Annotated in this window: 51 protein-coding genes and 1 tRNA gene (2 of these 52 running past the window's edge); 25 read left to right on the top strand and 27 right to left on the bottom strand. The window is 35.6% G+C overall.

The genetic code is table 11. The features are described from left to right. Positions 1 to 65 carry the start of a DUF3781 domain-containing protein gene (locus BUC23_RS08300; protein WP_084538321.1) on the bottom strand. The gene continues 223 nt to the left of window position 1, outside the view, so only the first 65 of its 288 coding nucleotides appear in the window; it begins with the start codon at positions 63 to 65; its stop codon lies beyond the left edge, outside the window. Positions 66 to 437: 372 nt separating this feature from the next. Here BUC23_RS08300 and katG point away from each other — a divergent pair, with 372 nt between their 5' ends. Then, entirely contained in the window at positions 438 to 2,663 is a 2,226-nt protein-coding gene (gene katG / locus BUC23_RS08295) for a catalase/peroxidase HPI (RefSeq protein ID WP_073208302.1), read from the top strand. A gap of 374 nt (positions 2,664 to 3,037) precedes the next feature. Here katG and BUC23_RS08290 read toward each other — a convergent pair whose 3' ends face one another. The 13 genes from BUC23_RS08290 to BUC23_RS08230 all read right to left on the bottom strand — a co-directional run bounded on the left by BUC23_RS08290 (position 3,038) and on the right by BUC23_RS08230 (position 13,944). After that, a complete protein-coding gene (locus BUC23_RS08290) occupies positions 3,038 to 3,484 on the bottom strand; it encodes a hypothetical protein (RefSeq protein WP_073208460.1) in 447 nt (148 codons plus the stop codon). Positions 3,485 to 3,633: 149 nt separating this feature from the next. Further along, positions 3,634 to 4,200: an REP-associated tyrosine transposase gene (locus tag BUC23_RS08285; protein WP_073208299.1), complete on the bottom strand. Its 567-nt coding sequence runs from the start codon at positions 4,198 to 4,200 to the stop codon at positions 3,634 to 3,636. Between the two features lie 92 nt (positions 4,201 to 4,292). Next, complete coding sequence (locus BUC23_RS08280) at positions 4,293 to 4,952, bottom strand: hypothetical protein (protein WP_073208297.1); 660 nt, start codon at positions 4,950 to 4,952, stop codon at positions 4,293 to 4,295. Between the two features lie 172 nt (positions 4,953 to 5,124). After that, complete coding sequence (locus tag BUC23_RS17210) at positions 5,125 to 6,249, bottom strand: HNH endonuclease (protein WP_244153787.1); 1,125 nt, start codon at positions 6,247 to 6,249, stop codon at positions 5,125 to 5,127. 344 nt (positions 6,250 to 6,593) lie between these two features. After that, positions 6,594 to 7,601, bottom strand: a complete 1,008-nt coding sequence (gene moaA, locus BUC23_RS08270) for a GTP 3',8-cyclase MoaA (RefSeq protein ID WP_073208294.1) — start codon at positions 7,599 to 7,601, stop codon at positions 6,594 to 6,596. Then, the gene (gene moaCB, locus BUC23_RS08265) at positions 7,588 to 8,502 is read right to left on the bottom strand and encodes a bifunctional molybdenum cofactor biosynthesis protein MoaC/MoaB (RefSeq protein ID WP_073208291.1); all 915 of its coding nucleotides are present in this window, start codon (positions 8,500 to 8,502) and stop codon (positions 7,588 to 7,590) included. Before moaCB ends, moaA begins: the two co-directional genes overlap by 14 nt. Before the next feature lie 160 nt (positions 8,503 to 8,662). Beyond that, a complete protein-coding gene (locus BUC23_RS08260; protein WP_073208287.1) occupies positions 8,663 to 9,097 on the bottom strand; it encodes a molybdenum cofactor biosynthesis protein MoaE in 435 nt (144 codons plus the stop codon). A gap of 17 nt (positions 9,098 to 9,114) precedes the next feature. After that, positions 9,115 to 10,194 carry a HesA/MoeB/ThiF family protein gene (moeB, locus tag BUC23_RS08255; protein WP_073208283.1) on the bottom strand — a complete coding sequence of 360 codons (1,080 nt, stop codon included), beginning with the start codon at positions 10,192 to 10,194 and terminating at the stop codon, positions 9,115 to 9,117. An 84-nt stretch (positions 10,195 to 10,278) separates the two neighbouring features. Continuing rightward, positions 10,279 to 10,515: a MoaD/ThiS family protein gene (locus tag BUC23_RS08250; RefSeq protein WP_073208280.1), complete on the bottom strand. Its 237-nt coding sequence runs from the start codon at positions 10,513 to 10,515 to the stop codon at positions 10,279 to 10,281. After that, positions 10,512 to 11,309, bottom strand: coding sequence for a uroporphyrinogen-III C-methyltransferase (cobA, locus tag BUC23_RS08245; RefSeq protein ID WP_073208276.1), 798 nt, complete (start codon positions 11,307 to 11,309; stop codon positions 10,512 to 10,514). The genes BUC23_RS08250 and cobA overlap by 4 nt, the downstream gene beginning before the upstream one ends. Further along, complete coding sequence (locus BUC23_RS08240; protein ID WP_073208273.1) at positions 11,306 to 11,878, bottom strand: molybdenum cofactor guanylyltransferase; 573 nt, start codon at positions 11,876 to 11,878, stop codon at positions 11,306 to 11,308. Before BUC23_RS08240 ends, cobA begins: the two co-directional genes overlap by 4 nt. A gap of 141 nt (positions 11,879 to 12,019) precedes the next feature. Next, entirely contained in the window at positions 12,020 to 12,763 is a 744-nt protein-coding gene (locus tag BUC23_RS08235) for a sulfite exporter TauE/SafE family protein (protein WP_073208270.1), read from the bottom strand. Between the two features lie 8 nt (positions 12,764 to 12,771). Beyond that, a complete protein-coding gene (locus BUC23_RS08230; RefSeq protein WP_073208267.1) occupies positions 12,772 to 13,944 on the bottom strand; it encodes a molybdopterin molybdotransferase MoeA in 1,173 nt (390 codons plus the stop codon). A 628-nt stretch (positions 13,945 to 14,572) separates the two neighbouring features. Here BUC23_RS08230 and BUC23_RS08225 point away from each other — a divergent pair. Beyond that, positions 14,573 to 15,349 carry a ferritin-like domain-containing protein gene (locus BUC23_RS08225; protein WP_073208264.1) on the top strand — a complete coding sequence of 259 codons (777 nt, stop codon included), beginning with the start codon at positions 14,573 to 14,575 and terminating at the stop codon, positions 15,347 to 15,349. A 27-nt stretch (positions 15,350 to 15,376) separates the two neighbouring features. Next, the gene (locus BUC23_RS08220; RefSeq protein ID WP_073208261.1) at positions 15,377 to 16,177 is read left to right on the top strand and encodes a ferritin-like domain-containing protein; all 801 of its coding nucleotides are present in this window, start codon (positions 15,377 to 15,379) and stop codon (positions 16,175 to 16,177) included. Between the two features lie 159 nt (positions 16,178 to 16,336). Here the strand turns inward: BUC23_RS08220 and BUC23_RS08215 are convergent, their stop codons facing one another. Together BUC23_RS08215 and rocD are read right to left on the bottom strand one after the other, a co-directional pair. Further along, entirely contained in the window at positions 16,337 to 17,299 is a 963-nt protein-coding gene (locus tag BUC23_RS08215; RefSeq protein ID WP_073208457.1) for an arginase, read from the bottom strand. Positions 17,300 to 17,310: 11 nt separating this feature from the next. After that, a complete protein-coding gene (gene rocD, locus BUC23_RS08210) occupies positions 17,311 to 18,594 on the bottom strand; it encodes an ornithine--oxo-acid transaminase (RefSeq protein WP_073208258.1) in 1,284 nt (427 codons plus the stop codon). 228 nt (positions 18,595 to 18,822) lie between these two features. Between rocD and BUC23_RS08205 the strand changes: the two genes are divergently transcribed. The 4 genes from BUC23_RS08205 (at position 18,823) to BUC23_RS08190 (ending at position 22,554) form a co-directional block, all read left to right on the top strand. Next, entirely contained in the window at positions 18,823 to 19,278 is a 456-nt protein-coding gene (locus BUC23_RS08205) for an Lrp/AsnC family transcriptional regulator (protein ID WP_073208256.1), read from the top strand. A 332-nt stretch (positions 19,279 to 19,610) separates the two neighbouring features. Continuing rightward, positions 19,611 to 20,381 carry a dienelactone hydrolase family protein gene (locus BUC23_RS08200; RefSeq protein ID WP_073208254.1) on the top strand — a complete coding sequence of 257 codons (771 nt, stop codon included), beginning with the start codon at positions 19,611 to 19,613 and terminating at the stop codon, positions 20,379 to 20,381. A 98-nt stretch (positions 20,382 to 20,479) separates the two neighbouring features. Further along, entirely contained in the window at positions 20,480 to 21,535 is a 1,056-nt protein-coding gene (locus BUC23_RS08195; RefSeq protein ID WP_073208251.1) for a DUF3667 domain-containing protein, read from the top strand. A 5-nt stretch (positions 21,536 to 21,540) separates the two neighbouring features. Further along, positions 21,541 to 22,554, top strand: a complete 1,014-nt coding sequence (locus tag BUC23_RS08190; protein ID WP_073208249.1) for a M28 family peptidase — start codon at positions 21,541 to 21,543, stop codon at positions 22,552 to 22,554. A gap of 251 nt (positions 22,555 to 22,805) precedes the next feature. On the opposite strand, the gene BUC23_RS08185 is transcribed toward BUC23_RS08190, so the two are convergent. The 5 genes from BUC23_RS08185 to BUC23_RS08165 form a co-directional block, all read right to left on the bottom strand. After that, a complete protein-coding gene (locus BUC23_RS08185) occupies positions 22,806 to 24,002 on the bottom strand; it encodes a PAS domain-containing sensor histidine kinase (protein ID WP_073208246.1) in 1,197 nt (398 codons plus the stop codon). A gap of 420 nt (positions 24,003 to 24,422) precedes the next feature. Next, positions 24,423 to 24,498: transfer RNA gene (locus tag BUC23_RS08180), tRNA-His, on the bottom strand. A 74-nt stretch (positions 24,499 to 24,572) separates the two neighbouring features. After that, positions 24,573 to 25,289, bottom strand: a complete 717-nt coding sequence (bshB1, locus tag BUC23_RS08175; RefSeq protein ID WP_073208242.1) for a bacillithiol biosynthesis deacetylase BshB1 — start codon at positions 25,287 to 25,289, stop codon at positions 24,573 to 24,575. 94 nt (positions 25,290 to 25,383) lie between these two features. Further along, positions 25,384 to 26,475, bottom strand: a complete 1,092-nt coding sequence (locus BUC23_RS08170; RefSeq protein ID WP_073208239.1) for a chorismate-binding protein — start codon at positions 26,473 to 26,475, stop codon at positions 25,384 to 25,386. Between the two features lie 46 nt (positions 26,476 to 26,521). After that, positions 26,522 to 26,950, bottom strand: coding sequence for a PaaI family thioesterase (locus BUC23_RS08165; protein ID WP_073208236.1), 429 nt, complete (start codon positions 26,948 to 26,950; stop codon positions 26,522 to 26,524). Between the two features lie 138 nt (positions 26,951 to 27,088). Here BUC23_RS08165 and BUC23_RS08160 point away from each other — a divergent pair, with 138 nt between their 5' ends. The 5 genes from BUC23_RS08160 to BUC23_RS08140 all read left to right on the top strand — a co-directional run bounded on the left by BUC23_RS08160 (position 27,089) and on the right by BUC23_RS08140 (position 38,017). Further along, on the top strand, positions 27,089 to 28,615 hold the full coding sequence (locus BUC23_RS08160) for a hypothetical protein (protein ID WP_073208233.1): 1,527 nt from the start codon (positions 27,089 to 27,091) through the stop codon (positions 28,613 to 28,615). Between the two features lie 271 nt (positions 28,616 to 28,886). Then, positions 28,887 to 31,718, top strand: a complete 2,832-nt coding sequence (locus BUC23_RS08155; protein WP_073208230.1) for an endonuclease — start codon at positions 28,887 to 28,889, stop codon at positions 31,716 to 31,718. 111 nt (positions 31,719 to 31,829) lie between these two features. Then, positions 31,830 to 35,504, top strand: a complete 3,675-nt coding sequence (gene purL / locus BUC23_RS08150) for a phosphoribosylformylglycinamidine synthase (protein WP_073208227.1) — start codon at positions 31,830 to 31,832, stop codon at positions 35,502 to 35,504. 769 nt (positions 35,505 to 36,273) lie between these two features. Then, complete coding sequence (locus tag BUC23_RS08145; RefSeq protein WP_073208225.1) at positions 36,274 to 36,672, top strand: hypothetical protein; 399 nt, start codon at positions 36,274 to 36,276, stop codon at positions 36,670 to 36,672. 154 nt (positions 36,673 to 36,826) lie between these two features. Beyond that, positions 36,827 to 38,017, top strand: coding sequence for a BaiN/RdsA family NAD(P)/FAD-dependent oxidoreductase (locus tag BUC23_RS08140; RefSeq protein ID WP_073208223.1), 1,191 nt, complete (start codon positions 36,827 to 36,829; stop codon positions 38,015 to 38,017). A gap of 263 nt (positions 38,018 to 38,280) precedes the next feature. On the opposite strand, the gene BUC23_RS08135 is transcribed toward BUC23_RS08140, so the two are convergent. Together BUC23_RS08135 and BUC23_RS08130 are read right to left on the bottom strand one after the other, a co-directional pair. Next, positions 38,281 to 40,023, bottom strand: coding sequence for an adenylate/guanylate cyclase domain-containing protein (locus BUC23_RS08135; RefSeq protein ID WP_244153786.1), 1,743 nt, complete (start codon positions 40,021 to 40,023; stop codon positions 38,281 to 38,283). Positions 40,024 to 40,109: 86 nt separating this feature from the next. After that, entirely contained in the window at positions 40,110 to 40,508 is a 399-nt protein-coding gene (locus BUC23_RS08130) for a hypothetical protein (RefSeq protein WP_073208218.1), read from the bottom strand. A gap of 176 nt (positions 40,509 to 40,684) precedes the next feature. Between BUC23_RS08130 and BUC23_RS08125 the strand changes: the two genes are divergently transcribed. The 4 genes from BUC23_RS08125 to BUC23_RS08110 all read left to right on the top strand — a co-directional run bounded on the left by BUC23_RS08125 (position 40,685) and on the right by BUC23_RS08110 (position 43,331). Next, positions 40,685 to 41,575: a YitT family protein gene (locus tag BUC23_RS08125; protein WP_073208214.1), complete on the top strand. Its 891-nt coding sequence runs from the start codon at positions 40,685 to 40,687 to the stop codon at positions 41,573 to 41,575. 77 nt (positions 41,576 to 41,652) lie between these two features. After that, positions 41,653 to 42,252 (top strand): HD domain-containing protein, encoded by a 600-nt coding sequence (locus tag BUC23_RS08120; RefSeq protein WP_073208211.1) that lies wholly within the window; start codon positions 41,653 to 41,655, stop codon positions 42,250 to 42,252. A 55-nt stretch (positions 42,253 to 42,307) separates the two neighbouring features. Next, positions 42,308 to 42,787 (top strand): GNAT family N-acetyltransferase, encoded by a 480-nt coding sequence (locus BUC23_RS08115; RefSeq protein WP_073208208.1) that lies wholly within the window; start codon positions 42,308 to 42,310, stop codon positions 42,785 to 42,787. Between the two features lie 103 nt (positions 42,788 to 42,890). Further along, on the top strand, positions 42,891 to 43,331 hold the full coding sequence (locus BUC23_RS08110) for a hypothetical protein (protein WP_073208205.1): 441 nt from the start codon (positions 42,891 to 42,893) through the stop codon (positions 43,329 to 43,331). A gap of 110 nt (positions 43,332 to 43,441) precedes the next feature. On the opposite strand, the gene BUC23_RS08105 is transcribed toward BUC23_RS08110, so the two are convergent. Then, the gene (locus tag BUC23_RS08105) at positions 43,442 to 44,377 is read right to left on the bottom strand and encodes a nuclear transport factor 2-like protein (protein WP_073208202.1); all 936 of its coding nucleotides are present in this window, start codon (positions 44,375 to 44,377) and stop codon (positions 43,442 to 43,444) included. Between the two features lie 345 nt (positions 44,378 to 44,722). On the opposite strand from BUC23_RS08105, the gene BUC23_RS08100 reads away from it, so the two are divergent. The 6 genes from BUC23_RS08100 (at position 44,723) to BUC23_RS08075 (ending at position 53,925) form a co-directional block, all read left to right on the top strand. Further along, positions 44,723 to 46,498, top strand: coding sequence for an AMP-dependent synthetase/ligase (locus BUC23_RS08100; RefSeq protein ID WP_073208198.1), 1,776 nt, complete (start codon positions 44,723 to 44,725; stop codon positions 46,496 to 46,498). 22 nt (positions 46,499 to 46,520) lie between these two features. Further along, entirely contained in the window at positions 46,521 to 47,573 is a 1,053-nt protein-coding gene (locus BUC23_RS08095) for a proline iminopeptidase-family hydrolase (RefSeq protein WP_073208196.1), read from the top strand. A 453-nt stretch (positions 47,574 to 48,026) separates the two neighbouring features. Further along, a complete protein-coding gene (locus BUC23_RS08090; RefSeq protein ID WP_073208193.1) occupies positions 48,027 to 48,494 on the top strand; it encodes a MarR family winged helix-turn-helix transcriptional regulator in 468 nt (155 codons plus the stop codon). After that, positions 48,478 to 50,868 carry a 3-hydroxyacyl-CoA dehydrogenase/enoyl-CoA hydratase family protein gene (locus BUC23_RS08085; RefSeq protein ID WP_073208190.1) on the top strand — a complete coding sequence of 797 codons (2,391 nt, stop codon included), beginning with the start codon at positions 48,478 to 48,480 and terminating at the stop codon, positions 50,866 to 50,868. The genes BUC23_RS08090 and BUC23_RS08085 overlap by 17 nt, the downstream gene beginning before the upstream one ends. A 4-nt stretch (positions 50,869 to 50,872) precedes the next feature. After that, a complete protein-coding gene (locus tag BUC23_RS08080; RefSeq protein WP_073208187.1) occupies positions 50,873 to 52,054 on the top strand; it encodes an acetyl-CoA C-acyltransferase in 1,182 nt (393 codons plus the stop codon). A 65-nt stretch (positions 52,055 to 52,119) separates the two neighbouring features. Next, positions 52,120 to 53,925 (top strand): acyl-CoA dehydrogenase family protein, encoded by a 1,806-nt coding sequence (locus BUC23_RS08075; RefSeq protein ID WP_073208183.1) that lies wholly within the window; start codon positions 52,120 to 52,122, stop codon positions 53,923 to 53,925. Positions 53,926 to 54,015: 90 nt separating this feature from the next. On the opposite strand, the gene BUC23_RS08070 is transcribed toward BUC23_RS08075, so the two are convergent. From BUC23_RS08070 to BUC23_RS08060, 3 genes are all read right to left on the bottom strand, one after another. Then, positions 54,016 to 54,537 carry a DUF4251 domain-containing protein gene (locus BUC23_RS08070; RefSeq protein ID WP_073208180.1) on the bottom strand — a complete coding sequence of 174 codons (522 nt, stop codon included), beginning with the start codon at positions 54,535 to 54,537 and terminating at the stop codon, positions 54,016 to 54,018. Positions 54,538 to 54,620: 83 nt separating this feature from the next. Next, entirely contained in the window at positions 54,621 to 55,052 is a 432-nt protein-coding gene (locus BUC23_RS08065; protein ID WP_073208177.1) for an META domain-containing protein, read from the bottom strand. A gap of 131 nt (positions 55,053 to 55,183) precedes the next feature. Next, the gene (locus tag BUC23_RS08060; RefSeq protein ID WP_073208454.1) at positions 55,184 to 56,098 is read right to left on the bottom strand and encodes a YihY/virulence factor BrkB family protein; all 915 of its coding nucleotides are present in this window, start codon (positions 56,096 to 56,098) and stop codon (positions 55,184 to 55,186) included. A 296-nt stretch (positions 56,099 to 56,394) separates the two neighbouring features. On the opposite strand from BUC23_RS08060, the gene BUC23_RS08055 reads away from it, so the two are divergent. The 3 genes from BUC23_RS08055 to BUC23_RS08045 all read left to right on the top strand — a co-directional run. Continuing rightward, positions 56,395 to 56,922, top strand: coding sequence for a superoxide dismutase family protein (locus BUC23_RS08055; RefSeq protein WP_073208174.1), 528 nt, complete (start codon positions 56,395 to 56,397; stop codon positions 56,920 to 56,922). Between the two features lie 16 nt (positions 56,923 to 56,938). Continuing rightward, complete coding sequence (locus BUC23_RS08050; RefSeq protein WP_073208170.1) at positions 56,939 to 57,508, top strand: YdeI/OmpD-associated family protein; 570 nt, start codon at positions 56,939 to 56,941, stop codon at positions 57,506 to 57,508. A gap of 85 nt (positions 57,509 to 57,593) precedes the next feature. After that, positions 57,594 to 57,671: the beginning of an LETM1-related biofilm-associated protein gene (locus tag BUC23_RS08045; RefSeq protein WP_073208167.1), read on the top strand. The gene runs 1,125 nt beyond the window's last position; only the first 78 of its 1,203 coding nucleotides appear in the window; its start codon is at positions 57,594 to 57,596; the stop codon falls past the right edge of the window.

Below are 57,671 nucleotides of genomic sequence, written 5' to 3'. Positions count from 1 at the left end.
ATTCGTTCATAAACAAGTTCTGTATAGCAAATCTTATTCAGAATTTCGGTTTTGTAAATGTTCATTTTTCTTGTCGTTTCATTTTAGTCGTGAATTCCGGTACACTTGCCACCAACTCGAACAGACACGCAACACTATAGCGTACATCCACCCTAATTACGTCCCTGTACATTATATAACAGCTTTTTACCTCGCTAATTTATACTTTTATTTCTTACAGTAAGCTTGTTACCCCATTGTTTCCATCAAAACTACAACAGTCCAACTTTGACATGCAAATAATCTGATTCTTTTTTAAAAAAAATAAATTCCCATCAGTTGACTGCATAACGGATAGTAGCTACCATTATAGTTTTTATCTATCAGTAAAATGTTTTTGATAAATAAAAATATCTAAATTAGCATTAAGATTTACAAACCAAAAATTAAATCACACTATGGAAAATATCAATAATGAGAACGCAGCCGCTGATGCAGGTAAGTGTCCATTTTCAGGAGCTACTCAAAAGCAAAGTGCTGGTTTTGGAACTAGAAACACTGATTGGTGGCCTAATCAGTTGAATTTAAACATACTCAGGCAACACTCCACTCTCTCAAATCCTATGGGTGAAGAATTCAACTATGCAGAGGAGTTCAAAAGTCTCGATCTAAATGCTGTGAAGCAAGACCTATTTGATTTAATGACCACCTCTCAAGAATGGTGGCCTGCTGATTATGGTCACTATGGGCCATTTTTCATTCGTATGGCGTGGCACAGTGCAGGAACGTATCGTATCGCGGACGGTCGTGGTGGTGCGGGTTTTGGCACACAACGATTTGCACCGCTGAACAGTTGGCCTGACAATGCAAACCTCGATAAGGCTCGTTTACTATTGTGGCCAATCAAACAGAAATATGGCAAGAAAATTTCATGGGCTGACCTAATGATTCTTACCGGAAACTGTGCTTTGGAGTCAATGGGCTTCAAAACCTTTGGTTTTGCCGGCGGTCGCGCCGATGTTTGGGAACCTGCGGAAGACATCTATTGGGGTTCAGAAGGAAAGTGGTTGGATGACAAGCGCTATACAGGTGACCGCGAATTAGAAAATCCTCTCGCTGCCGTTCAAATGGGACTTATCTATGTGAATCCTGAAGGACCTAACGGAAATCCTGATCCTCTTGGCTCTGCACGTGACATTAGGGAGACTTTTAAGCGTATGGCAATGAATGACGAGGAAACTGTTGCCCTTATTGCCGGTGGGCATACGTTCGGAAAAACCCATGGTGCTGCCGATCCAAACAAATACGTGGGAGCTGAGCCTGCAGGTGGAGGCATTGCGGATCAAGGTCTTGGTTGGAAAAATACATTTGGCACCGGAAATGGAGAAGACACCATTACCAGTGGTCTTGAGGGTGCTTGGACTACCACGCCTACAAGATGGAGTAACAATTACTTTGAAAACCTATTCAAATTCGAATGGGAACTATCGAAAAGTCCAGCTGGCGCACATCAATGGAAACCAAGAGCCGGTGCTGGTGCTGGTACCGTTCCGGATGCACACAATCCGTCAAAGAGTCATGCGCCAACGATGCTTACCGCTGACCTTGCCTTGAGAGTAGATCCTATTTATGAGCCCATCTCAAGATATTTCCACGAAAATCCTGATAAGTTTGCTGATGCTTTCAGTCGTGCCTGGTTCAAGTTGACACACCGCGACATGGGTCCAATAGCACGCTATCTTGGCCCAGAAGTGCCTACAGAAGAATTAATCTGGCAAGATCCTGTTCCTGCCGTTACGCATCAACTGATTGATGATAATGCTATTGCTACACTAAAATCAAAAATTCTTGATTCGGGATTATCTGTACCTCAACTGGTAACTACCGCTTGGGCTTCAGCATCAACATTCCGTGGCTCTGATAAACGAGGTGGAGCAAACGGTGCGCGCATTAGATTGGAACCTCAAAAAGATTGGAAAGTGAACAATCCCGGGCAACTGGCTAAAGTTTTGGAGACACTTAGCGAAATCCAAACAGCATTCAACAGTTCTCAGTCTGATAATACCCTAGTTTCGATGGCTGACTTAATTGTACTCGCAGGATGTGCAGGAATTGAGAAAGCTGCAGTAGCTGCAGGTCAGTATGTAAAAGTGCCTTTTACTCCGGGAAGAGCCGATACGTCACAAGAACAAACAGATGTGGAATCATTTGCAGTCCTTGAGCCTGAAGCTGATGGTTTCCGCAATTACGCTAAGACTAAATATACGGTATCTGCCGAGGAAATGCTTGTTGACAAAGCACAATTACTGACCTTGACCACACCAGAAATGACAGTTCTTGTTGGTGGTTTGCGTGTTCTGAATGCCAACTTTGACCAGTCTCAAAACGGTGTTTTCACCACCCGTCCAGAAGTGCTGACCAATGATTTCTTTGTAAACCTACTCGATTTAGGTACGACTTGGAAAGCGGCTTCAGAAGCGGATGATTTATTTGTAGGCAGCGATCGCAAAACAGGCGGATTGAAGTGGATAGGAACTCGTGTTGATCTTATTTTTGGTTCGAACTCTGAGTTAAGAGCAATCGCTGAAGTTTATGGTTGTGCCGATTCTCAAGACAAATTCATAAAAGACTTTGTCGCAGCTTGGAACAAGGTCATGAACCTCGATCGTTTCGACTTGGTTTAATTTCATTCTTGTTTTTATAGTATTAAGGTGGTCTGGTAACGGGCCACCTTTTTTGTTTCCAAATTAATTTATACAAATCAAAAAAAGTGAGTCGGCGGCAAATAAATTGCATTGCACCAGAGAACACGTACAATTAAGCGAAAGTTGATTTTCTTTAGGAGCAGAATGATTGCAGTTTAAAAGAACGAAATCTCCTGCTGTCCGCTGTATCTCTCCACTGCGTTACGAGGATGCCGCTACCATCAGGGCTAGGAATAACGAACTTTTTTCATAATGACATTTCTACATAGAAACCACACGAAAGGATTGACTTCGTCGAATTTCATTTTGTGCGGTAGCGGTGTAATTTCGTTTACCGGCTGTTAACAGAAGTCTTATTGAAATTGAATAAAGTTTTTTTCAAATTCATTTAAGTCTGAGTTCGACTTAACTTCTTTTTCGAATCCTAAATTTAAAACCAACGCAATACCATTTACTCGGCCAAACCCAATAATTCTATAAGTCCCTTTTTTCATTTGGTAAATATTCCCTTCGAACATTTCCTTCTGTGAAAAAAATTTAATTTCTTTTTTGTTTTTATAATCAAATTGCTGCTCAATTTGTTTAGAAATTTGCTCGTTAACTTTTTGTTTTACCATTTCGTCACTCAGAAATAGCCATTGAGTAGAAAATCCACTGCAATCAATTATTTCATATTCTGATTTTGCAGTACAATTTTCAGGAACAGCAATTAATGTTTTCGCATAATGTAATTTATCAATCTTCCTTTGAGCGAATGTTAATGTTGTAATGAATAAAAAAATTATCGATATTTTCCTCATAAAATGGTTTTTAAAGATTTCTGCTAAAGTTCCTAGCGCTACCGCACGAATCCTTTCATGTGGTTCATTGTCATTAAATAGTAAACATTCTAAAAACAACTACATAATCCTCCGCTACCGCACGAATCCTTTCGTGTGGTTCGTTGTCGTTAAATACCAAACATTCTAAAAACAACTACATCATCAATTAATCCTTTTTGACCTGAATAATCCATGGCACTACTGTATACATAATCTTCTGCTTTATAAACTACGCCCCCTTCTACAGGATTATTGTGTACATAGTCTATCTTTTGTTGAATAACTTTATTGCTCCACAACTCAATAGGTTGATTATCATGACGCCAAAATTGATAGTGTTTTACATTTGAACTTTTTTCAGCTTGTTTTTTAAAAAAATCTAACAAGAATTCTTTTCTGCTTTCTCTTGGATTTTCTTGTATACTTTTTACAATTGATTGACTGGTAAACCTTTTTAAATCACCAATCAATAATTCAGGATTTTGACCACTTATACTCCTAAAAACTAAATGCACATGATTGCTCATAATACACCAAGCATGAATTTCTAATCCTTTGTTTTTTTGACAAAATGCTACACTTTCAAGAAATAAATCTTTGTACTCATTACGAGTAAATACATCTAACCAACCTACTACGGAGAAACTTATAAAATACAAACCCTCTGGATTATAAAATTTATAATTTCTACTCATAGTTACTGTCTTTAATATTAATATAGAAAGTTTAGTTTTAATCTACATGAACCACACGAAAGGATTCGTGCGGTAGCGGGGGTAGCAGAACTTTATTCTTTAAAACCATGTTCTACTAATATTTCACAATATTGATTAACTTTATATTCAAATTTCGGTTGCACATCACTTTTACTTCCAACACGTTCTAAAAATCTCTTTTGTCTTTCTACATCAGATATGTTTTGATTTAATAAACCTACTTGATGTAAACTAGATTTGATATCATCATTAACATACCTCAAGTAAATATTGTTTTTTAGTAATTTCAAATCGTGAATGTAAGCGTTATCAATTATGTGCGTTAATCTACTGAAATCTTCAAATTCAATTTTGCCTAATATTGTTTTTTTAAATAATCTTCCAATTATTTCTGCTTTATCAATATCATTGAGACGATTTATTGTAATGAGTAGTTTTTCACCAGCTTTATTAGTTTCTTGATTAATTTCAAGTTTCTTTATAAATTTTTCTCTTTCTAACAAAGGGATTTCTCTCAATTCAAAAAGAAATTTAAGTAGTTTTTTTATAAAAAATGTTTCAGTTACCCTTTGGTATAAATTATAACTTTTAAACGCAATACCGAAAATAGGAATGTCTTTTAAAACTTCAGAATCAGTTAAATAATCAAGACCTGTTTCAAGAATTTCGGGGGATAATTCGTTGATAGCATCCGATTTTATAGATTCAAAAATATCGATTTTATCATTCATTTTTCGTTCTTTTTTAAGCTTACTGCTAAACGTTCCCTTGCTACAAGAGGTTTTGGGTTAAATTAAGCTTTATTTTCGTTTCATCACTAAATTTCAAAACGCACGACCACTTTAAATTAAGCCTAAAAACCACGATAGCGCAAAACTTGCATTAGCTGTAGTACTTATTTTTTTATGTTTTAGTTTTTAAGACTTTTGTTAATTCTTCCATTGTCAACCAAGGCCTTTTTTTGTGGACCATTCGATGACAATTACCACAAAGCATTGCAATTTCTTCTGGTTTTGTTTTGTAATCCGCAGGCATTTCGCTCACAGCAATTGTATGATGTCCTTCAATAAAATCTTTTCCAACAATTCCGTAATTATCTTCAAAGTCAAAATCGCAAACTTGACAAAATAGTTTTCCGTGTTTATTTTTGAAATTATTTTTTGCTAATTCTACTACTTTTGAATTTCTTTCTCTTGCTTTATGTGTTCTTTCAACAATTTTTCCTTCTGGAAATTCTCCTGATAAATCAGTATTACTATTGAAATCATTTTTGATGCTGATTTTCCAATACTTTCTTGTAACTGCATAAGCTCCACCTTTTAATTGTGGTTTTATTCCAATTTTTTCACAATATTCTAAATATTTTTTTTCAAGATTATTGTCAATTATTGGTTTTGAATTTAAAATAGAATTTATTGCTTTGTTTGTTTCTCTTCCATCAATATCTGTTGATGCAAACTTGAATATTTTATTATTTTGATAACCTAAAAATCTGCTTGGTGCAAATCTCAATTCATTTTCAATTTGATAAGCAACAAAACAAGTTCCTCGCTTAATCAATTTTGCGCTTTCAATTCTTTCTTCTTCTGTTCCATCAGTTAAGCTTAATTCAACAGTTTCTATATTTTGATAAAGTTGGTCAATGTTTGTTATTAAAGTTGGTTCAACTATTCTGTCTGCAAATTTTTTGTGAATTGAACGCATTTTGCGCATTGTTGTATTATTTTGTGCTTCATAATATTCAATATGTTCTCTTAAAGCTATCAAACAATTTAAAATATTTTTTTCTCCATAATCTTCAAAAATATGAGTGAAAAAATATTCCATAGTGTCAGCATTTAAAGTTCTTGTGAATTTTTTCCCTTCCAATAAATACTTAAAATTATAAAAATAATCACGAGCAGAATTTTCGTTAATACTTTTGTCCTTGATAAGTTTTGCTGTCGCGTCTTTTAATGAAATGTTGCCTTCGTAAAATTCTTTTGAGACTTCGTATGCAAGTGGAATAATGCTATTCGGAATTTTCATTTTGATTATTTTTGATTATTTTTGGTTCTTTTTCTACGATTTTAGAGAGTATTACAGCTAACTAGTAATACTGCTGAATTTATAAGACTTATCACCCCCTAAATTGATTAGACAGCTGTGATAAACATCAGACTTTACTAATTTCAAACATACAAATTAATTACCGAAAAATCTGATAAATTAGCTTTGATAATTAACTTATTTTCAAAAATAATATCTTCGTGATTGTAAACTTTACGGGAAACCTCATTCACGGTCTTTTTTACACAAAAGCCCAAGCCCAGATAGCAGTCGAAACAGGGTTGCAACGAATAACGGGAAAAGCTCCTAAAAAAATTGTAGTATTAACCGCCAATAGCAATCATGCTACGGTTGTCTTGATTCAAAGCGGGATTGTTTACATCCTCGATAGTAGTCATTCCTGCGCGTACTTTCTTTTTGCTTTTAATGGCAAAAGCAATCAAGTCTTCTATCGCTTCACTATTTCTGAAATGTGTCAGTAAATCTGTTTCGGAGTTGGAGAACAGACAGTTTTTTATTTTCCCGTTGGCTGTAAGGCGAATTCTGTTGCAACCGTCACAAAAAGGATTAGTTATCGAACTGATAATCCCAAAACTTCCCAAATAGTTTTTTATTTTGAATTCTCTGGCAGTGAAGTTTTTATCGTCTTCTAATTTCTCCACATCCGATTCCGGGAAATGATGTTGCACCTGATCCAAAATCTCCTTTTGAGAAACCATTTTGCTACGGTCCCACTCGTTTCCTGCAAAAGGCATGAATTCTATAAACCGAATCGAAATGGGTGAAAACTCGGTGAGCTTAATAAAATCAATAATTTCATCGTCATTGAATCCTTTAATCAAAACCACATTTACTTTGATTTTGAAATCATTGTTCAACAATAAATGCAAATTATCAATTACACTCTGAAACTGGTTTCTAAGCGTAATCGAATGGAATTTGGATGCCACCAAAGTATCTAAACTCAGGTTGATTTTCTTGACGTTAAACTGCTTTAAAACGTCAATATGTTTGTTAATCAGAATTCCGTTTGTAGTGATGGAAATCTCGGTTTGAAGCGAAGCCAGTTTGGCTATGATTTCAGGAAAATCTTTTCGTAGCAACGGTTCCCCGCCGGTCAATCTTATTTTGTCAACACCATTATTGACGAATGTTTGGGCGATGGCGTGAATTTCGTCAGCCGTCATCAAGCTCGCTTTTGGACTTAATACAATTCCATCGGCTGGCATGCAATAGGTACAACGCAAATTGCATTTCTCAATTAAGGAAATACGCAAATAGTTGTGTTTACGTCCAAAATCATCCGTTAAAACAGCGTTAATTGGTGTCATGATTTTTGCCTTTTAAAATATGAAAAACATGCAGCACATGAGGAAATATGGCATCCATGGATTCCTTTGCGCCGTTGGTTGAACCTGGTAAAGCCAGTACCAAAGTATTCCCTAAAGTTCCTGCAACGGTTCTGGAAAGCATCGAATACGGCATGCGTTCTTGCCCATAACTGCGTATGGCTTCCTCAATTCCCGGAATTCTGGTTTCTAACAACGGTTCCAGTGCTTGCGGTGTAACATCTCTTGGCGAAAGCCCGGTTCCTCCCGTAAAAATGATCAATTGATTTTCTTTGGCGAAAGCTTTAGTGCGCTCTTGAATCACATCGATTTCATCTGGGATGATTTCGTAATGCGTCGTTTCGACTCCGCTAATTTCCAGTTTTTCAACAATTATTTTACCGGAACGATCTTGTTTATCTCCTGCGAAAATTGAATCGGAACAAACGAAAACCGCCGCTGTAATAGCGGATGGAAATCTATTTTTGAAAGACGATTTTCCGCCTTCCTTACTAATTAATTTAATCGTCGAAATCTCGATATTTTTGTCAATAGGTTTAAGCATATCATACATCGTAAGCGCCACAATCGAAGCACCGTGCATCGCCTCGACCTCAACTCCGGTTTTGTAAACCGTTTTAACCTTGAAAATAATGTCAATGCTTAATTCATTGATTTCATATTCCACCGATGTAAATTCAATTGGAATAGGATGGCAATCAGGAATCGATAAATGCGTGTTTTTTACGGCAAATAACCCGGCAGTTTTAGCCATTTCCAGTACGTTTCCTTTTGGCACCAGATTATTTACAACGGCATCAATTGTGGCTTGAAGACTAACAATTACTGTTGCCTTTGCAGTTGCTGTACGGAGTGTACTTATTTTATGTGTGATATCAACCATTTTTATGTGTCTAAAGTTTTAAAGTCTAAAGTTGCAAAGTCAGCCTCTTGAAAACAATAAAACCGTTATTTTTAATTCGTTTGGATTAGTCTATTTATAGTATTCAAAAAGACTTCAAGCTAATCCACTTTAAGACTTTCGACCTTTGACTTTATGACTGTTAAGTATTCTGTTTCCAAGTAAAAGTACTATTTTCAAAGATTTCTTTACCAAAAATAGGCACATCTGTTTTAATCCAATTCACAATCTTTTCCGTGGCTTCATATACTTGCTTTCTTCTGGTTGCCGAAACAAACACAAACAAGCATATTTCTCCCGCTTTAACCACGCCCAAACTGTGATAAATGTGCATGCAAATCAAATCGAATTGCGCGAACGCTTTCTCTCTAATTACGTTCAGGGCTTCGTCTGCCATTTCTTCGTAAGCGGTGTAATCAATTGCAACTACCGTTTGCCCATCAATTGCATCGGCTCTGACCTGACCCAAAAAAATATTGTGTGCCCCAATAGTGGTTTTCGATTGGTGTTTCGCAATAGACTGCCCTATAAATTCCGAAGAAATAGGTCCCTGAATGAAAACAGTTTTCTTACTCATGATTTTATTTTTATATTTTAGGTAACAGAAACCGTTCCTTTATGCAGTATTTTATCCAATGCTTTAGCGCCACCAGCAATACTTTTGGCAGTCGCAAAATTATTATTTCTAAGAATCTCCACTGCCTTTTTACTTCTAATTCCGGATTGGCAAAAAACAAATATTTCCGCATTACTATCCAACTGGTGCAATGCAGATTCTAAACGGTCTAACGGAATTTGAAGTCCATTCTGGATTGTTATTTTTGGATATTCCTCTGAATTTCGAACATCAAGAAAAACAACATTTTTATTATTTATTTGTTCCAATGCAAGAGCAGCACTGATTTCAATTGTTGCACTTTCAACCGAAGTATATTTATTTTCGAAAGCTACTTTATCAATAGTACTTGTGTCTGTTTTTGAAAAATCAAACTTCTGTTGTTCGTTATTCAACATATTATAAACCAATAATTTTCCAGACAACAACTCCCCTATTCCCAAAACCATTTTCAATACTTCATTAGCCTGAAACATACCGATGATTCCCACCGATATTCCCATAACACCTGCATCATTACAGTTTCTCACTTCACTATTTTCCTCTGGAAACAAACAGCGGTATGTAGGTCCGTTTTTATAATTAAAAACAGAAACCTGCCCCTCAAATTTATAAATAGAACCGTAAACAAATGGTTTGTTGGTTACGCAACACGCATCATTAATCAAATATTTAGTAGTCAGATTATCCGTGGCGTCAACCACAATATCATATTGTTCGAATAACAAAATCGCATTTTTCGAATCTAATTTTTCCGTGATTGCATTTATTTTTATCGAAGGATTGAGTTCCAAAGCCATTGTTGCTGCTTCAAGAACTTTACTTTTTCCCACCGAACTGCTTTTGTAAATCACTTGGCGTTGCAAATTGGTCACTTCGATTCTATCATCGTCAATAATCCCAATTTCTCCTATTCCGGCTGCAGCCAAATACGGTAAAACAGCCACACCCAATCCTCCTGCACCAATGATCAAGACTTTGGCTTGCTGCAGTTTATGTTGTCCATTAATCCCTACTTCAGGAAGTATAATTTGTCGGTTGTATCGTGCTGTTTCCATAAATTTAGGTTTAAAACAAAAGTTTTATTACTGACTGCTAACTTTTTTTAAAATCAAAAATCTTAAATAGTTAATCTTAAATCTTTACCCTCCGGCAAATGGTGGCAATAAAGCAACAATATCATTACTTTTCAACACATAATTTGCTGTATGCTGCACTATTTTTTGATTTATCGCAACACTAAAAGAAAATTGCCCCAATTGGTATTTCTGTTCTAATGCCAGCAATAAATCACCTAAAGGCATGCCTGAAAAAGAAAATTCTTCTTCCGAACTTTTTGTTTTTTCGGCTATGGCGCCAAAATATTTCACCGCTATCATATGGCTATATCTAAATTTTGAAAAACAAATTCATCTTCTAAGTTCTCCTCTTGAAAATATTGCGTCAATTTTGAAGCATTTCGCACCACTTCACCAATGACAATAATTGCCGGAGAAGAAAGTTGGTGCTCTTGAACTAATTTTGCGATAGAGCTAATGGTTCCCACCACTTTTTTCTCCGTGTCTTTTGTTCCGTTTTGAATGATGGCAATAGGCAAATCGTCGGTTCTGTTGTTTTGATAAATCGAAATAATTTCGTCCAGCTTATTCATTCCCATCAATATCACCACCGTCGCTGAGGATTGCGATGCCAAAGCCACATCTTTAGATAATTTATGATCCGAAGTAGTTCCGGTTATTACCCAAAAACTTTCGGCCACTCTTCTTTGCGTCAAACTGATTCCATTAGACGCCGGCACTCCTAAAGCAGATGAAATTCCAGGAACAATAGCAGTTTCTAAATCAAATTTTTGAGCATATTCTATCTCTTCGCTTCCTCTGCCAAAAACAAATGGATCTCCGCCTTTAAATCGAACGACATGACCAAAACGTTTTGCCATCGACACAATCAATTCATTAATTTGATCTTGACTGTAGGCGTGACAACCAAAACGCTTACCCACAAAAATGATTTCAGCATGGGTAGCATATTGCAATAACTCTTCATTTACAAGGGCGTCATACAAAACAACATCTGCACTTTCCAGCGCTTTGATAGCTTTTAAAGTAATCAACTCTACATCTCCGGGACCTGCCCCGACGATTGTCAATTTTGGTGTATTTGAATTTTTCATTTTAACTGGGATAAATTGGTATTCAATTCGTTCAACTCGGCAACAGAATTTATATTTTTAAACAAGTGTCTTTTGGCATCCGTAATCGGAATCAATTGATGTTTTACATTTGAAATGAAGTGCATCATTTTCAATTCATTGCCATCAATTGCCTTTTTTAAAACAGGTAGTATTCTTTTCGAATATATTCCTATCAAAGGATGCATCCGATTCGTGTCTTCAAAAACAGAACCATCAAAATTTGCACCATGCTTTTCAATCAATTCCCGAAGTATTTCGGTAGAAATTAATGGAATGTCGCAACTCAATATCAAATTCATTTCAGTTTTCGAATGAACTAGCGCAGTGTATATTCCGCCCAAAGGCCCTTTATCAAAAACTATATCTTTTATTTTCCTGTAGGACAAATAATCGTAATCAATTGTATTAGTAATCAATTGAATGTTACTTGATATTGGTAAAACAGCTTCAATAATATGCTCGATAAAAGGTTTGTTTTGGTACAATACCAAGCCTTTTTCTGACTGCATTCGGCTGCTTTTTCCTCCACAAAGAATCGATACTTGCATATAAAATAATTTAATGATTAAAAAATTTAATATTGAACGATTGTGATACTAAATATTTAGCGTTTAAATTTAAAAACCTTAACTTTTAATCATGTGAACATATTTTTGAATCTTTCAATCTTTTAATCTTTTAATAAAAAATCAAACAATCAACTTCACGCTCGCTAATAGGATTACCGTTGCCAACACATATTTCAGCACTTTATTGGAAAAATATCCGCTCCCGTAATAAGCTCCTAACATTCCTCCAAAAACTGCTATTGGAACTAAATAAAAGCTTTCTGTTGGAAACGTTTTGTCCCCCATAAAATAGCCCGAAAGTCCTGCAATAGAATTCACCAAAATAAATAAACTTGAAATGGCTGCTGTTTCTTTTAACGTTGCCCAACCCAATAATAATAGGATTGGACTCAGGATAACGCCACCACCAATACCTAACATTCCGGATAATAGACCTATTCCAAAACCTATTCCCATAGCCAGCGGAATATTTATTTTGGTACTTTCAGCTTCTTTCGAATTAAAAAAACCGAACAACCGCAACGCTGCCAGAATCAATACGATTCCTAACAATATCCTATAAAAACTATTTTCTAACGGAATCATCCCGCCAATAAAAGCCGCTGGTACGGAAGTGATCGCGAAAGGATAAAACAGTCTGGGTTTGAAGAAATCTTTTTTATAATAAAAGAAAAAAGAAATTCCCGAGACGAACAAATTAAGCAACAATGCTGAAGGTTTCATCACCGAAACAGGGAATGCAAAAATTGCCATCAAAGCTAAATATCCCGATGCACCACCATGACCCACGCTGGAATACAAAAACGCAACCACCGCTAATAATACGCCGAATACAATCAAAAAATCATTATTTACTATTGACATCTGTATAATTAATTAAGTGGTATAACCATTACTTCCTGATCTTTTTCAATATTTACCACATCATGAGGCAAATAAATTAAAGCATTCGCTCCTGCAAAAGTGTTTAACATCGCTGAACTCTGACTCTCTAAAACCGTCACTTTTTCATCATCACACCAGCCTTTCAAAAATAAGGTTTTCCCGGATGTGTTTACAAATTGGGTAGTTATTTTTCGTTTGATTTTTGGCAAATGAATTGCTTCAAAACCCATATTTTTTTTTAGCGCCGGATGAACATAAATATAAAAACTGGTCAATGTTGAAGCTGGATTTCCAGGCAAGGCAAAAACAATCGTTTTGTCTTTTTTTCCAAAAAACAACGGTTTTCCAGGCTTTTGATTAATTTTATAAAACAACTCTTCAACCCCATTGGACAAAAGTGCTTCTTTGACAAAATCATAATCCCCAACCGAAATTCCGCCCGAAACAAGCACAACATCAAAAGCAGCAAGACAGCTTTTTAAAATTCTTTTTGTCGCTTTCAAATTATCCTTTACCCGGAATGTTTCGACTTTCTTAATCCCAATTCCCTGCAAAGCAGATTCAAGCATAATAGAGTTACTTTCGTAAATCTTTCCTTCAGATATTTTCTTACCAGCTTTTACCAATTCGTTACCAGTAACAACAATCACCACTTTTGGCTTGGCATACACCGTTATTTCAGTTATCCCTAAACAAGCTAAAAATCCAATAGCTGCAGCGGTAATAACTGTATTTTTTTCAAGTACAAGTTCGTTTTCTTTTATTTGCTCGCCTTTGTCCCTAACATTAGCAAACTGTTGCGGCATTTTTACAATTTCAACCGTTTGATTTGCAACCGTAGTATGCTCCTGCATCACAACCGTATCCAAATTATCCGGAACATAAGCACCTGTGAATATTCTGATCGCGTCTCCTTTTTTTATTTTTTTATTCGAAAAATCACCGGCTTGTGAAGTACTTACCACATTAAACTGTTGCAATTCACTAAATGCAAAAGCGTAACCATCCATCGCTGATTGACGGAAAGGCGGCATATCCATTGGCGAATAAATTGCTTCCGCCAAAATAAAACCAAGTGATTTTGCCACTTTAATTTTTCTGATAGGCAACTTGCAACTATTTTGTGTAATAATCGATAAGGCTTGGTCTACTTGTATCATACATTCTCGAATAAAACTAAGTAAAAATACTTATTGCAAATATACGTAAATATGTGAAGTTGAACGAACAATTAACTATAATTGCATGCAAAATGAATATAGCAAGATTTAAACCGTTTTATTTATTAAAAAAGGAACAAAGCAATACCAAATCTGTAAAATCCGTAAAACAGAAAACCCAAAATCTCGAAAATATTTTAAGTTTCCATTTTAAAATTTTTATCCAGTCCAGAAATAGGATATTTTAATATGTTAAACTTAACCCTATTTTAAATCCAAAAACATAAAACATAAAGCAACAAAGGAGGATTCAATAAATTGGCAAGCATTTTCCTTAAACAATTATAACTTTTTGAATTTAAGATACTTAACTACAGTATGTTATTATTTTTTTATTAATTTTATATCCCTCAAAAAAAAACTCGTTTTAAAAATAACCTACCTACTCGATTAAATAGTGTGACCAATCTTGATCAATTATTGTGTAACTGGGATTGTTCATCGAAATTACCTAAAAAGTATTAAATAAAACTTGTATAAAACACTCATTTCAGAAAACACCCTCAATTTTAATGCACCTACTAAATCATTTATTAACACAATTAATAACTTTTTAAATGTTTAAATTATGAAAAATGTAGTACAGATTAAAGAAGTAAATTCTCCTATCAAAAACAGGAGGGAATTCCTCAAAATTAGTGGGCTTACCGTTTTGAGTACTGGTTTGTTTTTAACAGGTTGTAGCAATGACAATGAATTAGGTTTAGCTAATAACACTAACAGCCTTACATCTAAATATGGGCAAGGTCATTTTCCTGGAACAAAAGATGGTGTTTTTGATTTAGGTGCAGGTGACTTGGGTGTATTGACTTATGCATATGCTCTGGAGCAGCTAGAGGCTGATTTTTATACCAGAGTTGTGAATGCAAGCGGATTCACAAGCAATTTCACAGCTGAGGACCAACAGGTACTGGTGGATTTATACCATCATGAAGTAATTCACCGAGAATTTTTTAAAACAGCACTTACGGGAGCACTTCCCAATCCAAAACACCAATTACTCCCTCATTTAGAATTTAATTATGGAAGTTTAAATTTTAACAGCCGTACGGATGTATTGGCGACCGCCAAAGCCCTTGAAGATACTGGAGTGGCAGCTTATAACGGAGCAGGCAGGTTAATTACCAATCCGGACTATTTACTTCTGGCAGGTAAAATCGTCTCTGTAGAAGCAAGGCATGCATCTGCGATTAGGAGTTTAATAAATCCAAATTCTAAAGATTTTGCAGGAGATGATGTTGTCGATACTACTACAGGACTTGATGTAAAGAAAAATCCTTCTGAAGTTATTGCAATTGCAAGTGGATTTATCGCAACAACTTTCACCGCTTTATACTTACCGTGATACATAACATATAAAAAAATAGAAATTATGAACATATTAAAATTTATAGCGTCTTTTGCTAATGAAGATTTAATGCAAAGTCAGGGTTCGAGAAGAGATAGTTTAGGAAAAATAAGTCAATTGGGGAAAAATTTAACATTAGCCTCCATTCCATTTGGACTTTCATCACTGACAAATGTTGCTTATGGAAAAATTAAGCCTACACCCAGCAATCCTATTGGCGCATTACAGCTAGCACTGACATTGGAATATCTTGAAAAAGAATATTACATTATGGGATTAGAATCTGGTGTTATTCCTACCGGAGGCAGGGATGAGAAAGTTTTCATGCAGATTTCAGCTCATGAGACCGATCATGTAACTTTTTTGATAAATGGATTAGGAGGGGTTGGCAGTCCAAATTTTGTAGAGAAACCAACTTTTGATTTTACAGTTGGCGGCGCTTTTCATCCGTTTAATGATTATCCGACATTTTTAGCTTTAGCGCAGGCTTTCGAAGATACAGGTGTAAGAGCTTATAAAGGTCAAGCTACTAATTTAATATCTGCTCCAGATTTATTAACCGCCGCTTTACAGATTCATTCTGTTGAAGCACGCCACGCCTCTGAGGTAAGGAGATTACGAGGTCTAAAAGGATGGATTACATTAAATCAAAGGGGAGCGGGAATGCCTGAGGCAACTCAAGCAGTATATAATGGTGAAGAAAATACAAATCAAGCAGGTTATAACACCTCGACATTATTTGGTGTAGAAGCAGGATCAGAATCCTACGATGAACCTCTCACGACAGATCAAGCAGTTGCTATCGCGGGACTATTTATTGTATAATAATAGAAGCCTTAGAAAATACTAACTGATGTTTATGGATTAAAGATCATCGTATAATTTTTGGAAATTTACACATCTTTAAATTTTATCAATTCAAATAAGAAGCCCAAAATCTAATGGTAGATTTTGGGCTTCTTTATATAATTATATTCGATCAATTTATTCCACTGGTAAAATAAGGGTGGATGTGATTGCTTCCAGAACTTCAAAAGCAGTTTCTGCCATTTTATTTCCTTTGGTGTCCAACAATGGATTAACCTCCACAAATTCAATACAAACTACTTTTTTAGACTCAATAATTTGGTTGATAATTGCAATTATTTCGTACTGATCAAATCCTTTAGGGACTGGCGTTCCTGTTCCATAAGAGATCATATCACAATCCATCGAATCCACGTCAAAAGAAATATACAAACGATCGCAGTGCGACAACTTTGACAACGCTTCTGTAACACATTTTTCAAGACCGCGATAGCGCATTTCTGCCACCATATAATTTCTGATCTTTAATTTTTCTATCTGCTTATCTTCCGCTTCTTCGGTGTCACGAACGCCAAAATAAACTAAATTTTCAGCAAGTATTTTAGCGCCTGGGTGGCCAATATTCTTCATTTCTTCCCAAAGCTCTTGCGTTTCTGCAGGAACTTCGTTATTCTGACAACTCAAATTATCGTCAGCAATAGCAGCAGACAAAGGCATTCCGTGAATATTTCCCGACGGAGAGGTGTAAGGCGAATGTAAATCAGCGTGAGCATCAATCCAAATCACTCCCAATGTCTGCTCCGGATAAACCGCTTTTATTCCGCTTATGGTTCCCAATGCCGAAGAATGATCTCCAGACAATACTATTGGAAAAAAATTATCCTTTAAATTTTTCTTCACCGCATTACAAACCCGAGTACATTGTTCTACAACATGCTCGATTCTTTTGGCTGAAGTGCTTCTGTTTTTATCATAAATGGATTCGTTGTGTGTTTTAACATCTTCAAATTCAAATTGATTAAAATAATCGCTATTTTGGTTAATAGCGGCAATTTCGATTGCATCAATTCCCATATCAGAACCTCTGGTTCCAGCACCAATATCAGATCTGTTTTTTATTAATTTGATTGCTTTTTCCATTGTAATTACCATTATTTGAAATCGTTTAATGCTCTTTCAATAATCGCCAGACATTCGTGAATTTGAGATTCGGTAATAACTAATGGCGGAGCAAATCTAATTTTGTTTCCGTGTGTTGGCTTTGCCAATAAACCGTAATCTCTAAACTTCATGCAAATATCCCAAGCCAAATCGGATTCCTCATCACTGTTGATCACAATAGCATTCAATAATCCTTTACCACGAACCAATGTGATTAACGGGTTTCTTGCCGCGATTTCGTTAAGTCCATTTCTTAAAACTTCCCCTAAGTAAGCGGCATTTTCAGCCAAATTTTCATCTCTAACCACTTCAAGAGCTGCGATTGCGACGGCAGCAGCAACTGGATTTCCACCAAAAGTTGAACCGTGTTGTCCCGGCTTGATTACATTCATAATTGAATCATTAGCCAATACAGCCGAAACCGGATAAACACCACCTGAAATGGCTTTACCTAAAATAAGAATATCTGGTTTAACTTCTGGTTTGTTTTCACAACTTTTTGTACAAGAACAGTTTCCGCAAGTAGCCAATAATCTTCCCGTACGCGCAATCCCTGTTTGAACTTCATCAGCAATAAACAAAGCATTGTGTTCTTCACAAAGTGCTTTGGCTTTAGCCAAGTAACCTTCAGAAGGAACGTAAACGCCGGCTTCTCCCTGAATTGGTTCCACCAAGAAACCTGCAATATTTTTTGTTGATTTTAAAACATTTTCCAATGCCTCAATATCATCATATGGTATTTTTATAAATCCTTCTGTAAAAGGACCAAAGCTTTTACGTGCATTTTCATCATTTGAAAACGAAATAATAGTAGTAGTTCTTCCATGAAAATTATTCTCACAAACAATTATTTGTGCTTGATTTTCAGGAATTCCTTTTACTTCATAAGCCCATTTTCTACATATTTTCAAAGCAGTCTCTACCGCTTCAGCTCCTGTATTCATTGGTAATACCTTGTCGAAATTAAAATATTTCGTCATGAATTCTTCATAAGGCCCCAATTGATCGTTATAAAAAGCACGTGAAGTCAATGTCAATGTTTGCGCCTGTTTCACCATCGCACCCACAATTTTTGGATGACAATGTCCTTGATTTACCGCAGAATAAGCAGATAGGAAATCAAAATATTTTTTCCCGTCAATATCCCAAACATGTACTCCCTCTCCTCTTTCCAAAACTACCGGCAGAGGATGGTAATTGTGAGCACCGTATTTATTTTCTTTTCCTATCAACTCGTTAGACTTTGAAGAAAGTGTTTGATCAATGTGTTCCATAACTTACTATTTTTAAAAACTTTGAAACAAAAATAACTAATATTTTTTATTTAACAATAAAATACAATGATTTTGACTTGATTTTGACGTAAAAAAATTAATATTTCTTTTATTTGTACGAAAATAAGTCATTTTACGCAAAGTATTTACTGTTTTTAGTATTAGATGAAAAATAATAATTACTTTTATACTTATTAAAAATTACTTTTTAATTTAATAGAAAAACTCATGGATGTATTATTAGATGAATTCGACATCAATATTATTAAAGAACTTGAAAAAGATGGCAGAATGGCGTATTCAGCCATTGCCACAGCTTTAAAAATATCCAATACAATGGTTCACCAGCGGATCAACCGATTAATTGACCAAGGAATAATTATTGGGATAAAACCAATTATTAATGAGAAAAAAATTGGTTTCGATTGGGCCTCTTTCACCGGCATCACATTAAACAAAGACCAGGATTCGAATCGAATTATTGCCGAATTAAAAAACATTCCTGAAATAACCGAATGTTATTATGTTACCGGTTCTTTTACACTTTACATAAAAATAGTAGCGCAAGACCATGAGCACATGAGAAAGATTCTTTATGAAAAAATTGACAATATCCCCGGAATATCAAAAACAGATTCTATCATAGAGTTAGGTTGCGCCTTCAAAAGGAATGTAAGTCTCTAACTTAATAGTCAACAAAAATGATTTAATGGCAACAGTTTTGTATATACAGTATAATTTGGTCCAAAAACAAAAGCCAAGTCTCTATTGGCGAGCGGAAATAGCAGCAATCCAAAATCAAAACATTTCTACGACTAGGCTGAAATGTATCAAAAAGGACTATTCAAAGACATCTTGTTTTAGAAAGAAGATGTTCAAAAAAACCTATCATCCCGGAGAATAATCTCTCTAATGATTATCATAAGAAATAAAAATACAGTCATAAGATAAAAAAATCAAAGTCGTAATTTTAGCACCAATTAATTGAGACATTTGTAAAAATAAAAACAACTGATATGAAAAATATTTTCTTTGCCCTTTTAGGATTCGTATTGTTTTCCAATGGCGCATTTGCACAATTGAAAACAGTAAAATACACAGATGGAAATCAAAAATTAAATGGATTGTCAATTGCTCCAAAAAAAGCAAGCAAAACTAAACCTGGAATCTTAATTCTTCCCGCTTGGAAAGGAATAGATACGCACGCAAAACAATCAGCAGAACAATTGTCAAAAATGGGATATTATGCATTTGTAGCAGACATTTATGGCGAGGGAAACTACCCAACAAATACACAGGAAGCAGGAAAGCAAGCCGGTTTCTACAAAAACAATGTGACTGATTACCAAAGACGCATTCAACTTGCTTTAGATCAATTAGTAAAAGCAGGTGCAAATCCAGATAACATTGTTGTGATAGGCTACTGTTTTGGAGGAACTGGTGTTCTCGAAGCAGCAAGAGCAGGAATGAAAATTCGAGGAGCAGTTTCTTTTCACGGTGGTTTAGGACGTGATGCTGCTAGAGTTAATAATCCAATCACTGCAAAAATATTGGTTTTACATGGTGCTGATGACACTTATGTGCCAGCTGCGGAGGTAGCCGCTTTTCAGCAAGAAATGAGAGATACAAAAGCAGATTGGGAAATGATTTATTACTCTAATTCAGTACATGCCTTTACAGATCCTGAAGCTGGAAATGATAATTCGAAAGGAGCAGCTTATAACGAAAAAGCAGCCAAACGTTCCTGGGAACGAATGAATTCTTTCTTGAAGGAAGTTTTAAAATAATTTTTAAATATATTTTTTAAAAAACAGTAGAAGTTCGGTTTTTTTGTTAGTTTTATATTAAAATTTAACAAAAATCTAGAATTTACACTGTTTTTTTTATGTCAAAAAGTATAATCAGAAAAGATAAAACCTGTCTAAATTGCAGGTACGTTGTAGAAAATAGATTTTGTCCTAATTGCGGTCAGGAAAATACCGATACCAGAAAAACATTCCATCACCTGTTTATTCATTTTTTTGAAGATTTAACACACTACGAAAACGCCTTCTGGAAAACCATAAAAAACCTCTTATTCAAGCCGGCAACTTTAACCAAAGAATATCTTTCCGGAAAACGATTATCGTATTTAGCTCCGGTAAGACTCTATATTTTCATTAGCTTTATTACTTTTTTTTTAATTTCTCTCTTTCCTCCTGCATCAACTGAATTTTTGAAAGAGGATTCAAAAAGTCCAATGGAGAAAAATGAAACTCGAAAAGAAAAAAAACTAAATGAAATAATCATCTCTGAAAACACATCAAAAAAGACTACAGGCAGCATTCAAAAAACAATAAGTCAGTCCAAAGAAAAAGACCTAAAGGCAAGTAATTCTCATAATTTTGAAATCAAAACTGTGCAAGAACTGGACTCCATCCAGAAATTCGGTAAACAAGAAGACAAATTTAATTCCTTTGAATATTGGATTCTAAAAAAAGGGATTATAGTTGTCCAAAATAATACCACTGAGGAAATAATCGAAAAAGGAACAGAATCTTTTATTCATAATTTTCCAAAACTACTATTGATATATATGCCCTTATTTGCCTTTTTTCTATGGCTTTTTCACGACAAAAAAAGGTGGTATTACTTTGATCACGGCATTTTCACGCTTCATTATTATTCGTTTTTGTTATTGATAAACCTAATCCTTTTCATCATACATAAAACAACTTCCCTTATCGGGAACTACAGCCTAATCAATTTTATTACAGGATTAATGGACGTGGCTGGAGTAATCTGGATGATTTATTACTTTTTTCCTGCACATCATCGTTTTTACGGAGAGACACGATTGGTTTCATTTATAAAAAGTACCTGCTTATTTTTTATTAATTTCATTGTAATCAGTATAATTCTTGCTTTATTTGCCATATATACATTTATCAATTTACATTAAAAAACATGAGAAAAATAACCGCATTCAGTTTACTTATAATTTTAAACATAAGTTGCACCAGTCAAAAAATGAGTGTCACTGATGTCGACCCTACAAAGTACATGAACACAATTACAGCAGATGAATTAAAAACGCATTTGTATATCGTTGCTGCTGATTCTATGGAAGGACGCGAAACGGGCTCTGCAGGACAAAAAAAAGCAGGTATTTACCTAATCAATCAATACAAGAAAAACAACGTTTCCTTTCCTAAAGGAGCCACTGATTATTACCAAAGAATCCCCGCTGCTTTCCTAAACGCAAAACGCAACGAAAATTTGCCTGATTCAGAGAATATCTGGGCCTATATCGAAGGTTCCGAGAAACCTAATGAAGTTCTGGTTATTTCAGCACATTACGACCACGTAGGGATCAAGGATGGCGAAGTATACAATGGTGCTGATGATGATGGTTCAGGAACTGTCGCTTTACTGGAAATCGCACAAGCATTCGAAAAAGCAAAGAAAGATGGTCATGGTCCTAAACGTTCTATTCTTTTTCTTCATGTGACTGGAGAGGAGCACGGTTTGCACGGTTCTCGCTATTATTCAGAAAACCCTTTGTTTCCAATAGCAAACACGATAACCGACATTAATATTGATATGATTGGTCGTCGTGATGACGCACATGCGAACACAAACAACTACGTATATGTAATTGGTGCTGACCGTTTATCAACTGATTTAAACACCATTTGTACTATTGCAAATGCAAAATACACAAAATTAGATTTAGACTATAAATACAATGATCCAAAAGATCCGAATCATTTTTATGAGCGTTCTGATCATTATAATTTTGCCAAAAATGGTATTCCTGCTGTTTTCCTTTTTAATGGCGTTCATGCTGATTATCATCAAAAAACGGATGAACCAAATAAAATTGAATATGACGCATTGGCCAAAAGAGCTCAATTTGCTTTTGTAACCGCCTGGGAATTGGCAAACAGAGAAAATCGTCCGGTAGTAGATAAAAAATAAATTTATAATTGGGGCACATCCACGCTTCCACTGGCGTTACAGCTTAGTCGGGCTATACGTTTCAATCTTTTATTATTCTGTCAGGGTTTTGAACCCTGACAGAATAATAAAAGGATTTACACTGCTATCCCTTGCGCAAACCATAAAAAAAAGAGCCATGAAGAAATTCAAAGCTCTTTTTTTATTTAGATTTAGAACACAAAAAAAGCCCATCTACTGGACTTTTTCTCTAATATATTGTATAAAAATTATTAAGCACTCTCATCAAACATAATTTCATCACCACTGTCTATTTTATGCAGCGGTTTTTCCATTGGCAAAGTAAAATAAAAAGAAGAACCTTCCCCAGGTGTGCTTTCTACCCATATTTCACCACCATTTTTTTCTAAAAAGCCTTTCACTAATAATAATCCAATCCCGGCGCCTTTATTTTCTAATCTAGCTTTGGATAGGATATTCATTTGCGGCGTAAAAAGTTTTTCTTGAATTTCTTTAGACATTCCAATGCCTGAGTCCTTGATTCGGACTATTATTTTATCATCTTGGTTTTTAGCCGTAACCGTAATTTCACCGCCGGGTAAGGAATGTTTTATAGCATTTGAAACTATATTTTGAATAATCGAAAGCAACATCTTTCCATCGGCAAAAACTTTAGTATTCTCCTCAATTTCATGATGAAGATTTATTGTATTTAAAGAAGCCGTATCATTTAATGTGTCAAACACCTTTGTCACATACTGGACTAATTCAATTTTTCTTGGAGAAAACACTTCCGCTGCATATTTTATTCTTGCCCACTCGACTAAGTAATCTAACATATTTAACTCGTCGATCGATGCTTTATGAAGCAGCTCAAGCATTTCTTTAACAATACTAGGATCAAGTCGTTCAAAATTTGCTTTCAAATAGCCAGTCGTTGCAATTATACTTGACAGCGGACTTCTCAAATCATGCGAAAGAATAGCAAGAACACTTTCTTTATGCGTATTTAGATCTTCTAACTCTTTGACATAATTTTTTATAGCATCTTCTGATTTCTTCCTTTCTGTCAAGTCGCGAAGGATTTTAACGTATCCTAACATTTCACCATCGATTCCAGTTAATGGAAAAACTAATCCGTAAGCATAAAACACACTCTTATCTTTACAAAGGTGCCATCTATTATCTGTTGCTCTTCCCTCCTTTAATGCTGTTATAATTTCATTTTTTGGTATAGCATTTTGTTTGTCTTCTTCTGTAAAAATGATGTCAAAGTGTTCCCCAATAATTTCATCCGGTTCGTAACCAAAAATTTTTGTTGCCCCAGAGCTCCAACTATTAATTACAAAATCATTGTCAAGAGTAAAAATGGAGTAATCCTGCAAGCTGTCTATGATTTGACTATAAAATTCCGAAGTTGGAATATAATTACTTTTGAGAATTTTAGAATTGATTTGCTCGTTTTTCATTTGTTAGTTTCAATGATATTTAAAAATTTTGAATACAAAATAGTATTTGAAAATCAGACATCAATGAAGGCAAAGATAGACAAAAGGAAATATGAATACTTAAAAACGAACTTTATTAGACAGACCTTAAGAATCTAACTGTTATATTCAGTATTCCTCCGATCAATTTCAAAAACTTATACTTCCTGCCGCTTTTAGAATTGCCTCTGAAAGTCTATTTATACTAGTTTTCAGAGTTTACCTTTTCTACAAAATTAGTGTCCTCAATTGTCTCATGATCAAAATTCTAACCGAATTCAAATTGTCATGCGATTTACAGCATCCCTATTACAATATTCAAGCCAATAAATAAACGCAATAATTTCATGAAAGTTTATTCCACAAAAAAAGCCTCGAATTTCTTCGAAGCTTTTGCTTTCTGGGTGGGAGACGGGGCTCGAACCCGCGACCCTCGGTACCACAAACCGATGCTCTAACCAACTGAGCTACAACCACCATTTGCTTAGCGGTGGCAAATATACAACATAAGTTTACTTCTGCAAATAATTTTTTTAAAAAATTACAGGAAAATTAAATCAAATCTCCTAAGCTATTGACTGCCAAATATCTTTCAACAGTAAAACCTTCTGCATGATCCACTCCCACGAGCCTTCCTAAATCCTGAGAACGGTAATTAAGGCTTTCAAAGAAGTTTTTACTGGTGATTGGTGATTCCGGTTCTTTAGAATTAGCATCATAAAATTGCGAACGATACGCTATAATAGATTCAATTTTCTTATCCGTAAAACCTGTAATGTCAACAACAAAATCTGGCACCAAGTTTTTCCACTGCATGTAATGATAAACTAATTTAGGTCTCCAGGCATCCTGATTTACTCCGTCAATACTAGTTTCTATTTTTCTCAATCCTGATAGAAAACAAGCATCCGAAACTAATTTGCTTCCCTTTGCATGATCAATATGACGATCGTCAATTGCATTACACAAGACAATCTCTGGTCGATACTTGCGAATCATCTTTATGACTTCTAGCTGATGTTTTTCGTCATTTACAAAAAAACCATCCCGCATTTCTAAATTCTCGCGTACTAAAACCCCAAGAATTTTTGCTGCAGCATTTGCTTCCTGATCCCTGATTTCAGCTGAACCGCGCGTTCCTAATTCACCGCGGGTTAAATCAATTATTCCAACTGTTTTACCTAAGGAAATTTCTTTTAAAATGGTTCCGGCACAGCCTAATTCTACATCATCCGGATGCGCACCAAAAGCTAGTATATCTAATTTCATCAAAAATTCGTTTAAAGTTTTTTTTTATTTAATGTTTAATGTTGCAAAGCAACTGTTTATTTTACTGCATCAGAAACAGAAATCATTTTGTGAATTACTGCTCCAAATCTAAAATTTTCTTCATCGTCGCCGATTTATTAACGCTTTCCCTCCACTCTTTTTCAGGAATACTATCAACTGTAATGCCGCAGCCCATATACAAATGCGCTTGCGTCATTGCGAGTTCCGCACCCATCTTAATTTGCATGCACCGCAAGTTAACGTATAAATCCGTTTTTAATTCCTCTTTGTTAAATCCTTCCTTGTTTAACTCTCCTAAAAACCCAGTATAATATTCTCTCTCATAGCCTTCATTTTCCAAAATAAAAGCTTTGGCAGCGTCTTTAGGTAAGCCACATACGGCAGGTGTCGGATGTAATACGGAAACTATTTGCTTCAGACTGGAATTTTCCTTTATTACGCCCTCAATATCCGTTTTTATATGAGCCAAAGTTCCCGCTTGAATGGTATAAGGACTGGAAACCGACACTTCTGAAGACAGATCTTTCAGATTATTTATAATGAAATCAGTAACAAATTGCTGTTCCTCCATTTCTTTTTTCTCCCAGATTACTTCAGCCGTACCTTCAAGTTTTTGTGTTCCCGCCAGTGCCATTGTACTAAACTTCTTATTAGTGGCCTTTAGCAATCTTTCCGGTGTTGCACCCATCCACAATCCTATTTTTGGATGAAACCAACAATAACAAAAAGCAGTTGGATAACTTTGAATTAATTTTTCAAAAATGGAGACTAAATCAAAACCGGACAAACCAACAATTTCTTTCCGTGACAAAACCACTTTTTTCAGAATTCCATTTGCAATAGCATCAATCCCTTTTTGAACAAGTTTTTCAAAATGCTCTTTGGCTTGCCTGTCTTCTGATTCTTTGAAATCAGAAAAAGTACTGTCTGCTGAAGATGTAATTAGAGTTTCCCATTTTACAGACTCCTTTTTAGGGATAAGAATCATTTGACTGCCTTCAAAAGGGGCAAAAACGAAACCGCTCTCTTCAAAATTTTCGGCAAAATATAAATGGTCGTTATTCTGAAAAAAACCCGCTAATTTGATATCATTGGGTTTTCTGTATAAGACAAAAGGTAAATTCTGAGCTTGTTGCTGTTTTACTTTTATATAGAAATCTATCATAGATTAAATTTTAAAATGGATTTTAATGAAAAACGGTCTTCAAATTTTATTTTTTCTCTTTGGTCAAAACCATATTAGTCAATTTACATAATGAAATCAGATTTCCGGCTTCATCTGTCACTTTAATTTCCCAAAGATGTAGCGTCCTGCCTTTATGAATAATTCGCGCCGTACCGTAAACAACTCCTTCACGAATACTTTTTAAATGGTTCGCTGAAATTTCAATTCCACGTACTTCATGTTCTTTATCATTAATAAAAAAATGGGAAGCCGCACTGCCCACGCTTTCTGCTAAAGCTACCGAGGCTCCGCCATGCAACAATCCCATAGGTTGATGAACAGATGGGTTGACTGGCATTTTGGCTACTAAAAAACCTTCTCCTGCATCAATATATTCAATATTTAAGGTTTCCATCAAGGTATTCTTTGAAAATTCATTGCAGTATTCCAGCATTTTAACTTTATCTAATGTCATCCCTTTATTTTTTTAAAATGTAAATTTAATTAAAAGATAATTTAGAAAACACCAAAACAATTGATAATCTAATCTCAAAATCAAAATTCATAGCTATCCAAATGAGTTTTTTCCTATTTTTACAAAAAATCTATCACAATGCGTCCTATTACTTTATTGTTATTTATTGGAATATTGATTTCAGTTTGCTCCTGTCGAAGTGATTTTGAGACAACTGCCAGCACAGGTGATTTGACTTTTTCTAAAGACACTATTTATTTAGATACTGTTTTCACTAACATTGGTTCCAGCACGTACCGATTAAAAGTCTATAATAATAGTAAAAATGACATCACCATTCCCACCATACAATTAGCCAAAGGATTGAATTCAAAATACAGAATGACCGTTGACGGAATGCAGGGAAACAACGGTAAAATATTCAGCAATGTAGATTTATTAGCCAAGGACAGTTTGTATATTTTCATAGAAACTACCGCCAATATTGCTGATGCCAATCCAGCTGATTTTCTATACACCGACCAAATTCAGTTTGACAGTGGCGTAAATCTTCAAAAAATAGAATTGGTGACCTTAATTCAAGATGCCATTTTCCTTTATCCAAAACGTTTTGCTGATGGAACCACCGAAACACTTCCCATTGGTGACGAAAAAATTGATGGTTTCTTTTTGGATGAAAATGACCCCGTAAACGGAAATGAACTCCATTTTAAAAACACAAAACCCTACGTAATTTATGGTTATGCCGCAGTTCCCTCTGGAAAAACGGTAACTTTTGATGCAGGATCAAGGGTTCATTTTCACGCAAATTCTGGTCTTATTATTTCCAATACTGCTTCGATCAATGTGAATGGCGCCGTTTCTACTACCGATAAACTCGAGAAAGAAGTCATTTTTGAAGGAGACCGTTTAGAACCTGATTATTCAGATGTTCCGGGGCAATGGGGAACGATTTGGCTAACCAATGGCAGCACCAACAATACCGTGAATCACCTTACCATCAAAAATGCTACCATTGGATTATTGGTTCAAAACAATGACGGAACGACCGTAAATATAAAAAATACCCAAATTTACAATTGTGCTAATTATGGAATTTTGGCGCAGACCGCAAAAATTAACGGAGAAAATCTGGTGATTAATAATGCGGGTCAGGCTAGTTTGGCTTGTTCTTACGGAGGAAATTATAAATTCACGCATTGTACGTTCAATAACAATTGGAACAGTTCTGAGCAAGTTGCCGTTTTTGTGAGCAACTACATTACGGGTGCGGTTCCTGAAGTAAAAGATTTAACCGCAGCAACCTTCAACAATTGTATTATCTATGGTTCTTATTCCACTGAAATGATATTGAAGAAAAAAACGGGTGCAGCTTTCCAATACCAATTCAATAATTGTCTGCTGAAATTTGATAATATATCCAATACATTCACCACGAATCCCGATTATCAATTTGGAACAGATACTGCACATTATAACGCTATAATTTTGAATAAAGACCCTAAATTCTATAAAGTTTCCCAAAACAAATTCAATATTGACGATACTTCTGCCGCTTTCGCAAAAGGGAATTCGGCTTATCTGATTCCATTAGATATCATAGGGAACACTCGCACTTTACCACCGGATTTAGGAGCGTATCAAAACAAACCATTTCCAAAATAGTACCTACAATACAACTAAAAACTTCATTATTTTCTGTAAAGAATATTTAATCTTATTCATGCACCGTTGAATCTTAAAACCCAAAACTTTTCAACAAAAACATTTCTTGTTTACCCCTTAATTTAGTAATATATCAGCATTATTTAAGTGATTTTCCTATCTAAATTTACGAAATTGATAATTATGTTAATAATTTCTTAATATAGTGTCGCATTTAAAGCCTTAGTTTTGGCCTCAACAAATTTTAACCAAAACCAAATTTTTTAAAACGATGAAAAAAATCTACTCTTTTTTATTAGTAATGCTCTGCACTGCGGGTATTGCCCAAATACCAACGGGCTATTATTCTACTGCCACCGGAACGGGGTACACCTTGAAAACCCAATTATATAACATTATTAAAGGTCACGTTGACAATGGATATGCTGGTTTATATACTACCTATCAAACTTCGGATGTTGATAATTTTTATGAAAATGACGGTTCCGTTTTGGACATGTATTCTGAAAAACCTGCTGGAACTGATCCTTATAATTATTCTTTGGGAACAACACAAAGATGCGGAACTTATAGTGTTGAAGGAGATTGCTACAACAGAGAGCACATTATTCCTCAATCTAGTTTTGGATCTGCAGCACCTATGGTTTCTGATGCCCATTTTATAACACCAACAGATGGAAAAGTAAACGGTCAAAGATCTAATTATCCTCACGGAATGGTTGCATCAGCGACTTGGACTTCCTTAAATGGCAGCAAACTTGGATCAAGTGCCGTATCAGGTTATACAGGTACAGTTTTTGAACCAATAGACGAATTCAAAGGTGACATTGCCAGAATGTACTTTTATTTTGCAACGCGTTATGAAACTACGGTTTCTGGTTATACTTTTCCTATGTTTAACGGAACAAGCAATCAGGTATTTACAACTGCTTTTTTAAACATGCTTTTAGCCTGGAATACGCAAGACCCAGTAAATGCAAGAGAAATTGCTCGTAACAATGCTATTTACAGTACACAAAGCAATAGAAATCCTTACATCGATCATCCTGAATATGTGCAGGCAGTTTGGAATCCAACAGCTGACTCTCAAGCACCAACTGCTCCGACAAGTTTAGCGGTAACGGCTTCAACATCAAATTCAGTTTCATTAAGCTGGTTAGCCGCAACTGATAACATTGGCGTTACAGGATATGATGTTTATATGAATAATGCATTAAAAGCAACTGTAACGGGATTATCTACAACAATCACTGGACTCACAGCATCAACAGAGTATTCTTTTTATGTAAAAGCTAAAGATGCAGCAGCAAATACATCTGTTGCAAGCAATACAGCTAACGCTACAACTACTGGCGCGACTGACACCGTAGCGCCAACAGCACCAACTTCATTAATAGCTTCCGGAACTACTAGCACAGCAACCAATTTAAGTTGGACTGCCGCTAATGATAATATTGGTGTAACAGGGTATGATGTGTACCAAGGAGCAACCCTAAAAGCAACGGTAACTGGCACAACTTATTCCGTAACAGGTTTAACAGCTGCCACAGCTTACACTTTTTCAGTAAAATCAAAAGATGCTGCCGGAAATATTTCTGTTTCAAGCAATGTAGTTAGTGTAACGACTTCAGCGGCTACAACAACCTATTGCGCTTCTTCAGGAAACAGTACTGCTGATGAAAAAATCAGTAAAGTCGTTTTTGGAACCATAAACAATTCATCTGTTGGAACAGCAGGTTATGAAAACTTCACTTCAATAGCTACAAATACTACACGTGGAACTGCTTATACAATTACCATTACACCTATTTGGACGAGTACGGTATATAGCGAAGGATGTGCAGTTTGGATTGATTACAACCAAAACGGTCTATTTACAGATGCTGGAGAATTAGTTTGGTCTAAAGCTGCGTCTACAACGACTCCCGTTTCAGGTTCTATCACTATACCAACTGCGGCAACTTTAGGAACAACCAGAATGAGAGTTTCTTTGAAATACAATGCAATTCCAACCGCTTGTGAAGCGATTCCTTTTGGACAAGTAGAAGATTATTCTGTAACAATTACCGCAGCAACAACCGATACGACTGCTCCAACAGCTCCAACGTCTTTAACAGCTTCAGGAACTACCGCAACCGCTACCAATTTATCTTGGACAGCTTCAACGGATAACGTAGGCGTAACTGCCTATGATGTGTACCAAGGTGCGACTTTGAAAGCTACTGTAATCGCAACTACTTATGCTGTAACGGGATTAACAGCTTCAACAGCCTACACTTTTTCTGTAAAAGCTAAAGATGCCGCCGGAAATGTTTCCGCAGCAAGCAATACAGTTAATGTTACTACTATTGCGGGTGGTTCAACTGCTTCCGACTTATTGTTTTCTGAATATATTGAGGGTTCTTCTAATAACAAAGCATTGGAAATTTCGAATGCTACAGGAGGTGCCGTAAATATGTCAATTTACAGCATTAAAAAACAAACAAATGGTGCCGGAGCCTGGAGTACAGGATTAGCTCTGACAGGAACTTTAAATAACGGCGGTAAATTTACGATTGTAAACAGTTTGATTGCTTTAAGTTGTTATTCTACAACTACAGCAAACCTTTCTACATCAGCTGCTGAAATGGCATTTAATGGAAATGATGCTGTAGGTTTATTTAAAAACGGAGTCTTAATCGATATCATTGGAACTTTTAATGGAGGAACGGCGGATTTTGCAATTGATGTAACTTTAAGAAGAAAATCGACTGTAACTTCTCCAACTACAACATTCAATATTACTACGCAATGGGATTCCTATGCCGTTGACACCTGTAGTAATTTTGGAAGTCGTATCGCAACAAAATCAACTAAAACGACTGCAATTGTAGATAATAGCGATTTTAAAATGTATCCAAATCCTTCGAACGGGAACTTTTCAATAGACAATTCGAATAAAGCCTTTTCAATTGAAATTTTTAATGTCCTAGGTCAGAAGGTTTTTGAAATTAAGAACGCAGACGGCTCAGCCTTATCTGTGACGAACCTTAACAAAGGAGTGTATCTGGTAAAAATAACAGACGACTCAAAATCCTTGATTAAGAAACTGATTATAAACTAGTTTTAGTTGCAGCATCGATAATTAGAAAGCGGCAAAATTGCCGCTTTTTTTTGTTCCAAATTTAATCTTAATTGACTAAATTTGCACCGCAATACAACAAACTATACAACAATGATCCATTTCTTTGAAAACCAAAGCAAAACTGTTTTTGCAGTACAAACGCAAAACGAAATTTCAGCTCAAGACATTTCAAAATTAAACTGGCTTTTTGCCGACTCAAATAAAATAGAAAAATCCGTACTAACGGATTTTTTTGTTGGTCCTCGTGCCGCTATGGTTACGCCTTGGAGCACGAATGCTGTCGAAATCACCCAAAACATGGGGATTGCGGGAATCATTCGAATCGAAGAATTTCACAAAACTACAGCGGACTTCTCTGATTTTGACCCAATGCTTTCGCAAAAATACGCCGAGCTAGATCAAGATATTTTCACTATCAACGTACTTCCGGAAGCTATTTTGGACATCGATGATATTGCCGCTTACAATAAAAAAGAAGGACTCTCTTTAAGTCCTGATGAAGTAGATTATTTAGATAATTTAGCGATTAAATTAGGGCGAAAACTAACGGATTCTGAAATTTTTGGTTTCTCACAAGCCAATTCAGAACACTGTCGCCATAAGATTTTCAACGGAAAATTTATAATTGACGGCGAAGAGAAAGAGTCTTCTTTATTCAAAATGATTAAGAAAACGTCTCAAGAAAATCCTAACGATATCGTTTCGGCTTACAAAGACAACGTGGCTTTTGTTAAAGGACCAAGAGTGCAACAGTTTGCTCCAAAAAGCGCTGACAAACCGGATTTCTACGAAACAAAAGATTTTGATTCGGTTATTTCATTAAAAGCGGAAACACACAATTTCCCAACAACCGTAGAACCTTTCAACGGAGCTGCAACAGGTTCAGGTGGAGAAATCCGTGACCGTTTAGCAGGTGGACAAGGTTCGTTGCCATTAGCAGGAACCGCAGTTTACATGACTTCGTATTCCAGATTAGCAGAAAACAGAGCATGGGAAGATGCAGTTTCAGAAAGAAAATGGCTGTATCAAACGCCAATGGATATTTTGATCAAAGCCTCTAACGGAGCTTCTGATTTTGGAAACAAATTTGGACAGCCCCTAATCACGGGTTCTGTTCTTACTTTCGAACACCAAGAAAATGCTTCTGCAGGCTCAACACAGGCTAGAAAATTAGGTTACGACAAAGTAATCATGCAGGCTGGTGGAATTGGGTACGGAAAATTAGACCAAGCGATAAAACACAAACCACAAGAAGGCGATAAAATCGTTATTCTGGGTGGTGAAAATTATAGAATCGGGATGGGTGGAGCTGCGGTTTCCTCAGCAGACACTGGAGCTTTTGGTTCAGGAATTGAATTGAACGCGATACAACGTTCGAACCCGGAAATGCAAAAACGTGCTGCCAATGCCATTCGTGGTTTGGTAGAAAGCGACAATAATCCAATTGTTTCCATTCACGATCACGGCGCTGGAGGACACTTAAACTGTCTTTCGGAATTAGTGGAAGAAACAGGAGGCTTGATTGATTTAGACAAATTGCCTGTGGGCGATCCTACGCTTTCTGCAAAAGAAATCATCGGTAACGAATCTCAGGAGCGAATGGGATTAGTTATTGGAAAAGAAAATATTGATTTACTTCAAAAAATTGCTGATCGGGAACGTTCTCCAATGTATCAAGTGGGAGAAGTAACCGGTGATCATCGTTTTACTTTCGAGTCAAAAACTACCGGTGCTAAACCAATGGATTTTGCTTTGGAAGACTTTTTTGGAAGTTCTCCAAAAGTAGTGATGACCGATAAAACGATCGAATACAACTATGCTGGTTTAGAATATACCACAAAAAATATCGCCACTTATTTAGAGCAAGTACTTCAATTAGAAGCGGTTGCCTGTAAAGACTGGTTGACTAATAAAGTCGACCGTTGTGTGGGCGGAAAAGTGGCCAAGCAACAATGTGCGGGACCTTTGCAATTACCATTGAACAATTGTGGTGTGATGGCGTTGGATTATTTAGGAAAAGAAGGAATTGCGACTTCAATAGGCCACGCTCCTATTTCGGCTTTGATTGATCCTGTGGCAGGAAGCAGAAATGCGATTGCCGAATCATTATCAAACATTGTTTGGGCACCAATTAAAGACGGATTGAAAGGAATTTCCCTTTCGGCCAACTGGATGTGGGCGTGTAAAAACGAAGGTGAAGACGCTCGTTTGTACGCTGCTGTTGAAGGATGTTCTGATTTTGCAATCGAATTGGGAATCAATATTCCAACTGGAAAAGATTCGCTTTCTATGAAGCAAAAATACCCGAATGACGAAGTGATTGCGCCGGGAACGGTAATTATTTCGGCAGGTGGTAACTGTACGGATATCAGAAAAGTAGTGGAACCTGTTTTACAAAGAGACGGCGGTTCTATTTATTATATCAATTTGTCGCAAGACGAATATAAATTAGGAGGTTCATCTTTTGCACAAGTTCTGAACAAAATTGGAACCGAAACGCCAACAATAAAAGACGCGGCTTTCTTCAAAAAAGCGTTCAATACCATTCAGGAATTAATCTTGGAAGATAACATTCTTGCAGGACATGATATTGGAAGTGGTGGTTTGATCACGACTTTATTGGAAATGTGTTTTGCTGATGTGAATTTGGGAGCAAAAATAGACTTCTCTGTTTTTGAAGAAAAAGACATCATCAAATATCTTTTTGCAGAGAACATTGGAATTGTTTTTCAAGCTAAAAACGATGCCACTTTAGAAAACAAGTTAAACCAAAACGGGGTTAGTTTCTACAAATTAGGAACTGCAACCAGTGAAGCGACTTTAGACTTTGGTCCTTGCAAATTAGACATTGCAAAATACAGGGACATTTGGTTTAAAACTTCATTTTTATTAGACCAAAAACAATCAAAGAACGGAACAGCACAAGCGCGTTTCGACAATTATAAAAACCAAGCATTACAGTATACTTTCCCAACTCATTTTACAGGAAAGAAACCCGTAATCGACGCTTCTCAACCACGACCAAAAGCGGCAATTATCCGTGAAAAAGGAAGTAATTCGGAACGTGAAATGGCGAATGCGATGTATTTGGCTGGTTTTGATGTGAAAGATGTTCACATGACCGATTTGATTTCGGGTCGTGAAACTTTGGAAGACATTCAGTTTATTGGTGCTGTGGGAGGATTCTCAAATTCGGATGTACTGGGTTCTGCCAAAGGTTGGGCGGGAGCGTTTTTATACAACGAAAAAGCAAAAACCGCTTTAGACAATTTCTTCAAACGTGAAGATACGTTGTCAGTGGGAATTTGTAACGGTTGCCAATTGTTTATGGAACTCGAAGTAATTAATCCGGAGCATGAAGTACACGGAAAAATGTTGCATAACGAGAGCCAAAAACACGAAAGTATTTTTACTTCGGTTACGGTTCAGGAAAATAATTCAGTGATGCTTTCTTCATTAGCAGGAAGTACCCTTGGAGTTTGGGTTTCACACGGAGAAGGAAAATTTAACTTGCCAATGGGCGAAGAAAATTACAATATTGTTTCTAAATATGCCTATGAAGGCTATCCTGCTAATCCAAACGGTTCTCATTTTGATGTTGCGATGCTTTGCGACAAAACAGGACGTCACTTGGTTATGATGCCACACATCGAGCGTTCTACGTTTCAATGGAACTGGGCGCATTACCCAAAAGACCGAGACGATGAAGTTTCACCTTGGCATGAAGCCTTTGTCAATGCCAGAAAATGGATGGATAAAAAATAATTTTTTGATTTATTATATTGAAAGCGTTCCTGAAAAGGAGCGCTTTTTTTGTGGGAACGATTTAAAATCTCATTGATAATTTGTAAGAAAATTTTAATATATTTGAAAATAGATAAAACGAACAAAGTTTCGCCTATCGAGCCATAATTGGGTGTATATACGAAAGTTTGTTTCGCATATATACAAGTTATAGGGCAGTTGTGCCGAAATTACGCAGTTAATTTCGATTTCAAATAAAGTTTGTAACTCGCAGAAAATTACAAAACAGAAGCGTGAAATTGAAATCGCCAACAGAAGTCGGAAAGTTGGGCTCTGACAATAAACAGACGAAAAACTGAAGCGGGAAAGTTTGAACTTACCAACTGAAGCTTGAAAATTGGAATCTGAAAAGCAGAAGCGTGAAAGTCGGAATCCGCCAGCAGAAACTTGAAAAGTTTAACGCAGAAATTAAAAAGTGAATAATTGAAAATAATACGCCGAAATTACGAACAGAAAAGTGAAAATTGGATTTTGCCAACAGAAGCGTGAAAATTTTGTGTGATAATTGTAATTTCAACAAAACAACCGCCCTATAACACACGCTACAAGCAATTTGGGGATTTGGCTTAATTTAAATATGGTTTTGTATTTGGAAGATTTGGCAAATCCGAAGAATGGGCTTAATTTAGTCCCAAACTGCTTGTAGCGCGGGAACGTTATACTGGATTGCTCCGTTAACGAGACGCTACTGATTTTTATCAGGATTTTAGCTCGAAAAGAATTTAATGTTATGAAAATAAAAGTGCTTTTTTTACTTCCGTTGTTTCTAATGCTTTTTGGCTGTGCTAATGACAATGATTCAACACCTGAAAAAGAAACATTGAAAAATGTTACTTATGAAGTTTTATTATTTGAATATACTCCTGACACAGGTAATAATTCATCTCGCTTACATTATGAAATAAAATATACTAACCCTAACAATGTTGCAATAAAAGGAGTTTCTCATATAACTTCAAATTATGATGGATTGATATTAACTCCTATCAAAAAAGTTCCGCCTTATATTGAAATTGCAGCAAATTCAAGCTTTACAGAAGTTTATAATGTTGAAGAACCTTTTAATCTAACATTAGGAAAGATAAATTCAATAAAATTAGTATCTGTTGAATTCATTATTGTTAATTGATAAAAAAACGAATAAACTCGATCGCGCATTCTGTGCCTGCAAAGTCAACAGAATTTATTTTAAACGACTATTTTAGCACCGTTTTACCATCGTAAATAATTAATAAAAAATCCTATAACCCGTTTAATCCTTAAACATAGCGTATTTTTGCAGGGTGAAGAAATCAGTCTCAATTATTGGAGGAGGACCTGCAGCGCTTTTACTCGCCGCATTTCTCGATCCGCAGCAATTTAATGTTACCATTTACGAGAAGAACAAAACGCTTGGAAGAAAATTTCTTGTGGCTGGAAAAGGCGGATTTAATCTTACCCATTCTGAACCAATTGCGCAACTGATTCAGCGTTATACTCCATCCCATTTTTTACAGGAAGCCCTACTCGATTTCGACAACCACGATTTTCAAAAATGGATTGATCTCATGGGCATCCCAACCTACATCGGCACTAGTAAACGTGTATATCCGGAAAGCGGCATTAAACCCATCGAAGTGCTCAATGCAATTCTTGATGTTCTCAATAAGCGCAGTGTTGCTATTCAATATCAACATACTTGGACGGGTTGGAATACCAACCAAGATCTTGTTTTCAATACTGATATCGAAGTCAAATCGGATTATACCATTTTTGCCTTGGGCGGTGGCAGCTGGAAAGTAACCGGCTCTGATGGGACTTGGCTAGGTTTATTCAAAAAACGAGGAATAGACGTTGTTCCTTTCAAAGCCTCCAATTGTGCTTACGGAGTCAACTGGCGCGATGATTTTATAAACTTACATGAAGGAAATCCACTTAAAAATATAGCCATTAGCTGTGGCGATAAAACTCAAAAAGGCGAAGTGGTGATTACTCGTTTTGGTCTGGAAGGAAATGCAATTTATGCCATCAGCCCGCAAATTCGAAAGGAGCTCAATGCCAAGCAAAGGGCTACTATCTTCTTAGATTTAAAACCGACATTAAGTTATAATGATTTACTTCAAAAAATCCAAAAATCAAGCCTAAAAAAGACGAGCGAAAAACTGCAAAAAGAGCTTAAAATGAGTCCGGCGCAAATTGGACTTTTGAAAACCTATCTTTCAAAAGAAACCTACCTGAATTCGGAACTTTTGGCACAAAACATCAAACATCTACGTATTGAAATCACCGGTTCTGCCCTGTTGGATGAAGCAATATCCACAACGGGAGGAATTCAGTTGAATGCCTTGGATGAAAATTTTGAATTAAAAATGATGAAGAACAACTATTGCATTGGGGAAATGATTGATTTGGATGCACCTACTGGCGGCTATCTTCTTCAATCTTGTTTTAGCATGGGCGTTTTTCTTGCACGCCACCTGAATGTTATCCCTTAATTTTTTTGTCTTTTCAGGAGCTATATATTGCTTAATTTTATGTCAGATAAAATAATTCTGTTTAGAAATACGGTTTTATAAACTAATCAATGGGTATCAAACTCGTGTACCATTTCGTTGGTCATAGACGGAAGGTTGGAAAACCTCTATGTACTTGATGCCATTTCGCCAACCTATCAAACTAGTAACAGTACTACTAAACAGAATTTATACATTACAAAAATACGATATATCTAACATCTGGCTTTGTAACTTAAGTTAATTTACACCGTTTTATACTTAGGACTATTTACGAAGTACATTTTCATCATTCCTCTGTTTTTCACTTCAATTTCTCCTCTATATTCACAATTAATAGTCTCTTTAATCAACTCATAGGTATTTTGAGATATATTGATTTTGCCTGGTTCTGAATTAGTTTCCATACGAGATGCAATGTTTACGGTGTCTCCCCAAATGTCATACGCAAATTTCTTCGTCCCAACGACTCCGGCTACTACCGGCCCGGAATTAATCCCGATGCGAATTTCAAAACGGGTATGATTTAGAGGATTATTATTTTTTGAATCCCTAACAAATTGGGCTATTTCAAAAGCGGCATGAATCATTTTAAAAGCATGATCGTCTGTTGGAAAAGGCAATCCTCCCGCACACATATAACAATCCCCGACCGTTTTGATTTTTTCTAAATCATATTTTGCCATAATTTCATCAAATTTCGAAAAATAATAGTCCACGCTTTCTACCAATTTCTCTGGTGATAACTTTTCCGCATAATATGTAAATCCTTCGAAATCAGTAAACAATACGGTAACCGATTCGAACTTTTTGGCTAGTACTTTCCCATTTTGTTTTAACTCATGCGCTGTTTCCTCAGGAAGAATATTAAGCAATAAGTGGTCTGACCGATTCTTTTCTTCTTCAATAATAACATTAGTTTTCTTTATGAATTTATAACGTCTGTACATTCCGAAGGCCAATAAAAAAACAAGTGCCGCTGAAACAGCAGATGAAATTGCCATAATCTGCCGGTTTTTCTTTCCCTGGTTTAGTAAATCGACTTCCGACTGTTTCTGGGAAACTTCATAATCCGTTCGCAAATCAGCCATTTGCTGAACAGATTTGAGATTAGTAACGCTATCCCTATAAGCAATATGATTTTTATAATATTTAAAGGATTCAGCAGTATTACCGGCTTTTTGATAGAGCTCAGAAAGTTTGAGATTTGAGTTACTGATTTGATCTTTCAACCCATATCTTTGGGCTAGTTCTAGACTTCTTTGCGCATAATTGAGTGCTGTAGTCCAATCATTCTGTTTTAAATAAATATCTGACATGTACGTCAGATAATCTGAAATGGCATAATAATCCTTTAGTTCTTCCAGTATTTTTATGGATTGACTAATATAATTCTTTGCCAATACATCCTTTCCCTGCTCTGCGTATACCATTCCTATATTTCCCAAGTTATAAGCTGTACCACTTAAATAATCAGCCTTCTTGAAAATTTCTCCTGATTCTTTAAAATAACGTAAAGCTAAATCATATTTCTTGTTTTTTGAATATTCGTCGCCTGCGTTGAGTAAAGCTGACGCTAAACCAATTGAATTGTCTGTTTTTCTTAATAATTTGATTGCTTTGTCGTAGTATATTTGGGCATTTTTAGAATTTCCCATTACTGAATATACATCCGCGATTGAAGAATATGCGGTCCCTTGTCCTATATTGTATTTTGCTTTAGTTGCTGCCTCTTCACTTTTGAAAAAAGCATCCAGCGATTTATTCAAATCTCCTAAGAGTCTGAGTTTATTCCCTTTTTGAAAATAGCCACGATGCAGATATAAATAGTTTTTTTCTAATTTGGAAAGTGCGATAAGTTCTTCTGCGTATTTTAAGGATAATTTGAGATTATTCACTTCATTAAAAGATAAATTCCTAAGTAATTCTAATTTTTCAGAATTATCAAGATTCCCTTCCTGATAAATTTTCACTAGGCTATCTGCCACTTTTTGCTCTTGGGCTGAAATACTTAAATGAAAAAAAAATACACAAAGGGAAACTGAAAAATAATATTTAAAAAAGGGTAGTTCCATTATGGATTTATCGCTAATTTCGGATCAATGCTAAAAATACCCGGTCGTCTAATGCCATTATTGAAAACGTTAAACATTATGGTATATTTTTCTGTTTCCCCACGGGCATTGTTTCGAACAGCGCCGGAAACTTTTTCCGGATGCTGCCCATTTCCAGATAAATTATCGTGACTAAAAACACTATTACCACCACTATGATTTATATTGGTAATATTGACCGTATCTAGCGGTGTTACGCTGGACACACCTTGCCAGATTACGGTATCGCCAGCATTTACCCTAGTTAAAAAATCTTCATTACTAATCCCTGGACCTTGTCCAAAATTACAAAAAGGATCAACATTTTGTACGGAAATTTGACTTGTGTCAACATTTAGATTGACGATTACATCTGCCATAATTGATATATTTAAAAGGTTAATAAAATCTAATTTAGAAAACTATTAATTTAAAAATGGCTGGGGAAACCAATGAAACAAAATCGAAGCTAACATACTAATTATAAGGTAAATATAATCAATATTTATCAAAATAAAGTAGTATATTTAAAGGATTTTAATCCAAATTCATCCTTATGAATATTGAACATCAACCTATTGACTGGAAGGAAATATTTCATCCTAAAAATATTGTTTTAAATTTTGTGGGTGTCGCATTTATTACATTGGCATTAAAAGGGTTTATGATACCCAATAAATTTTTGGACGGAGGGATTATAGGTATATCCATACTTATGCATGAAATCACCCATTTGCCATTTGGAATTCTGGTACTCAGCTTAAATCTGCCGTTCTTGTTTTTAGGAAAAAGGCTGCTGGGGAAAACATTTGCCATACAAAGTTTAATCACTTTTTTATTGATAGCAGCTGCTATGACCTTTATACATATCGATGCCGTTACTACAGATCGCCTTTTAATTGCCTTGTTTGGTGGTTGCCTTATAGGTATCGGGATGGGTTTGTGTATTCGAAGTGGTTCAACCGCTGATGGTGTAGAAATTCTTGCCTTATTAACTACCCGAAAAATTGGGCTTAATGTGTCAGAAGTCATTTTTGCTATGAACACCTTATTATTTCTGGCCGCTGCGTGGTATTTTGGAATTGCGACTGCATTATATTCGATAGTTACTTATTTTTCGGCCATAAAATCACTTGATTATATCGCCCAAGGTTTAGAACAATACACTTCCTTAAATATCATTTCATCCAAAAGTGACGACATTAAGGCTCTAATCGTAAAAAAATTCGGAAAAGGAATTACAGTAATTAAAGGCGAACGCGGCTATTTACCTGATACTTTCGATATGAAAACGGACTGCGATATCATTGTCACGGTAGTGACCCGACTTGAATTACTTAGAATCAAAGATGAAATAAGAAAATTAGACCCTAAAGCTTTTATGTTTATTCAATACATTAAAGAAGCGAGTGGAGGAATTCTAAGAAATAAGCAAAAACATTCTTAAATGAAATAATTATGACAGGAGGTTCAATGAAGAAAGTGAGTACTAATGCCCTATCCTAAAAAATCAATAGTATTTATATGAAAAACTGGAATGCATTGTCTATAAATGTCTTGGATTGTTTAAAATCCAGATTGTCACCATTTCTTATTTATCACCATTGGAAACATACACAACATGTGGTAAAAATAGCAGAATATATTGCTCAGCAAGAACATATAAATGAAGCTGACATACTACTACTAAAAACTGCGGCACTGTTTCATGATGCTGGATTTATCAACACTGGTACTGAGGGACATGAAGAAGAAGGCATTCGACTGGCTGAAAAAAAATTACCAGATTTTGGATACACCAAAAAAGAAATCGAAATCATTTCTGGCATGATCAGAGCCACTATAATACCTCAAAAACCAAAAACCAAACTAGAATGTATTCTTGCAGATGCCGATCTCGAATATCTGGGAACGGATAATTTTGAGCACATTGGGAACAAACTATACTTGGAATTAAAGCACTACAATCCTAATCTCAGCTTGGAGGAATGGAACGAAATACAAATAAATTTTCTGCAATCGCACTTTTATCATACTGCCTACTGCATTCACAATAGAACTGAAGGAAAAATAAAGAACCTTAATCAACTTATTAAACAAACCAAGAATTTAGAAAGATTGTAAAAATTGACCTAGTTTTGAGTAAACTAAGCAATGGCTGAATTTTTATTTTTAATACATGCCTAAAAGCAATTTTGAACGAATGTTACAATTGGCTGACGAAGTTTTCGCTGTCAAAAATGATCCTGAACAGCTTGATGTAAATCAGGAGGTGCTCGAGCGATTGATGCGAATACATCCCGCTACAGTTTCAGAATATGATGATGGAAATGGTCCAGTAGCATGGATTTTACTAATCCCTACCACGCTGGACTTCATGCATCAGTTTCTTGATCAGGCAATTTCGGAAAAAGAACTGTTTGAAAGAACACAATTAGATACCAAATATGAAGCGCTATACCTATGCTCCGCTCTAGTTTTAGAAGAATATCGAAGGAAAGGAATCGCAAAACGACTGACATTACAGGCAATTGAAAACATACGACAAGACCATCCTTTGAAAGCATTGTTTGTATTGACATTCAGCGAAGAAGGGGATTTTGGCGCCGAAGCGCTGGCCTGTTACACTTCATTACCATTATACAGGCGACCCAAGTAATTTCGAGCATTAAAACTGTTGCATTTTATTTATAGCATATTATTTGCTCAAAAAAATACAATTAACTAGATTTGGCTAACAACCTTATATCTAGCCTTAACAAATGAAAGACTTTATACTCTCGTTTTTAGCATTGATGCTCTTTGCAACTATCAGTTATGCTCAAAATAACATCGATAAAATCTCCGCCAAAGATGGAATCCATTATCTAACTACAACTATTGATTACCCCATAACCGGAACCTATTTATTTGAAGGAGCAGCAGAACCTATCGTGCAATTAAATCCAGATGGAACAGGGATTTTTCAGCTGGATGACTTATCAAAAACAACTATGATTTGGGGTATGGAATGCTTTGAAAACGGGACGCCCAAATACCAAAAAGGATTTAATTATGCGGTCTATACGCTTTGGTACAAAAACAAAGAAACAACTACTGGAAGTGAAACTAATGAAGGATGGATAAACGCGCATTTTTCTATTCACTTTGAAAAAAAGAAAATGTTTATTTTGGGAGACAGAAGTAAAGACTATGTAGAATAATTTTGCCAATTGGCGAATATATCCCCGTCACGTTGCTACAAAATCATAAAGCCGAAACAGTTTGTTTCGGCTTTATGATTTACAAAGAATGATTCTTTTATTGGCAATAATTATTTCTCCATGAGTTTCTCACTGTAGTAAGCAATTTCATCAACAATCAATCCTTTATCATTGAAAGTGTCAATAAAAAGTATTGGCATTACAATTTTTTTATTGTCTGATTTTCTGGTCATATTAAAATTCCACCAAGATTGCACCACTTTTGCATTACCCATCTCATAGTTTAAATAGTCAGGGTAGCCAACCACATCAATACTTGTAATGTCAAATTGTGCCATTAATTTTTTATCATTTTCTTTCATCTGATCCAAGGTCATGCTTTTTTCATCTGGAGCCATATTAATACTTCTGAATTTTGCCTCTTTATCGTAAAAACTATAGGATTTATCATAGTCTTTGTTTTCAAATGAATAGATCATGGCCCTAACCTTGTTAATATAGTCGTGATGATTGTATATCGTACCGTTTTTTCTTTCATCAGAACTGCTTCCAATTTCATCAAAAATACTATTGTTATTATATTTTGTAATTGATTTAATTTTATTGTTTTTATTCACCACAAATAATTGATGCAAAGGCATATCTATTTTTACGCCGGTTTTTTTATGCACTCCTTTTACATCTTCCCATGTCTGCACCCAAACAACATCTTTTTGAGCATCATCTATATATTCTAATGCATCCGGATAAGCTCCTGTTGAACGTTTGATACTTAGATAATCAATATTATCTTTCCAATACTTCACTCTTTTTAAAAAGGAGGCCTTATCTCCTGCTTTTTCATTCATGTCAGTGCCATTGAAAGATTTGAAATCATCAGCTAAAAAACTGGCTACCTTGTCAGCATCTCCGCTGACAAAAGCTTTAGTCATCGATTCAACCACATTAATTGCCGGATGATCCATATAAATAGTACCATTCGCTTTTTTTTGTGCGTAAGTGATGTAAGTAAAAACCACCATCACAATTAGTAATGCTTTTTTCATTTTTATACTGTTTTTAGTTAATACTACTATAAATATAGTTAATTTTATTTAAAAGCTTGACAATCAATAGTGTAAAAATTAATTTTATGTAATTAAATTAGAACTAACTGTAATCAGGCAAAATGATATCAGGTAATTTTAAAAAACACAGTATCACTAGCACTAAAGTTTGCATCGGAGCTGATATTGATATTTTTCTCTATAACACCACTTCATTATTACTATTTAAAGAAAACGATTTCGCTGAATATCAGCGTCGTTGTTTAATTTTTCCATTTAATTTTTGAAAAACAAAAATTATCGTTAATTTTTATTTAATTTGCGATAAAATTCAATTATTTTATAATGATAGCTATCACTCGCCTTTTTGATTTCCCTTATTACCAGCAAGAAAAATACACTAACATTCCGGATGCTTTAGTAAGTAAGCAGAACGGTGTTTGGGTAAAAACTTCTACTCAGGAATACATAGCCAAAGCCAATGCGGTTTCTAGGGCACTCTTGAGAATGGGCATTCAAAAGGACGATAAAATTGCCATTATTTCCTCCAATAACAGAACTGAATGGAATATTATGGATATTGGGGCTTTACAAACCGGAGCCCAAACTGTTCCTATTTATCCAACCATTTCTGAAGAAGATTATGAATATATCCTGAATCATTCGGGTGCTATTTATTGTTTTGTGTCGGATGCTGAGGTACTTCGCAAAGTTAATTTGATTAGAGATAAAGTTCCGAATCTAAAAGAAGTATACTCCTTTAATGAGATTGAAGGTTGTAAAAACTGGAATGAGTTATTGATTGTTGGTGTAGACACGGGAAATCAAAATGATGTTGAATACCGAAAAGGCAGTGTTAAAACAGAAGATTTAGCGACTATTATCTATACTTCAGGAACAACGGGAAGACCAAAAGGCGTCATGCTTTCACACAGAAATATTGTATCTAATGTTTTGGACAGTGCAACGAGAATTCCTTTTGAAGCAGGGAAAAGTCGTGCTTTGAGTTTCCTTCCTATCTGTCATATTTTTGAAAGAATGATTTTATATTTATACCAATATTATGGTGTTTCCGTATATTTTGGAGAATCAATTGATAAAATCAGTGATAATCTTAAAGAAGTAAAACCAACGGTAATTACTGCTGTACCAAGACTTCTGGAAAAAGTTTATGATAAAATTTATGCCAAAGGAACTGAACTAACAGGAATTAAAAAGAATCTTTTCTTTTGGGCTATTGATTTAGGCCTGAAATACGAGCCATACGGAGCCAACGGTTTTTGGTATGAAATGCAACTTAAAATTGCCCGAAAATTGATTTTCAGCAAATGGAAAGAAGGTTTAGGCGGGAATTTGGATTTAATGGTTTCAGGAAGTGCCGCTTTGCAACCCCGATTAGCCAGAGTTTTTGCAGCTGCAGAAATCCCCGTGATGGAAGGTTATGGCTTGACTGAAACGTCACCCGTAATATCCGTAAACGATATGAGAAACAAAGGTTTCAGAGTGGGAACTGTGGGGAAAGTAATTGATAATGTAGAGGTGATAATTGCTGAAGACGGCGAAATCCTTTGCAAAGGACCTAACGTGATGATGGGTTATTTTAAAGATGAAAAATTAACCAAGGAAGTAATCACCGACGGTTATTTCCATACTGGGGATATTGGGATTTTTGATGCTGATGGATTCTTGAAAATTACCGATCGCAAGAAAGAAATGTTCAAAACCTCAGGAGGAAAATACATCGCTCCACAATTGATTGAAAATACGATGAAACAATCCCGTTTCATTGAGCAAATCATGGTGATTGGTGACGGACAAAAAATGCCGGCTGCTTTCATACAACCTAATTTCGAATTTGTCAAAGAATGGGCTACTATTCACGGACTGGATATTGGAAAAAGCAATGAAGAAATTATCTCGAACGAAAAAGTGATTGAACGAATTCAGGGAGAGATTGATACTTTAAATGAAAAATTTGGTAACTGGGAGAAAATCAAACGTTTTGAACTGACGCCAGATGTTTGGTCTATAGAAGGCGGACAATTGACTCCAACGTTAAAACTAAAACGAAAAATAGTAATGGAAAAATACATTGATTTATTCCATAAAATATACAACTAACATTTTGTAAAACACTCCCGTTATGAAACTGAAAGTACTAATTTGCTCCGTTATAAGTGTATTCTTTTTTTCTAATTGCCAAGAAAAACATAAGGAAGATTCGATAAAAGCAAATTATTTAGATTTCTCTAAACGGGACGATCAGCTTACGGGCGGTATCAAAATGATTCCGATAAAGACACCAAAAGGCACTTTTAAAGTCTGGACAAAAACTGTTGGTAACAATCCAAAAATAAAAGTATTGCTGCTTCATGGCGGTCCTGGATTGACGCATGAATTGTATGAATGCTTTGATGGGTATTTCCCTAATGAAAGTATTGAATACATTTATTACGATCAATTAGGTTCGTATTACAGCGATCAACCCAATGACAACAGTTTGTGGACAAACGAACGTTTTGTGGAGGAAGTGGAACAGGTTCGCAAATCATTAGGTTGTGACAATACCAACTTTTATATTTTGGGGCAATCCTGGGGCGGAATCCTCGCGATGGAATACGCTTTGAAATACCAAAAGAACCTAAAAGGACTGATTATCTCCAATATGATGGCAAGCGCACCTGCTTATAACAAATATGCCGAAGAAGTACTGGGTCCAAAACTTCCAAAAGCAGTTTTTGATCAAATAAAAACATTTGAAAAGAATAAGGATTATACCAATCCAAAATACACCGAACTGCTTTTTAAATACTATTATACGGAACACATTTTAAGAATGCCTGTTGATCAATGGCCCGAATCCATAAACAGAGCTTTCAAACACATCAACTCAAATGTGTATGTGTATATGCAAGGACCAAGTGAATTTGGAATTACAGGAAATGCTTCTTTAAAAAACTGGGATGTCACTGCCAAACTTAAAACGATTAGTGTTCCCACGCTGGTTATTGGTGCCAAATATGACACTATGGATCCCAAGCACATGGAATGGATGTCTAAAGAAGTTCAAAACGGACGTTTCTTATTATGTCCCAACGGAAGCCACCTTTCGCAATACGATGACCCTACAACCTATTTTCCGGGCGTCATCAAGTTCTTGAAAGATGTGGATAACGGGGAGTTTAAAAAGGCTTAGAAAAATATTTATCATACAAAAAACCACGAATTGATGTTCGTGGTTTTTTGTTTTTAATTCATGACTATAATAATTCTCTAATCATTATTACAGTTCCTCCTTTGTCATACTGACGAAGGAAGTATCTCATCAACAGATTCGATAATTAATCCCACCAATTAAACTACAAATCCAATTATTTCTAATCTGCAGGTTTTGCGCGAGGGATGGAAGTGACATCCTTTTATGAAACCTGCGGAATAAAAGATACAACGAACAGCCCGACCAGGAGTTGCGAGGAGGAACGACGAAGCAAAATGGAGGGACGCGCCCAAAAAATTCGTTAAAATACCATTCAATTTGCGCAAATTCAGTGGTATTTATTTATATTTAGTACTTTTTAACAAAAAATAATTTAATTTATTATGCATGCATAGTATTTTTTTATTATATTTGAAATCGATATAGTTCCCTATGAAAGACAAAACAATAGATTACATACTACGAGCTACCTGGCAAGCGGTTGCCAGAATGTATAATGAAGAAGCTTCTAAATATGACGCGAGCATGGCCACCGGTTTTGCTTTGTTGAGTATTGACAAGGAAGGGGGAACACCCTCTACGGCTTTGGGCCCAAAAATGGGAATGGAAGCCACAAGTCTTACCAGAACCCTGAAATCTATGGAGGAAAAGGGATTGATCATAAGAAAGAAAAACCCTGAAGATGGTCGTGGTGTTTTGATTTACCTGACTGATTTTGGTAAAGAAAAAAGAGAATTATCTAAGAATACGGTTTTAAAATTTAATGAAACCGTGAAACAACATATCGCTGAGGAGAAGCTGCAGCATTTTATTGAAGTGGCCGAAACCATCAACGAATTAATTCTCGACAAAAACATATTTAATCACACTGAAAAAATAGAAAATGAAGCGCACAATTAAAAAAGTTGCAGTAATAGGATCCGGAATTATGGGTTCAGGAATTGCTTGCCATTTTGCCAACATTGGAGTTGAAGTTTTACTGTTGGACATCGTTCCAAGAGAACTTACCGAAGCGGAAGCCAAAAAAGGGCTGACTCTGGAAAGCAAAATCGTAAGAAACAGATTAGTGAATGAGCATTTAGCTAATTCCCTGAAATCGAAGCCATCGCCTATTTATAGTCAGAAATTTGCAAGCAGAATCACAACTGGAAATACTACCGATGACATGGCTAAAATTGCAGCTGTTGATTGGATTATTGAGGTTGTAGTGGAACGTTTGGACATCAAAAAAATGGTTTTTGAACAAATTGAAAAGTTCAGAAAACCGGGAACTTTGGTAACTTCAAACACCTCTGGAATTCCAATTCACTTTATGAGTGAAGGAAGAAGCGAAGATTTTCAAAAACACTTCTGCGGGACACACTTTTTTAATCCTGCGCGTTATTTAAAATTATTCGAAATTATTCCTGGCCCACAAACTTCAAAAGAAGTATTGGACTTCCTTACTAGATATGGAGAGAAATTCTTGGGTAAAACTTCGGTTGTCGCCAAAGATACTCCTGCGTTTATTGGGAATAGAGTTGGTATTTACGGGATTCAGAGTTTGTTTCATTTGGTAAAAGAATTGGGACTTACGATTGAAGAAGTGGATAAATTGACTGGTCCTGTTATTGGCCGTCCAAAATCGGCTACTTTCAGAACCGTTGACGTAGTTGGATTGGATACTTTGGTACATGTTGCCAACGGAATCTACGAAAACTGCCCGAATGACGAGCAACACGAATTGTTCAAATTACCAGATTTCGTCAATAAAATGATGGAGAATAAATGGTTAGGAAGCAAAACAGGTCAAGGTTTTTATAAAAAAGTAGACAAGGATATTTTGTCTTTGGATTTAGATACTTTAGAGTACCGTCCGGCTAAAAGAGCTTCTTTTGCAACTTTGGAACTGACAAAAACGATTGATAAACCAATTAACCGTTTTAAAGTTCTGGTAAAAGGAAAAGACAAAGCGGGAGAATTCTACAGAAAAAGTTTTGCCGGAATGTTTGCTTATGTTTCGAACAGAATTCCTGAAATCTCAGACGAACTATACAAGATTGACGATGCGATGAAAGCCGGTTTCGGATGGGAAAATGGTCCTTTCGAAATTTGGGATGCCATTGGTGTTGCAAAAGGAATCGAAATTATGAAAGCGGAAGGTCTTGAACCAGCTGCTTGGGTAAATGATATGTTGGCTTCTGGAAGTTCTAGTTTTTATTCTATTAAAGAAGGAGCAACTTTTTTCTACAATATTCCAACAAAATCACAAACTAAAGTTCCAGGTCAGGATTCATTTATCATCCTGAACAACATACGCGAAAGCAAAAAAGTGTGGAGCAATAGCGGAGCAATTATACAAGATTTAGGAGACGGAATTTTGAATTTAGAATTCCAGTCTAAAATGAATACGATTGGCGGTGATGTTTTGGCAGCCATCAATAAAGCGATTGACTTATCTGAAAAAGAATATCAAGGTCTGGTTATTGGAAATCAAGCAGCGAATTTCTCTGTGGGTGCCAATATCGGAATGATTTTCATGATGGCAGTTGAGCAAGAATATGATGAGCTGAACATGGCGATCAAAATGTTCCAAGACACGATGATGCGCGTACGTTACTCCGGAATTCCAGTTGTGGTTGCGCCACACGGAATGACTTTTGGCGGTGGTTGTGAAATGAGCTTACATGCCGATAAAGTAGTTGCTGCAGCGGAAACGTATATGGGATTAGTGGAGTTTGGTGTTGGAGTAATTCCAGGTGGTGGAGGTTCGAAAGAATTGGCATTGCGTGCATCCGATTTATTTCATAAAAATGACGTGGAGTTGAATGTATTGCAAGAATATTTCTTGACAATTGCTATGGCAAAAGTGTCTACTTCAGGATACGAAGCTTTTGATACCGGACTTTTACAACAAGGGAAAGATATCATCGTAGTGAACAAAGACCGTCAAATTGCGGAAGCGAAGAAACACGCTTTATTAATGGCCGAAGCGGGTTACACACAACCGATTCGCAGAAGTGATGTGAAAGTTCTTGGAAAACAAGCTCTTGGAATGTTCTTAGTAGGAACTGACCAAATGGAAGCCGGAAAATACATCTCTGAACACGACAAAAAAATCGCTAACAAACTAGCTTATGTAATGGCTGGTGGTGATTTATCAGAACCAACTTTAGTAACCGAACAATATTTATTGGATTTGGAACGTGAAGCTTTCTTGTCATTGTGTACGGAAAGAAAAACATTGGAGAGAATCCAATTTATGTTAACCAAAGGGAAACCTCTAAGAAACTAAAAAAATGAAAACAGCCTATATAGTTAAAGCATACAGAACAGCCGTGGGGAAAGCCCCAAAAGGTGTGTTTAGATTTAAACGTCCTGATGAATTGGCAGCAGAAACGATTCAGTTTATGATGAATGAGTTGCCTGATTTCGACAAAAAACGTATTGATGACGTAATGGTAGGAAATGCGATGCCGGAAGCAGAACAAGGACTAAACGTGGGACGATTAATTTCCTTAATGGGATTGAAAATCGAAGATGTTCCGGGTGTAACCGTAAACCGTTATTGCGCGTCAGGATTAGAAACTATTGGTATGGCTACAGCCAAAATCCAGTCGGGAATGGCGGATTGTATAATTGCAGGTGGAGCCGAAAGCATGAGTTTTATTCCAATGGGAGGTTATAAACCAACTCCGGATTATGCTGTTGCAAAAGCTGGAAACGAAGATTACTATTGGGGAATGGGACTAACTGCGGAAGCGGTTGCCAAACAATTCAATGTATCTCGTTCGGACCAAGATGAGTTTGCTTATAACTCACACAAGAAAGCCCTTAAAGCGCAAGCCGAAGGTAAATTTGACAAACAAATTGTTCCTATTACTGTGGAACAAACGTTTATCAATGAAAATGGTAAAAAAGAAACTAAATCATATATCGTAAATAAAGATGAAGGTCCTAGAGCAGGAACTTCTGTAGAAGCTTTGGCAGGTTTAAGACCGGTTTTTGAAGCTAACGGAAGTGTAACTGCTGGAAACTCTTCTCAAATGAGTGATGGAGCAGCATTTGTTCTAATCATGAGCGAAGAAATGGTAAAAGAATTGAACCTTACTCCTATCGCCCGTTTGGTAAACTTTGCATCAGCTGGAGTGGAACCAAGAATTATGGGAATTGGACCTGTAAAAGCAATTCCAAAAGCATTGAAGCAAGCGGGATTAACCTTAAACGATATTGATTTAATTGAGTTGAATGAAGCTTTTGCATCACAAGCATTAGCCGTAACGAGAGAATTAAACCTAAATCCTGATATCATCAATGTCAATGGTGGAGCGATTGCATTAGGTCACCCACTGGGTTGTACCGGAGCAAAATTGTCTGTTCAATTATTTGACGAAATGAAACGCAGAGGAAGCAAATACGGAATTGTAAGTATGTGTGTGGGAACTGGTCAAGGTTCAGCAGGGATTTACGAACTTTTGTAGTCATAGATTTCCATCCGTTAACTTAGGATTTAGAACATTAACAACAACATCAAAAAAATAAAAAAATGGCAGATACAATTGAAAAAAACGTAACCCGTGGTGGTCAGTTTTTGGTTAAAGAAACAAAGTGCGAAGATATCTTTACTCCGGAAGATTTTTCAGAAGAGCAATTAATGATGCGTGACTCTGTAAAAGAGTTTGTAGATAAAGAATTATGGGCACACAAAGATCGTTTTGAGAAAAAAGATTATGCGTATACTCAAGAAACCATGAAAAAAGCAGGTGACTTAGGACTTTTAGGAGTTGCTGTACCTGAAGCTTATGGTGGATTAGGAATGGGATTTGTATCTACCATGTTAGTTTGTGATTATATTTCGGGAGCAACGGGATCCTTCTCAACTGCTTTTGGAGCACATACCGGAATTGGAACAATGCCAATCACTTTATACGGAACAGAAGAACAAAAACAAAAATACGTTCCTAAATTAGCTTCTGGAGAATGGTTTGGCGCGTATTGTTTAACAGAACCAGGCGCAGGATCTGACGCTAATTCTGGAAAAACAAAAGCAGTTTTATCTGAAGACGGAAAATATTATTCTATCACAGGACAAAAAATGTGGATTTCGAATGCAGGATTTTGTTCTTTATTCATCGTTTTTGCTCGTATTGGTGATGATAAAAATATTACTGGTTTTATCCTGGAAAATACCGCTGATAACGGAATTTCAATGGGTGAAGAAGAGCATAAATTAGGTATTCGTGCTTCTTCTACTCGTCAGGTTTTCTTCAATGAAACGAAAGTTCCGGTTGAAAACATGCTTTCTGAAAGAGGAAACGGTTTTAAAATTGCCATGAATGCTTTGAATGTGGGTCGTATCAAATTAGCAGCAGCTTGTTTGGACGCGCAAAGAAGAGTAATTTCTGGATCTGTGCAATATGCAAATGAAAGAATCCAGTTCAACACTCCAATTTCTCAGTTTGGTGCGATTCGTGCTAAATTAGCTGAAATGGCAACGAGTTGTTATGCTGGTGAAAGTGCTTCTTACAGAGCAGCAAAAAATATTGAAGATAGAATTACAGCTCGTGAAGCTGAAGGTACTACACATCAAGAAGCAGAATTGAAAGGTGTTGAGGAATTTGCTATCGAATGTTCTATTTTAAAAGTAGCTGTTTCAGAAGATGTTCAAAATTGCGCTGATGAAGGAATTCAAATCTTTGGTGGAATGGGATTCTCTGAAGACACACCAATGGAAAGTGCTTGGAGAGATGCGCGTATTGCTCGTATCTACGAAGGAACTAACGAGATCAACAGAATGCTTTCTGTAGGTATGTTGATTAAAAAAGCGATGAAAGGTCATGTTGATTTACTGGGACCTGCATCAAAAGTACAAGAAGAATTAATGGGAATTCCATCATTTGAAACTCCTGACTATTCTGAATTGTTTGCTGAGGAAAAAGAAATGATTGGCAAATTGAAAAAAGCATTCTTAATGGTTGCTGGTGGAGCTGTTCAAAAATACGGTCCGGATTTAGATTCACACCAACAATTATTGATGGCAGCTTCGGATATTTTGATCGAAATCTATATGGCTGAAAGTACTATTCTTAGAACAGAAAAATTAGCGAAAAAAGAAGGAGAAGCTAAAGTACAAGAGCAAATTGCCATGGCAAAATTATATTTATACAAAGCGGTAGATATCGTTACTCAAAAAGGGAAAGAAAGTGTTATTTCTTTTGCTGAAGGAGATGAACAACGTATGATGTTAATGGGATTACGTCGTTTTACAAAATACACGAACATGCCAAATATTGTAGCCTTAAGAGAAGCAATTACTTCAAAATTAGTAGAGAAAAATGAATACTGTTACTAATTAGAAAATAGTTTTTAGTTGAATTTATTTGTTTAAAAAACCGTCAAGTTGAAATAACTAGACGGTTTTTTTATATAATAAATTTAAAAATTATTGTATTTCCTTTTTTTCTATGGGTCTTATTTCTCCAATATAGGAAATTATACTGCGATTATTGGAATTAATGGAAAGTGATGCACTACCATCAAAAAAAACAGAGAGAAACATCGTATATACATCATTTTGCCCTTTAACTACTGCTTTTATTTGATATGCTTTCTTTTCTTTTTTAAAAGTATATTCCAGTGGTTTTCCTTCAAAATTTAATCCTCCATCGCTGCGATAGGCAACACCACTATAAGCTGTCCCAAAAAAAGGCATTTCGCTTTTGATAAAATCAGGTTGAAATTTTATATAATTGGGATTTGTCGTTAAATCTACACTACTGAATCCCTGAGGCGAAGCATTTCTTGCTACAAAAACGAATTCTTTGGAATTTACCAAAATCTCCGTCTGTTTTTGTTTTTCAATATTACGAGCTTCCCTTAACTGTTTTCTAGTTTTTTCCTGAGCAAAACTCATCGTAACAACAAGTGAAAGCAACAATACTAAAAAGATATTTTTTGTTTTCATGATTTCTATTTATTTGATTTAAATCATTCTTTAAGCAATAAACAATAAGATCCATAAAAAGACCAATAGGAATAAATACCTCCCTATTTTTTCTCAAAACGCATCATTGCAATATCTCCCATGATAAAATTCAAGGTTTTTCCATCTTCGGAAATAGAATAAGAATCAATTTTTTGAAGTGTTGACATATAAACCTCTTCCCCTTGAATATCCATACACATCATCTTAGTCATTGCAATTGGATCTTTGAAACTGATTTTATTTCCATCAACGTTTAATTTTCCACTGTATCTGTTGCAACTGGCGTCACCGGACACTCTGTTTTCTTTCACATCAAAAATAATAGTTGGCTTTTTGTTTGGATACAATCCTCCAAAAGCAATTCTTGGTCCTGTAATATAATTCAATTCCCAAGTTCCCTCAAGTGAGGCTGTTGTAGCACTTGATGTTTTAATTGAATTGCAGGAAATAAATGCCAAGCATAAAATAGTTAGCGATAAAATTATTTTTTTCATGCGTCTGTTTTTTATTGAAATGAAATGTTATCAATAACGTTGCCAAAACATTAAGATTTGCGTAAAATAATAGCTCTGAAAAAAAATCAAATTGTAACTTCCTTACTGTTAATAGCTAAAAAAAAAGTATCTTATTTTTTAACTTCGATCACCTCTACTTTGATACCAACAGCGTATGCATTCGGAATAATTTTATCACCATGCACGTTGGCATAAACCTTTGTAAATTCGGCACCAAAATACAAAATGATGGCAGAATAATATACCCATATTAAAATGATAATTACGGAACCGGCGGCTCCATAAACGGTTGCTACAGTTGAACTTCCTAAATAAAAACCGATAGCAAACTTACCAAACATAAAGAAAAAAGAAGTGAAACTAGAACCAATTATGGCGTCCTTCCAAGCAATGTAACCATCGGGAAGCGTTTTAAAAATAATGGAGAACAGTATAGTGGTTGTGGAAAATAAAATCAGAATATTAAATACGTAAAATAAATAAACGGTTAAGTCCGGAAAATATCGCAATAATCGCTCATTGATAACATCCATAACGGTATTGACCGTTAAACTGACCAACAATAAAAATCCAACAGACGCAATCATTGAAAATGACATGATTCTATTTTTGATAAACTTCATAATACCCTTATTTGGTTTTGCTTTTAATCCCCAAATAAAGTTAATGGAACTTTGTATTTCTGCAAATACACCGGAAGCGCCTATTAATAGCATAATCCCTCCAAATATCGCAGCAAAGGTATTGCTATCCGTCAGCTCTATATTTTTAATGGTTGCCTGAATTTGCAGCGCTGCCTGATTCCCAACCATTCCGTTAATCTGACCAAAAAACCTCCCTGTAACAGCCTCACGTCCAAAGAAAAAACTAAAAATTGACAAAATAATAATTAATAATGGTGGTAATGAAAATATAGTGTAATAGGATAATGAAGCGCTTAATTTAATAGCATTATCATCATCAAATTCCTTATATGTTCGTTTTAATAATTCCCAACCAGATTTTGCTGCTTCTTTACGATTCATAATAAAAAATATTTTGTCTTTATCAAAAGAAAAAAAAACGATTTTCTTTCTCAATAATTATTCTTTGGCAAATTGGATGTTGACCAACTAAGGATGGCATAATAAACTGCTATCAAAAATACAAACTTTATGTATTGAAATTAAAAATTCTTTTTGTAAAATTCACAGCAGAAAGTGGCGCTATAAAGCGATAAAAAATCAATAAGCTTAAATTGCAATTTTATGTTTTCATTCGGGTATTTTTGTTAAAAATGGAGTAACTTTACGTAATAAATTTTTTATAATAAAAACTCAATATGAAAAAAATAACACTTTCAATTGCGCTAGTTTTATCTGTTATGATTGGATGCAAAACGAGCAGTAGTTCAAATGATTCTAAAAAATTAGACCTTACCTTTGAACCAAAAAGCAATAGTACTGTTTCTGGAACAGCAACTTTTACAGAAAAAAACGGTAAAGTCACTTTCGTCGCCAAATTAGCAGGACTTACACCTGGAGCGCATGCGATACATATTCATGAAAAATCAGATTGTTCAGCTGCCGATGGAAGTTCCACAGGCGGTCATTGGAACCCAACATTCAAAAAACATGGAAAATGGGGAGTTGGCGAACATCATAAAGGAGATATAGGAAACTTTACAGCAGATGAAAAAGGAAATGGAACGATTACTATAACAACGGATGAATGGTGTATTGGCTGTGGAGATGCAACTAAAGATATCATAGGAAAAGGGCTTATTGTTCATCAAGGGACTGATGATTTCGTTACACAACCCACAGGAAACGCCGGAGGAAGAGTAGCATGTTCCGCTATTATTAAATAGTTTTTAAAAATTTTAATTGGAAGATAAAGAACACCATTATTTCAAAAACACAAAAGAATGGCGTGATTGGTTGAATGAAAATCATCACGCTTCAAAAGGCGTGTATTTAATTTTTTATAAAGTTGGGAGTGAATTTGAAAGTATGCGATGGGAAGAGGCAGTGCAAGTTGCCGTTTGTTTCGGGTGGATCGATTCCACAGTAACAAAAATGGACGAAGAACGGCGTAAACAGGTTTTTTCACCCAGAAAAGATAAAAGTGTTTGGAGTAAGCTCAATAAAAAATATATAGAAAAACTCATCCAAGAAAATTTGATGCACGAAAGTGGATTAGCAAAAGTTGAAATAGCTAAAAAAAATGGATCGTGGACCTCATTAGATGCTGTAGAGGATTTGATTATTCCATCCGATCTAGAAATAGCATTTAATAACAATAGTTTTGCATTCGAAAACTATAAAAATTTTAGTCCATCCTACAGAAAAAGTTATCTCTATTGGCTCAATCAAGCCAAGAGAGAAAAAACAAGAAATATTAGAATCACTGAAATTATAAATCTCTGCTCCCAAAATAAAAAAGCCCGTGATTAATATTTCCAATAAGTAATTAAAACTTAACCTAAACTTTTCTACATAACTATAAAAAAACATAGCTTTGTAGCTTCAAATTAAAGCAATGATTAACCCTTCGGCGTCCGGTTGGATAGATAAATTTTTTATAGAACAAAAATTTTCACTAGAGAATGCTTCTCAG

The sequence above is a fragment of the Flavobacterium xinjiangense genome (assembly GCF_900142885.1).
GTDB lineage: Bacteria > Bacteroidota > Bacteroidia > Flavobacteriales > Flavobacteriaceae > Flavobacterium > Flavobacterium xinjiangense.
The sequence above is the reverse complement of the archived record's forward strand: the minus strand, read 5'-3'. Positions and strand labels throughout refer to the sequence as shown.

Excerpts from the sequence above, each read along its gene's own strand:
- BUC23_RS08125 (WP_073208214.1), top strand. The coding sequence starts at position 40,685 with ATGAATATTGAACATCAACCTATTGACTGGAAGGAAATATTTCATCCT.
- BUC23_RS08115 (WP_073208208.1), top strand. The coding sequence starts at position 42,308 with ATGCCTAAAAGCAATTTTGAACGAATGTTACAATTGGCTGACGAAGTT.
- BUC23_RS08280 (WP_073208297.1), bottom strand. The coding sequence starts at position 4,952 with ATGAATGATAAAATCGATATTTTTGAATCTATAAAATCGGATGCTATC.
- BUC23_RS08225 (WP_073208264.1), top strand. The coding sequence starts at position 14,573 with ATGAAAAATGTAGTACAGATTAAAGAAGTAAATTCTCCTATCAAAAAC.
- BUC23_RS08205 (WP_073208256.1), top strand. The coding sequence starts at position 18,823 with ATGGATGTATTATTAGATGAATTCGACATCAATATTATTAAAGAACTT.
- BUC23_RS08170 (WP_073208239.1), bottom strand. The coding sequence starts at position 26,475 with ATGATAGATTTCTATATAAAAGTAAAACAGCAACAAGCTCAGAATTTA.
- BUC23_RS08080 (WP_073208187.1), top strand. The coding sequence starts at position 50,873 with ATGAAAACAGCCTATATAGTTAAAGCATACAGAACAGCCGTGGGGAAA.
- BUC23_RS08095 (WP_073208196.1), top strand. The coding sequence starts at position 46,521 with ATGAAACTGAAAGTACTAATTTGCTCCGTTATAAGTGTATTCTTTTTT.
- BUC23_RS08200 (WP_073208254.1), top strand. The coding sequence starts at position 19,611 with ATGAAAAATATTTTCTTTGCCCTTTTAGGATTCGTATTGTTTTCCAAT.
- BUC23_RS08250 (WP_073208280.1), bottom strand. The coding sequence starts at position 10,515 with ATGATAGCGGTGAAATATTTTGGCGCCATAGCCGAAAAAACAAAAAGT.
- BUC23_RS08230 (WP_073208267.1), bottom strand. The coding sequence starts at position 13,944 with ATGATACAAGTAGACCAAGCCTTATCGATTATTACACAAAATAGTTGC.
- BUC23_RS08290 (WP_073208460.1), bottom strand. The coding sequence starts at position 3,484 with ATGAGGAAAATATCGATAATTTTTTTATTCATTACAACATTAACATTC.
- BUC23_RS08220 (WP_073208261.1), top strand. The coding sequence starts at position 15,377 with ATGAACATATTAAAATTTATAGCGTCTTTTGCTAATGAAGATTTAATG.
- BUC23_RS08120 (WP_073208211.1), top strand. The coding sequence starts at position 41,653 with ATGAAAAACTGGAATGCATTGTCTATAAATGTCTTGGATTGTTTAAAA.
- BUC23_RS08285 (WP_073208299.1), bottom strand. The coding sequence starts at position 4,200 with ATGAGTAGAAATTATAAATTTTATAATCCAGAGGGTTTGTATTTTATA.
- BUC23_RS08105 (WP_073208202.1), bottom strand. The coding sequence starts at position 44,377 with ATGAAAAAAGCATTACTAATTGTGATGGTGGTTTTTACTTACATCACT.
- BUC23_RS08155 (WP_073208230.1), top strand. The coding sequence starts at position 28,887 with ATGAAAAAAATCTACTCTTTTTTATTAGTAATGCTCTGCACTGCGGGT.
- BUC23_RS08240 (WP_073208273.1), bottom strand. The coding sequence starts at position 11,878 with ATGCAAGTATCGATTCTTTGTGGAGGAAAAAGCAGCCGAATGCAGTCA.
- BUC23_RS08055 (WP_073208174.1), top strand. The coding sequence starts at position 56,395 with ATGAAAAAAATAACACTTTCAATTGCGCTAGTTTTATCTGTTATGATT.
- BUC23_RS08160 (WP_073208233.1), top strand. The coding sequence starts at position 27,089 with ATGCGTCCTATTACTTTATTGTTATTTATTGGAATATTGATTTCAGTT.
- moeB (WP_073208283.1), bottom strand. The coding sequence starts at position 10,194 with ATGGAAACAGCACGATACAACCGACAAATTATACTTCCTGAAGTAGGG.
- purL (WP_073208227.1), top strand. The coding sequence starts at position 31,830 with ATGATCCATTTCTTTGAAAACCAAAGCAAAACTGTTTTTGCAGTACAA.
- BUC23_RS08085 (WP_073208190.1), top strand. The coding sequence starts at position 48,478 with ATGAAGCGCACAATTAAAAAAGTTGCAGTAATAGGATCCGGAATTATG.
- BUC23_RS08130 (WP_073208218.1), bottom strand. The coding sequence starts at position 40,508 with ATGGCAGATGTAATCGTCAATCTAAATGTTGACACAAGTCAAATTTCC.
- BUC23_RS08090 (WP_073208193.1), top strand. The coding sequence starts at position 48,027 with ATGAAAGACAAAACAATAGATTACATACTACGAGCTACCTGGCAAGCG.
- BUC23_RS08065 (WP_073208177.1), bottom strand. The coding sequence starts at position 55,052 with ATGAAAAAAATAATTTTATCGCTAACTATTTTATGCTTGGCATTTATT.
- BUC23_RS08260 (WP_073208287.1), bottom strand. The coding sequence starts at position 9,097 with ATGAGTAAGAAAACTGTTTTCATTCAGGGACCTATTTCTTCGGAATTT.
- bshB1 (WP_073208242.1), bottom strand. The coding sequence starts at position 25,289 with ATGAAATTAGATATACTAGCTTTTGGTGCGCATCCGGATGATGTAGAA.
- BUC23_RS08190 (WP_073208249.1), top strand. The coding sequence starts at position 21,541 with ATGAGAAAAATAACCGCATTCAGTTTACTTATAATTTTAAACATAAGT.
- BUC23_RS08235 (WP_073208270.1), bottom strand. The coding sequence starts at position 12,763 with ATGTCAATAGTAAATAATGATTTTTTGATTGTATTCGGCGTATTATTA.
- BUC23_RS08145 (WP_073208225.1), top strand. The coding sequence starts at position 36,274 with ATGAAAATAAAAGTGCTTTTTTTACTTCCGTTGTTTCTAATGCTTTTT.
- cobA (WP_073208276.1), bottom strand. The coding sequence starts at position 11,309 with ATGAAAAATTCAAATACACCAAAATTGACAATCGTCGGGGCAGGTCCC.
- BUC23_RS08100 (WP_073208198.1), top strand. The coding sequence starts at position 44,723 with ATGATAGCTATCACTCGCCTTTTTGATTTCCCTTATTACCAGCAAGAA.
- BUC23_RS08060 (WP_073208454.1), bottom strand. The coding sequence starts at position 56,098 with ATGAATCGTAAAGAAGCAGCAAAATCTGGTTGGGAATTATTAAAACGA.
- rocD (WP_073208258.1), bottom strand. The coding sequence starts at position 18,594 with ATGGAACACATTGATCAAACACTTTCTTCAAAGTCTAACGAGTTGATA.
- moaCB (WP_073208291.1), bottom strand. The coding sequence starts at position 8,502 with ATGGTTGATATCACACATAAAATAAGTACACTCCGTACAGCAACTGCA.
- katG (WP_073208302.1), top strand. The coding sequence starts at position 438 with ATGGAAAATATCAATAATGAGAACGCAGCCGCTGATGCAGGTAAGTGT.
- BUC23_RS08185 (WP_073208246.1), bottom strand. The coding sequence starts at position 24,002 with ATGAAAAACGAGCAAATCAATTCTAAAATTCTCAAAAGTAATTATATT.
- BUC23_RS08195 (WP_073208251.1), top strand. The coding sequence starts at position 20,480 with ATGTCAAAAAGTATAATCAGAAAAGATAAAACCTGTCTAAATTGCAGG.
- BUC23_RS08070 (WP_073208180.1), bottom strand. The coding sequence starts at position 54,537 with ATGAAAACAAAAAATATCTTTTTAGTATTGTTGCTTTCACTTGTTGTT.
- BUC23_RS08075 (WP_073208183.1), top strand. The coding sequence starts at position 52,120 with ATGGCAGATACAATTGAAAAAAACGTAACCCGTGGTGGTCAGTTTTTG.
- BUC23_RS08165 (WP_073208236.1), bottom strand. The coding sequence starts at position 26,950 with ATGACATTAGATAAAGTTAAAATGCTGGAATACTGCAATGAATTTTCA.
- moaA (WP_073208294.1), bottom strand. The coding sequence starts at position 7,601 with ATGACACCAATTAACGCTGTTTTAACGGATGATTTTGGACGTAAACAC.
- BUC23_RS17210 (WP_244153787.1), bottom strand. The coding sequence starts at position 6,249 with ATGAAAATTCCGAATAGCATTATTCCACTTGCATACGAAGTCTCAAAA.
- BUC23_RS08110 (WP_073208205.1), top strand. The coding sequence starts at position 42,891 with ATGAAAGACTTTATACTCTCGTTTTTAGCATTGATGCTCTTTGCAACT.
- BUC23_RS08215 (WP_073208457.1), bottom strand. The coding sequence starts at position 17,299 with ATGGAAAAAGCAATCAAATTAATAAAAAACAGATCTGATATTGGTGCT.